Source organism: Pseudomonas sp. W2Jun17 (assembly GCF_023127795.1).
GTDB classification, from domain to species: Bacteria; Pseudomonadota; Gammaproteobacteria; order Pseudomonadales; family Pseudomonadaceae; genus Aquipseudomonas; species Aquipseudomonas synxantha_A.
The window spans coordinates 1-48,284 of the sequence record NZ_SPKO01000025.1; the positions used below are offsets into that span (position 1 = coordinate 1).

Below are 48,284 nucleotides of genomic sequence, written 5' to 3' on the forward strand. Positions count from 1 at the left end.
GAGATCAAAAGCAGATCAAGATCAAGAGCGGCTCGCTTCGCATCGTGGTTACGGTTGGCTGCGGCTACACAAGCTGTGTCCATACCCATGCTTATCGGGGGCAAGCCCCCCTCCCACATTTTGACCGAGGTGTATTAGTTCAATACCTGTCAGTTGTCAGGCAGCACTCGCATTTGATCCATCGATCAATGAGGCTTCGAGGGGGGAAACAAGTTATCCAGCGTATCAATCAACCGCACCAGATAGATCGGCTTGCGAAATAGATCCAGCACCTGCAAGCGCAGCATATCGCTGACATCATCCATCTCGGCATGACCGGACATCACGATCACAGGCAAATGCGAGCGAGAGGTATGTTCGCGCAGGCGCTTGATCAAGGAGATACCACTTTCCTCGGGCATACGCAGGTCGGTGATAACCAGGGCGATATCGGGATTAAGTGTCAGTTCTTGCAGGGCAAAAGTAACGGACGTGGCGGTAAAGCAGACGAATCCCTCGTTTTCGAGGGATTCGGCCAACTCGATCAGCGCATCCTCCTCGTCGTCCACCAATAGGATTTTTTGGCGGGATGACGAGGGGTTGCTCATGGGCAGTACCTGATAAAAAGAATCACCGGAACGAAAACGTACACCAGTTACGGTTAAGGCGCAGCTGGCAGCGCATCAGACACTTGCTTAAAGATGCCTTTTATCTTATCGCCAAGCCCAGTACCAATGCCGACGATAACCAACGCCACTATCGCCACAATAATCACATATTCAATAGCCGACGCCCCCTCTCTGCGACGCAGAAATAACTGGGCATGAATGTACAACTTCAAGAACAGGTCAAGGATCATAGGAAGATCTCCTTCATGCGCCACAAAGCGCCGTTACAGCTGGCCCGCACAATGATTGCCGTGTGCCACTAGAGCATTGTCAAGAAATTTAACACTCACAACTGTAAGAACGCATTAATCACAAAGTATTAGTCGCCGCAAACACGCCGAACATCCTGCATTTACAGGACCACCCTTGAACCTCAGATAATTTTTTCGTTCGGTAATGGCATTTTGTCCTAGCTGAGCTACCTTCAAATAGCCAAATCGTTAGTTGTTCATCACAGCCAAGTTGCGAATTTAACTCGTTTGAAGTAACGGGGAAAAAGCCGTGCAACAGGATAGGGAGAGCCGTCATGAACAGTCGCATCAGCATGGTCCTGGCTGGCTTGCTGCTTGTTGGGGCTTTGATTGCTGGGTATTGGGGCCTGGTGCTTAGCCGTTCTCCAGTGCCAGTGGCGGCCCCATCACCAGAACCTGTCATTTCCGTTGAAAAAACCGTCGCCGTCGTCGAGGACCAAACCCGCCAGCCGGTGGTGGTGCTGGTACACGCGGTGCCGCCTTTCGTCGCTCTCACTGCCGCCGATGTGGCGGTGGAAAAACTGCGCACCGTCCCGGCCGGGAGCCTCACTAGCCTCGACCAGGCCATCGGCCGCGCGCCTTTGCGTGCCCTGGGTGCCGGCACCTGGCTGAACGAAGAAAGCTTCACCGCCGGCGGCCCCCTGGCCCGCATGATCCGGGCGAATGAACGTGCCCTGGCCGTGGCTGTCGATGAAGTCATCGGGGCCGGTGGCCAGTTGAGCCCCGGCGATTACGTCGATGTGTTGCTGTTCCTGCGCCAGGACAATGCCAATGCCGAGCAGTCGGCACAGGTGGTTATTCCGGCGATTCGCTTGCTCAGCGTCGGCGATCAACTGGGCCTGGCCAACGACGGCCAACCCGCAGTGCCGCCACCGGCCACCGCCGAAGAACGCGCCCAGGCGGCCCAACGCCGTACCGCCGCGCGCAGCGTCGTGCTGGCAGTGCCAGAACCACTGCTGAGCCGGCTGATGCTCGCCTCCCAGGCCGGCACGTTGCGCCTGGCCGTGCGCAGTGCCGATGAGCAACTGCTCAGCCGCTATTGGGCTGGCGAAAGCGATACCCCGGACAAAGTGCAAAGCGCCAACCGCGACCTCTACCAATTCACCCAATTGGCCCTCAGCGGACCGCCGAAGAAAATCGCCCCCACGGTTGCCGACACCGGCCAGCGTCGCGGCGTCGAAGTGATTCGCGGCGCAGCGTCAGCACCCCAAACCCCCTGATTGAACAAGGATGCCTTGAATGAGCCAACGCTACGCTCAATTGGCCTTGGCCTTGATGCTGCCGTGCTTGCCCGTGGGCGTGGCGATGGCAGCACCGGGTAACTGCAACACCCTGGGCCAACTGCCCGCTGTGGTCGAGGTGGGCGAAGGTTTGCAAACCGAACTGCACTCGCCGGTGGCGATCACGCGCCTGGCCATTGGCGACCCGAAAATCGCAGACGTGCGGGTCAATGGCGACCGCAATTTCCTGCTGACCGGCGTCGGCACCGGCGCCACCAGCCTGATGGTGTGGACGAGCTGCTCGACCGGCCCGCGCCAGAGCATGGTGTTCGTCAAGGGCAAGGCCACTTCGGCGCTGACCAGCCAATCGCTGTCGCCCTCCGAAGACCCGACACTGCCCAGCCAAGTGCAGACCGACATCCGCTTCGTCGAAGTCAGCCGTACCAAGCTCAAGGAAGCCAGCACCAAGATCCTCGGCATGGGCAAGAACTTCTTCCTCGGCAGCCCCGACCTGCTGTCTCCAGCCGAGAGCGTGTTCAAATTGCCGGTGAGCGCTGACAGCTTCAACATCGGTTTCGGTGGTGGGCGGGTCAAGGCATTGATCAACGCGCTGGAGAGCAGCGGCTTTGCCTACACCCTGGCGCGCCCGAGCCTGGTGGCCATGAGCGGCCAGAGCGCGACCTTCCTGGCCGGTGGTGAAGTGCCGATCCCGGTGCCCAGTGCCGGCAGCGATACCATCACCATCGAATACAAGGAGTTCGGCATTCGCCTGACCCTCACGCCCACGGTTATCGACCACAACCGCATCGCCCTGAAAGTCGCCCCGGAAGTCAGCGAACTGGATTACAACAATGCGATCCGCATCGAGGGCATTCAGGTGCCGGCCCTGACCGTGCGACGTACCGACACCAGCGTATCGTTGGCCGATGGCGAAAGCTTCGTGATCAGCGGCCTGATCAGCAGCACCAACCGCTCCACCATCGCCAAGCTTCCGGGCCTGGGCGATATCCCGATCCTTGGCGCGTTTTTCCGTGACTCCAATATCCAGAGCGAAGAGAAAGAGCTGCTGATGATTGTCACCCCGCACCTGGTTCGACCCTTGGCGGCCAATGCGCAATTGCCGTCCTTGCCCGGCGAAAAACTGCGCAACTATGACCCGAACTGGTTCCGCCTGTTCTTCCTGGAAAACGGCAACTTCGACCGTCGCAGTGGACTTTCCCAATGAGCGATAGCCTGAGCCAGACCTTCCTGGCAATCACCCGCAACAGCACCGACCTGGAATGGCTCCAGGGTGCGCTGGCACCGCTGGGTCAAGTGATCAGCGTGGGCGGCGGCAGCCTCGACGAACTGCTGGCGCTGGTGGACGTGACCTTCGCCAACCTGGTGTTCGTGGGCCTGGACCGCGAGCACCTGGTGGCCCAAAGCGCCTTGATCGAAGGCGCACTGGAAGCCAAACCGATGCTGGCGGTGGTCGCGCTCGGCGATGGCATGGATAACCAATTGGTACTCAACGCCATGCGCGCCGGCGCCAGGGACTTTGTCGCCTATGGCTCGCGCTCCAGTGAAGTCGCCGGGCTGGTGCGGCGCCTGAGCAAACGCCTGCCGCCCACCGCGCCCAATGCCCACCTTGGCGGCCTGACCGTGCTCTACGGCGCCCAGGGCAATACCGATGGCGCCCTGCTCGCCAGCCACCTGGCGATGGTGGTGCAAAAGAGCGGCCAACAAACCCTGCTGCTCGACCTCGGCCTGCCCAAGGGCGACAGCCTCGCGCTGCTGGGGCTGGAGAGCACCTTCAATTTCGGCGACGCCTTGCGCCACCTGCGCCGCCTCGACACCACACTGATCAACAGCGCGTTCACCAGCACCGACACGGGCTTGCGCATCCTCGCCTACGCCGGCAACGAAGAGCCCCTGGAAGTGACCAGCGCCGCCGAGCTGTACATGCTGCTCAGCGCCCTGCGCCAGCACTTCCAACACATCGTGGTGAACCTCACCGGCCAGGCTGACAGCGAAGCGTTGCGCACCTTTGTCAGCCACTGCGACAAGCTGCTGTGGTGCACCGACCAGGGCGTACTCGACTGTCGCCGCAACCTCGCGGTGCTGAACCTGTGGCGCGAAAAAGGCATGAAACTCGACCATGCCAAGCTGCTTGTCGACCGCTATATCAAAGGCTGCGCGCCCGACACCGAAGCCCTGGAAAAAAGCTTCGGCCTTGAGTGCATCGCCGTATTGCCGCTGAGCCCCGAAGTGCGCCTGAACGCCAAGAACCAGGGGCAAAGCCTGTTCACTTTGGCGCCACGCGAAGCCTTGACCCAAGCCCTGCGTCAGCTGGGTGAGCGCCTGGCGAAACGCTCCGAGGGCATTGCAAAACCCTCGACGCGCTGGTTCGAGCGCCTGTTGGGGCCAGGTCGATGAACGGCGAAAAACTCTTCGGCGCCCCAACTCGCGGCGCCGCCGCGCACAACGATCACGACGGCCTGAAACTGGTGCTGCATCGCTACATCATCGACGCCATCGAGGAGTCCGGACAGAATTTGCTGGAAGGCTCGCGCCAATCCCTGGCGCAATTTGTCATCGACAAAGTCGCCGAATACATCACGCGCATGCACCTGGCGATCTCGCGCTATGAGATGGAGCGCCTGGCCGAAGAAATCGTCGATGAGCTGACCGGCTTCGGCCCACTGGAAGTGCTGCTGCGCGATGTGTCGGTGACCGAGATCCTGGTCAACGGCCCGCACCGGGTGTTTATCGAGCGCGACGGTGTGCTGTACCAGAGCGACCTGCGCTTTATCGATGCGCACCATGTGGAGCGCGTCATGCAGCGCATCCTTGCGCCACTGGGGCGGCGCCTGGATGAATCCTCGCCAATGGTCGATGCGCGCCTGCCTGACGGTAGCCGGGTCAACGCGATCATCCCGCCGATTGCCCTGGATGGGCCCTGCCTGTCGATCCGAAAGTTTCGCAAGGACATGCTCAAGAGCAGCGACCTGGTGGCGATGCAAACCATAGACCACAGCATCTTCGAGTTCTTCCAGGAGGCGGTGGGCAAGCGCTGCAATATCCTTATCAGTGGCGGCACCGGTACCGGCAAGACCACGCTGCTCAATATCCTCAGCCAATTGATCAACCCCCATGAGCGCCTGGTCACCATTGAAGATGTGGCCGAACTGCAACTGGGCCACCCCCATGTGGTGCGCCTGGAAACCCGCCCGCCCAATGCCGAAGGGCATGGCGAGGTCAAAGCCAGCGACCTGATCCGCAACGCCCTGCGGATGCGCCCCGACCGCATCATTCTTGGCGAAATTCGCGGCGTGGAAGTACTCGACGTGATGACCGCCATGAACACCGGCCACGATGGTTCCATGAGCACCGTGCACGCCAACAATGCCCAGGACGCGCTGCTGCGCCTGGAAACCCTGGTGGGTCTGACCGGGCGCGTGGTGGCGGAAAAAACCCTGCGGCAAATGATCTGTGCGGCACTCGATGTGGTGATCCAGCTGACACGCCTGCCCGATGGGCGCCGGTGCGTCAGCGAGGTGGTGGAAGTGGTGGGCGTGCGCGATGACGTGTATGTCACCAATACCCTGTTTCGCCTGGACCGCCGTACCGGTTTTGGCTTCCTGCGCGAGGCGCTCAACCCGGCCGGCGACAAGCTGCGGCGTGAATCGGCATTGCCGTTGTAGAGGGCACCATGACCGGACTTATCTTGCTGCTCATCTGCATCCTGCTGATCAGCCTGTCGGTGTGGCTGTTCCAGCGCGGGCTGCGCCAGGCGGGCACCGACCGCGTGCTGGAGCGTCTCGCCGACGGCCAGCCGTTGCCCCAGGAACCGAACGGCAGCTGGATTGCGCTGGAGCGCATGTTCCAGCGTGCCGGCCTGGGCAAACCCACCGATCGCCTCGGGTTGTGGCTCAGTTGCTGGGCCGTGGGCATGTTGCTGGGCTACCTGCTGGCCGACTGGCTGGGTTTGCTCACCCTGTTGATAGCGCCGCCGCTGCTGCTGCGCTTGTACATTGCCTGGCGCTACCAGCGACGCGTGCAGCGCATGATCGAACAATTGCCGCAACTGCTGGACCACAGCGTGCGCAGCCTCAAGTCGGGCCGTACCCTCGCCGATGCCGTACTGGGTGCTATCGACAGCACCGAGGCGCCACTCAAGCAGGCCATGAGCCGCATCCAGCGCAACGTGCAGATGGGCGTAAGCCTGCCGGAATCTGTCAGCGACTTTGCCGAGTTCTATGAACGCGATGAGTTTCGCCTGTTTGCCCTGGGCTTGAAGGTCAACCACCGCTACGGCGGCAACGCCAGTGAATTGCTGGAGAACCTGATCAAGATGATTCGCGAGCGTGAGCAGGGCGCACGCCAACTCAAGGCCATGACCGGTGAAACACGCATGACCGCTTATGTGTTGGCGGGCTTGCCCATCGTCATGGTGGGCTACTTCCTGATGGTCAACCCGGGTTATCTGATGAGCATGTGGAATGACGGTACCGGGCGCTATTTGTTGCTGGCCGCGGTGGCGCTCGACATCACGGGCACCTTCGTCATGTGGCGCATGTTGCGGAGTATCTGAAATGGCGATTCTGATCAGCATCCTGCTGTTGCTCGCCGCCGTCGCCTTGATAGCCGGCAACCTGCTGGAGCAACGGCGGCGCCAGCGCATGGTCAGCCAGCGCCTGCAAGGCCACCTGACCCGCGAAGACAAACTCGGCAGCCTGATGCGCCAACTGGGCGCAAGCCAGGTGGCCCAGCGCTCGGTCAGCCTGGACAACGAAACACAGACCCTGCTCAACCGTGTGGGCTGGCGCAAGGCCAACCAACGCTCGATGTTTGCCGCCTGCCAGGTCGGCGTACCGATCGTGCTGCTGGGCCTGACCCTACTGGGCCAGCAACTGCTGTTCCCCCATGCCGGCTCGCCGTGGATCGCGCCGGCGGTGGCCCTGGGGATTGGTTACCTGCTGCCCAAGCGCGTCCTGGCCCTCAGCGCCAAATATCGCCAGGAACGCATTGCTCGGGAAATCTCCACGTTCATTCCGCTGCTGCGCATCCTGTTCGAATCCGGCATGGCGGTTGAGCAATCACTGCGAGTGTTGAGCACCGAAGCCCAGCGCCTGCTCCCTGACTTGACCCATGAACTGCGCCTGATCCTGGCGCGAGTGGACTCGGGCCTGGAGCTGTCCGAGGAGCTGGGCAAGACCGCGCGCCTGCTGGCGGTGGACGAGTTCACCGACACCTGCATCATTCTTCAGCAACTGATTCAGCAGGGCGGCGGCGCGATGAAGTCGCTGCTGGCGCTCAAGCAATTGCTCGATGACCGCCGTCTGACTCGCCTGCAGGAATACATCTCGAAAATGTCGGCGAAGATGTCGGTGGTGATGATGGTGTTCCTGTTTCCAGCCTTGCTGATTGTGCTCGGGGGCCCGGCCATGATCGCCATCTCCCGCGCCCTGAATAACTTCTGAGGAGTCTGTTATGAAGCCACTGATTGTCGCCATAAGCGTGCTGATGCTGGGTGGCTGCGCCAGTAATGGCCAGGCTCCGTGGGCCGGCTTGCTAGCGCCCGGCAGTTGCCCCAAACCCAGCTCGGACCAGGAGCTGTCCTTGAACCTGGCCGACGACATGGCCAACGAAGGCAAGCTGCACGCCAGCCTGGCCAACCTGCAAAACCTGCCCGCTACCTTGCCTCAGGTGCGCCAGCGCCAGGCCCGCGCCTATCGCCTGCTGGGCCGCACCGAGGCCGAGCCGTTGTACCGCAGTTTGCTCGGCACCTGCCTGGCCGCCGATGGCGAGCACGGCCTGGGGCAACTGGCATCGGCCAAGGGCGACAATGGCCAGGCCATGGCCCATCTGCAACGTGCGGCACGCCTGGCGCCCACCGACGAAAAAATCCGCAATGACTTGGGCGTGGTGTACCTCGATCAACTGCGCCTTGAAGACGCACGCTTTGAATTCATGACCGCCATCGAACTCAAGCAGAGCGATCAATTGGCGGCGGTGAACCTGGTGACCTTGCTGATTTACCAGGACAACTGGGAGCAGGCCGCAAAAGTGGTCGGCCAACTCGGGCTGAGCCCCGAGCAAGTGACGCAGGCCCAGGCACGCGCACAACGCATCAAGGGGGCGACTGCGGCAACGGTACGTCCATCCAAAGACCAGGTAGCGGCCGTCAGCGACACGCTGCCGGCGTCTGTGAAATAGGGAGTCGATGATGAAAATCCATTACCTCGCCAGCCTCGCATTGCTGGCCCTGCCCTACGCAGCATCGGCCATCGAGGCCGGGCCCTCCTCCCCGCAACAGGCGGAAACAGAAAACTGGATGGCCCTGCAACTCAGCGGGCGCGCAGCCTCGGCCAACCCGCAAAAGACCACGCCGGCGGAACGCGAGCAGGCGCTGAAGCGCTGGCTGGACAGCAACAAGCATCCGATCCCGGAGTTCTTTGATCAGAAGGTGGGCGGGTCTGCGCAGAGCGGGAATAAATAGGGTGACTGTGGGAGGGGGCAAGCCCCCTCCCACATTGAATCTCTACCTGCTTTTGCTCTGCCGTTGACTGGGCTTTCAGTGCGCCGTCACCCGCTGGCCCATCGCCGAGTTGCTCGGTGACAACGCCAGCGCCAACTGTGTGCGATTGTGCATATGGGTCAGGCGCAGCACCTGGGACACATACAGCTTGACCGTGTTCTCGGTGATCCCCAGTTCACAGGCAATCTGGTAGTTGGTCTGCCCCTTGCCGACCAGGCGCGCCACGTCCAACTGGCGCGGAGACAACTGATTGAAGATCGCCGGGATTTCCACTGGCCCGGCTTCGTCAGCCATCGCCTCGCCGTCGCTGGCCTTGGGCGCCGGGTTGCGCCGCACCTTGTCCAGGTCCATATACAAGTCATTGATGGATTCGGACAGGTACTGCAACTTCTGGTTAAGCGTACCCAGTTGCAGGTCCTTTTGCCGCTCCTCCAATGCCGCTTCCTGGCGCTTGAGGCCTTCGAGCAGTTCATCCAGGTTGATCGGTTTCTGGTAGTAATCGGCGATCCCTGCACGCAGGGCCTTGATCACATCCTGCTTGTCGGCGCGCCCGGTGAGCATGATCGCTTCAAATGCACGATGCTTGCCGGCGACGCGTTGCAACGCCTGAACCAGTTCGATGCCATCCATGTCCGGCATATGCAGATCGCACAGCACCAGGCCGATCAGAGGGTCTTCGCTGAAACGCTCTATAGCTTGTTTGCTGGACTCGCACGGGACACAACGGTACCCGCTGCTTTCAAGAAATTCACAGAGCTCCTCTACGATTAACGGTTGGTCGTCGACTACGAGCACTTTTACTGCAGATGTAAGCTTGTTCACGCGCTACTCCATGCCTGGCAAGCCAAAAGGTGACCTATCCTTTCTGACGAAAAATCCCACAACCACTCATTAAACGTAGACGTACTTTCTGACTATGTACATACGACTAATCAACTCGAACGACTAGTGGATCCAAAGCCAGCAGGCGGCATAACCTGTCAGAACAAAGGGTGCAAAAGGCTGTTTTGTTGACACCTTCGCGTCCCGCTCTACATGGCTTGAGCTAAGCCCTTGATGCATAAGTGCCCATGCCACCATGGCGATGCCCGCGCCAATCAGAGACCCCAGCAGATACTCGGTATTGGAGGCCAGGCCCAGGGCTGCCAACAACTTCACATCCCCGGCGCCGAAGCGGCCCAACGCATAACCCGGCAGGGTCAGGGCGAGCGCCAGCACCAGGGCCAGGCCGCCATCGCTGCGTGGAGCACCGAGCCACGTCGAGCCGGTCCACAGCAGGTAGATCAACGCCAGTAATCCGACGCCCAGGGTCAGCGTATTAGCAATTTGCCGCTCACGCATATCCTGTAAAGCGCACAGCCCCAACCACAGCAATATCACTACATTCTGGATCACGTAAAAAACATCCCTTTTTGCCGAATGATTCTATGCTGATATCAGGTACTCGCCTCAGGGTAGACGCAGTCATGAAATCAGGCCTCCCGAGAAAGCAAAAAGGTGCGGCGGCGATCGAGTTTGCCTTGGTCTTCGTAATCTTCTTTGCGGTGTTCTACGGCCTCCTCAGCTACAGCTTGCCGCTGCTGCTGATGCAGTCGTTCCACCAGGCGGCGGCAGAAGGCGTGCGCCGCAGTGTGTCACTGGACCCAGGCACCGCAGGCTATTCGGCTTTGGTTGTGCAGCGCGCCAAAGATGCAGCCCAGGCGCAGTTGAACTGGATCCCCGGCTCCTTGAATTTTTTGCCCGGCTACATCACCGCCACTTACACCAATAACTTGCTGACGGTGAAAATCACTTATCCATCAGCCAACATCAAAGCGGTATTGCCGGCCCTGGTATTGCCTGGCGTTGGCACCGTTCCGAACCTGCCCACCAACCTGACCGCTACCTCGAGCCTTCAGTTTTGACGACGGGGGATAAATTGTTCGCACGCCTGCGCGGGCGCAGCAGCGCCTTGGCCCTGGATGCCCCGGCAACGCCTGCGCCGGGCCTGCAGTTGCAACTGGACAACCTGGGCCAAGTGCTAAGCATTGCCGGTAGCCTGCGGCCTCTGCTCGATCAACACCTGGTCAACACGCCCAACCCGCCGTTGCGCACATTGCTGTGCCCAAGCAGCGCGCTGAGTGTCGAAGGTGCACCGCCGCAATGGCAACGACAGGGTCTGGACCTGGACTTTCAGGGTGCCGCCGGCCTGGTTCTGCACACCCGCGGCTGGGTTGAGCCAGAGGGCGACGGCTGGGCCCTGCGTCTGCTGGATGTCACCGACCTGCTGGCCGACCGGGCACGGATGCAACAGCGCGAACAGAACCATCAACTCGCTAGCCTGATGAGCGAACAACTGCGCGTGTGCAGCTTCAACCGCCTGCCACAGGTGTTCAACGAGCACCTGCGCAGCGTGGCCCAGCGCTGGCGCATACCTTGCGTAGCGATGGCGCTGCTCGACGAAGACGATCAGGGTTGGCGCATCTACAGCCAATACGCCGCCCATGATGCCCCGGCCCTGTGGCAAACCGGGCAACATCTTGGCACCAGCCTCGACAGCCTGAACGGCAACATGCCTCTGAACCTGGACATTGCCCTGGGCCGCAGCGAGAACCCGCGCCTGCACAGCATCTTCGGTAATGCCGGCGGATTGCTGGTGCCCTACCGCGACAGCCACGGCGTGGCGGCCTGGTTGTTGTGTGGCTGCTACGACGGCCAGGTGGATCACACCCGCGAACGTGACTGGCTCACCCTGTGCGCCGCCCTCGCCGCGCCACTGCTGAGCCGCCTGCGTGAACAGCGCCACCACCAACAACTGGAACGGGTGGAAGCCTTGCAGGGCCTGCTCGGCACCGGCTGGTGGGAACTGTTGCCCGCCACCCAAGAGATCCAGCTGGCGCCACAATTGCTGCGCAACCTGAGCCAGGAGGACGGCCCCACCCGCCAGGCCCTCGACACCTGGCTCGGATTGATCCACCCCGCCGACCGCCAAGCCCTCAATAGCCGTCTGCAAGATCTGCAAGCCCTGGGCAAGCCGTTGCTGACCAGCGTACGCCTGCAACGCACACAGGCCGAGCAGGCGCCGCTCTGGTATCGCATACAGGGGCAAGTGCTGGGCGTGGGCAGTGAGCGGCGCTGGATCGGCTTCATGCTCGACATCAGCGACATCAAGAACCAGCAACTGCAAGCCGCCTCCGCCCATGCGCGCCTGGACAACCTGATTGCCAGCTCACCGGCGGTGATCTATGTACAGCGCTACGTCAACGGCGCGCTGCACCCGGCGTTTTTCAGCGCCAGCCTGTTACCGCTGCTGGGCTGGACCTTGGCCGAGTGCAACCACGACACCCTGGCAACGCTGATCCATCCCGACGACCGCGAACTCTACTTTGAACGCACCCGCCAACTGCTGCGCGAAGGCACCGTGCGCAGCCGCTACCGGTTGCGCGATAAACAAGGCCATTACCACTGGCTGCTCGACGAAGCCAAGCTGTTGCGCGATGACCTCGGCCTGCCGGTGGAAGCCGTGGGCCTGTGGCTGGACGTGACCGAAGCGACCCTGGCGGCTGAGCAAGTGCGCCAGAGTGAGGAGCGCTACCGCATCCTGGTGGAAGACTCACCGGCAATGATCTGCCGCTACCGGCCCGACCTGATCCTGACCTTCGGCAACACGCCGCTGGCCAACTACCTGGAATGCCAGCCCGCCCAATTGCCGGGCATTGACCTAGGCCAATGGCTGTCGGATGAACAGCGCGCGTCCTTTGTGCAACGCATCGCGCGATTGACCCCCGAATTCCCGGTCAGCACCGCCGAGATCAGCCTGCAACTGCCCGGACGCGAACATGCCTGGTGGGTGTGGTCCGACCGTGGCGTGTTTGATCAGCAAGGCACCCTGGTGGAAGTGCAAGCCGTGGGCCGCGACAACACTGAAGTGCGCCGCTCACAACAACAACTGACCCAAAGCGCCAAAATGGCCACCCTCGGCGAAATGGCTACCGGCCTGGCCCATGAGATCAACCAGCCGCTGAACGTAATGCATATGGCCGTCGTCAACGTGCTCAAGCGCCTGGGCAATGGCGATGTGCAAATCGACTATCTCACCGAAAAACTCCAGCGCATCGACGCCCAGGTGCAACGCGCAGCCCGGGTGGTCGACCACATGCGCGTGTTCGGCCGTCGCTCGGAAATCGAGCAGCAACCGTTCGACCCGGCGCAAGCGCTGGAAGGCACCCTGGCGTTGCTCAGCGAAGGCTTGCGTGGCAAAGGTGTGGAAGTGCGCATCACACCTGCGGACTTTGCGGTGCAGGTCAAAGGCTACGTCGATCAGTTGGAACAGGTGCTGATCAACCTGATGGTCAACGCCCGCGACGCGCTGCTCAGCCAGCGCGAAAAGAATCCCGCACTGCGCCCCTGGATTGCCCTGTACAGCGAGCATGACCGCCACCATGTACGCATCTGGGTCGAAGACAACGCAGGCGGCATTGACCCGCGCTTGCTGGAACGGATTTTCGAGCCGTTCTTTACCACCAAGCCAATCGGCGTAGGCACCGGGCTGGGGCTCTCGGTGAGCTATGGGATTGTAGAAAACATGGGCGGGCGCCTGAGCGTCAGCAATGGCGAGGCGGGAGCGAAATTCTGCGTAGAACTGCCCATCGTCCAGGATCAGATCACCAGGTAAGCCCGGCCCATATGGCAGGTGAGGTTGGCGCCAACTTCGGCGTTGCCCAAGTTGATGCCCAAGGCACTGAGCAACGTGTTGACGATGGGATCAAGGATCGGCGACAGCACGTTCTGGATCAGCCCCACCACCGCCGTGGTGATTGTCGCCAGCAGCCCGGCGACGCCAGCCAGCGCACCGTTGGATACGCTGCCGCTGGGCGGTGCGTAAGTCACCTGCAAGCCATTTAAAGTCGCCGCCAGGCTACCGACGATATTGGCTGTGCCCGGCGCGAACTTATAGGTCGGCGGCGCATTCATCTCGGCAACCGGCGAAAACACCATCGTGCTGGTTTGCGCGGCAATGGTGGAGTTGGCCTTCAACAGCAAACCGCCCCCCACATTGGGTGTACGGGTGGGGCTGCACAACAGCGTCAGGACAACACAGTAGCGCTCGCCAAAATCGATCAGCCTGACAGGCTGCACATTGACAGGTGCGGATGAAGAAAAAGCCGCTACCGGATCCACCGTACCAACCGCCAGGGTAGCCAGGGACGTAGTGGTTTTCACCGTCAAGGATTTGGAGGCCGGCGAGTCGCAATTGAAGTCCGTGACATGGGTTTGCGCGCTGCCGGCTTCAATGTAAATGGCCAGCGACGTCGTAACATCAACATCAGCCACATTGCAGGCCACCAGGCATAGCACCCCTCCCACCACTGCCGGCAGGTTGAGGTTCAACAAGCCCTTGACCACTTGAGACACCGGCGTACCCAGCCCCGTCAATATGGAAGCCACGCCGGACACGGCCTTGATAATCGGCGCCTGTACGGTCACCAATGTGCGCACTTGCGCAGTACGCACAAAAATCTGATCGGTCGGAGGGACATTCAATAAGCCCTTCTTCGCCAATGCCGGATTGCCAATGGCCGACAACTGCGGCGGCTCAATGACTTTGGTCTGGATCGAAACGTTGCCCACCAACGGAACATTCAGTTGAGCCGCCGCACTCACAGCATTCTTGCTACTGGACAATTGCGCCACTGCCTCCAGCAGCTGAAACAATTGCACATTGCTGTTCAGCGCCGCTGTCGGCGTGCCAGTGGCGATGTCGATCAGGTCCCCCACCGTCAACAGCTTGGAATTAGGCGCAATCGCTTCAATAGAAATCACGTCATTGATCACCGACGTGACCGCCGCGCCGTTTTTCTGCAAGACCTTGACGGCGGCATCGATCAACTGGGTAGCGGAGACGGCGGTGTTAAGTAATGCATCGTAGTCTCCAGCCTTTACCTGCAAGTCGATCGCTAACTGGTCCAGATAACTGAGCAGGTTGACGTTGGTCTGCAACAAGCCGTTCCAACCGGCTGCCGTGAGCGACAGGTTGCCCCCCAGCAGGTTGCCGATGACCAGGTTCAGTATTGGCGACTTGCTCGAATCGACACTGGCCAGGCTGCTGCGGATCGACAACTGCGCTACCGGAGGAGGCGTCGCCGCGACAGCGGTGGCGCTCAGGTTGATTTGCGCGGTGATCGGCGCGCCACTAAAGAGGTTCCACAGACCGTTGGCGATGCTGCTCATCACCGTGCGCGAAGCCACCACGCGGATCGCGTCGCTCTTGGTGGCATCGGCGGTAAACACCCGAGTGTTCAGGGCGTTGGTGGCCAGGGTCCCGCACGTTACGGCCAAGGTGCGGCCATTGCCGACCACAAAACCATTGCGCGCAGCGTTTTGCGTGGCGTAGGCGTTGGCCGTGGTGTTGGCGCCGCACTGACCACCGAGGCCGGCCGCTTCCAGCGCCGAAGTATCGGCGACGGACTGCAGCTTGCGCTTTTCCAGATACAGACGCCCGCTGTCGACCGCCAGCAACGTAAACACCAGGGCCAAGGCCAAGGTGCCTGCCGCCATCAAGCCTATTGCCCCACGCTGCCTGGAACCGAATCGGGGAGACATCGAAGCACTCCTGCGCTAACTCACCGGGGTTGCACTGGAGTGTAGACAAGGGACAGGCAGGTTGCTGGCAACTCGCCACATTGACGACTGATAAAAGTTTCCCTCCCACATTAGTTATCCGATGTTGATTAGTGCGGAGGATAGTTGGAAAGGATTTTGGTCACCGTACTGCGGATGGCCTTGCTGCGATCTTCCGGATTAGGCGTGCTGGCCATCATTTGCTCGTCGCTGCCGCGCCACACCAGTTTGCCGTCCTTGCCGTCGAGCAGGTCGATCTGGATGGTCGCCACTTTATAGGTGATGTTGCGCGTTTCGTTGTACATCGGCGCGCCCCAGTAGCCATTCCATGGGCCGCCCCAGGCGCCGCCGTAGTTGGTGGTGACTTGTTGCTGGCGGTCTTCGACGATCAGGTACGCCTGTACATTCAGGTCGGCCTTGGTACCTGCCGCTGCCGGGCGCAGGCCGCGTTGGTCGAGTTGCTCGCCCACGGCCTGGCGGATGCGCTGCTCGGTGAGGTCGCTCTTGATCCGCGGGTCATCGGGGCGGTACTGCAACGCCGGGTCTTTCCAGGCCCAATTGCGGTAGGCGCCAAAGTCGCGGCTGGCGTCGAAATCGTGGTTGACCTGGTTGCTCTGGCAACCGCCCAGCAACACAACAACAGCAAGTGCAGCGATGCGACCCAACATGATGTTCTCCAGAAAACGACATGAACCTGAAATGAGAATAGCTGCTAACTGGGCGGATAGGCAGCCATTGCCTTCTGCATCGCCTTGCGCAAGCTATCGGCGCGCTCACTCAGGCTGCCCTGGCTGGTGGTTTCTGCGCTGGTGCTCCACACCGGCTGGCGGGTGCGGGCGTCGAACAGGCTGATGCGCGCCACCGCCACCGTCACTTCATAGGTGCGTACCACAGGCACTGTGTTGTACATGCCATAACCGTTGCCATAGCGGTTGTAGCCACTGTAGCCATACCCGTAATCGTCCTGGACCTGGCGCAGGCGCTTCTCCAGGCGCACATCGGCACTCACCAGCAGGTCGGGCACACGGTTGTCATGCAAGGGGCGCAGGCCGCGCTGGTCGAGGGCGCCGCTGACCGCCTCGGCAATCTGTGCCGAATCGGCCCAGGCCGTACCCGCCGGCAGTTGGCCGTTGAGCCAGCCCCAACTGCGATAGGCGCCATAGTCGCGTACTGGTGCCGGATAGGCGCTGGCATCAAAGGTCGTGGCCGCCTGCGCCGGAGCCGGCGGCATCGGCGCTGAAGCGGCGACGTAAGGGTTGGGGCTGGAGCACGCCCCCAGCCCCAGGGATAACAGGATTAAACCGAGACGACGCATTTCGACCTCCGCAGACTGGGCCGCTTAAACCGGACGGCAGATCCAGTGCAAATAACGCCCAAGCCCGGCAAAGCTTGGGTGACGACGATGAGCGAGCTCCATCTCCAACAAGTCCTGCAAATCGGCGCGGGCCTGGAATTCCATCGGCATGTAGTCGTGAAACACCCGCACCCCACTCTGGCTTTCGACCTGCCACAACCCTTCGAGTTGCGCCGCCAATTCCCGAGGGTCGAGCGGTTGCTGCGGCGTGAGGCTCTGCTTTTCACCGGCCATGTCGTTCTTGCGCATTTTGCGAAAGTGGCCTTTGAGCAGGTTGCGGTAAATCAACGCATCGCGGTTGTAGAACGCCAGGGACAACCAGCCGCCGGGCAGCGTCAACTGATGCAGCACCGGCAGGATGGCATGGGGTTCGGCCAACCATTCCAACACCGCGTGGCACAGCACCAGATCGTAAGGCTCGGTGAGTTGGCCGAGCAAGTCTTGCCATGGCGCATGAATAAACGTCGCACTTTGGCCGGCGTCGGCAAAACGTTGGCGCGCACCGTCGAGCATCGGCTCAGCGGGTTCAGCCAAGGTCACCTGGTGGCCGCGCTCGGCCAGCCACAGCGACATATGCCCCAGGCCCGCGCCGATATCCAGCACGCGCAACGGACGATCAGGCAACGCTTCAAGCAAGTCAGCCTGAAGCACCGCCAGGCGAATCGCGCCCTTGGCGCCGCCATAGATTTTCTCGGCAAAACGCGTGGCCAACTGGTCGAAATGACGATCACTCATGGGCAAACCGCCGCTCGCTGTCGGCCAACTTGGCACGCACCACTTCATTCATGTCCAGGCCCAGCTCACTGCACAGCAACAGCAGGTACAGCACGATGTCACCGACTTCCTGGCCCGCATGGGCGAGTTTATCGGCGGGAAGCTGGCGGGATTGGTCTTCAGTAAGCCATTGGAAGATTTCCACCAGTTCGGCCATTTCCACACTGGCGGCCATGGCCAGGTTTTTCGGGCTGTGGAACGGCTTCCAGTCGTTGGCATCGCGGATGCGGTGCAGGCGTTCGGTGAGGTGTTCGAGGTTCATTGGGGGGCTCCTGAATGGGTATAGCTTCAGGGGGATGGGGATTGAAGGCAAGTGAATAGCGGTGGTGTTCTCAAGGGCGCTATCGGGAGCAAGCCCCCTCCCACACTCTGATTTGTGAACACATTTCAAAATGTGGGAGGGGGCTTGCCCCCGATGAGGCCCTAATCAACCACACTAAACTCAAGCCTCGCAGTTTGCCCGGCCTCATCCAACACGCTGAGCTGATAGCGCCCCAGCCGCTCAAAACTGGCATTGATACTGTCCTGATTGGCGCTATCACCCAACGGCGCGCCATTAAGGAACCACCAGCGCCGACCGCTGCCGCCCAACGCGGAGATTTTCAGGCGCAAGGCTTGTTGGCTGGCCGCGGGCAGGCGCAACTGGTCGCCCTCGCGCACGCCCACAATGGACAATGGCGAAGCCGCAGCCAGCGCCGGTGGCGGGCAATCCGGGTCAGGCGCAGGAATGCGCGCTTCACGGCGCTCAACCCTTGGCAACCAGGGCTCCAGCGGCGCGGGCCACAGGGCAATATGCCTCGGCACCGCGCCAGGGCAATGGGCATCAACCCGCAAGCCCTTGGCATTGACCCAGATGCTCTCCATCAGCCCCACGCTCAAGGGTTGATCCAATGCCTGCAAGGTAGGCGGCGTAGTGTTGTCCAGGGTCCAGGCAAACCGCTGGCGCCGGCAATTGGGGTCACTGCGGGCCATGGGCTGGCCCAGCGGCCAACAGATTGCCGCCACGCCGATATTCGCCGGCACCGGTTTGACCGGGGCACTGATGCCGCGTTGGCTGTCGCGGTTGGTCAGCACGTCATGCACCTGCAGCATCAACGGCGCCGCCGACGCCAGGCCGAACTGGCCCGGCACGGGTGTGCCATCGGGCCTGCCAATCCAGACGCCGATCAAATAACGCGGGCCCACGCCAATCGCCCAGGCATCGCGAAAGCCATAGCTGGTGCCGGTTTTCCACGCCAGCACCGGGCGTTGCACCAGCTCGGCACGCGGGTCGCGGTCGGGCCGTGCCTGGCCGCTGAGGATGCGCCGCACAATCCACGCAGCCCCCGGCGACAGCAAAGGCCGCTCCCTGAGCGCGTCCTCCGGCTGTAGTCGCAACGTCGCGCTTTTGCCATCACGGGCCAAGGCGCTGTAGCCGCTCACCAGGTCCTCCAGGCGACTGCCCGCGCCGCCGAGGATCAGCGCCAGGTTCGGCTCGGCCAGCGCCGGCAGCGCCAACGGCATGCCGCCGATGCGCATCTGTGCGGCAAAGCGCTTGGGCCCGTAGGCTTCCAACAGTTGCACCGCCGGCAGGTTCAACGAGCTGGACAGCGCCGTGCTCGCCGGCACCGCCCCGGTAAAGCCCATGGAAAAGTTGCCCGGCCGATAATCGCCGTAACGCCGGGGCACGTCCTGCAACAGGGACTCGGAGTGAATCAGGCCGTCGTCCAACGCCATGCCATACAGGAAAGGCTTCAGGGTCGAACCGGGCGAGCGCAGCGCACTGATCATGTCCACGTGGCCAAAACGCTTGGTGTCGTTGATATCCACCGAGCCCAGGTAGGCGCGCACTGCCATGCTTTCCTCTTCCACCACCAGAATCGCTGCCGAGGTGTGTTCCGGCAGGCGTGCACGCCAGCCCAACAGGAGGTCTTCGAGGCGGCGTTGCAGGGTGGCGTCCAGGGTGGTGCGAATCAGCGGCGGGCTGTCGGGGCGGTTCAGACGCCGCGCCAGCAACGGCGCCAGGCTCGGTTCCAGGCGCGGGGCGAGCAGCAGCGGTTCTTGCAGGGCTTCATCAACCGCAGGCTGCGGCCACACCTGGAATTCAGCGAGGCGGCGCAGCACTTTGTCGCGGGCCTCCTGGGCACGTTGCGGATGACGGTCCGGACGCAAGCGACTGGGCGCCTGGGGCAATACCGCGAGCAAGGCGGCTTCGGCGTGGGTCAGTTGTGAGGGCGACTTGCCCAGATACGCCCAACTCGCCGCTGCCACGCCCTGCAGCGTGCCGCCGAAGGGCGCACGATTGAGGTAAAGGTTGAGGATTTCGTCCTTGGACAGGTGCCACTCCAACTGCGCGGTACGCCACAGTTGACGCAACTTGCCATGCAGGGTGCGTGAATGCGGGTCGAGCAAACGCGCCACCTGCATCGACAAGGTACTGCCGCCGGACACCACCCGTGCACCGGTCAGGTTTTGCCAGGTCGCGCGTACCAGCGCTAGCGGGTTTACCCCGGGGTGTTGGTAAAACCAGCGGTCTTCGTAAGTGAGCAGCGCGTCGAGATAATACGGCGACACCTCGCGCGTCTGCACCGGGTAGCGCCATACGCCGTTGGCATCGGCAAATCGCCACAGCGGCGTGCCATCTTCGGCCAGCACCACACGGGCCAGGTCGTCCTGGGGCAGGGGCAATGGCCAGATACGATCGGCCAGCCATAGCACGGCGATTACCAACAGCAGGCTCGCCAGGGTCCAGCGGGCAACAAAACGCAAATTCAAGCGGCTAAACCTCTATGCTTGTAGGGAACTAGCCACGCCCCATCGCGACAAAAGGCTCAGTGCTGGCAATTTCGTCCACTTATTCATCGAGACACACCTATGCAAGCAGACTTTTTTGGATGGCTGGGTAACACACTCGGCTTGATCATCCACTACATCATCGAGTTCTTCAGTGGGCTGTTCAATATGCTATCCAACGCCGGCGGCAACTTTGTCGATGGGATGTCTCGAGCGCTAGGCATGGACACCTCGATCATCAGCATCATCACCCTGATCGTCGGGTTGCTCTTCTTATACTCGGCGGTACGCGCCTTTATGCGGGCCTCGATCATAGTGGGCATCATCTGGCTGCTGCTGGGCCTGTGGTTGCTGAGTTGGGTTGTGCACTGATTTATCTGACAGCCCCAATCCCTTGTAGGAGGGGGCTTGCTCCCGATAGCTGAGTGTCAGCCAATGATGCTGTGACTGATTCACCGCTATCGGGAGCAAGCCCCCTCCCACAAAAGCCCCCCACTTCAACTTCAGCGATCAGCGGCCCTTGATCACCATATCCCCCGGCGTCTCGCCCACCGCCTGCCAGTTCGGCCGATACATCGACTCCACTTGCGGCGGCGGCACGCGATAGGTGCCAGGCGTCACCGCACGTGCCAGGTACAGCAAGTGCGTGGTGCCGTAGCCGTCCAGGTTCATCGCCGCCACATAGCGATCATCCCTGAACTCCTGATGCTTGAGCGATGCGTTCTGCATCGACTCGCGCCACTCCTTCACCTGGCTGCTGGCGTTCTCAAGGCTCGCCGCGCTTTGTGCCAGGTTTTGGTTTTCCAGTTCCAGGCCGGCGGGCAGCAGGTCTACCACCAGGGCATCCGGCACGCGCTGCTTGGCACTGACGGCCAGGTGCACCAGCACCAGGTCGCCGCTGTCGAGGCTGCGCAGGTTCAACGGCTGGCCGTTCATGCCCAGGTATTCGCGGCGAATGCTCAGGTTCTCGCCGCCCGCTGCCGGTGGCAGTTGTGGGTAACCTGAAATAGTCAGCTGCTGGTAAACGGGGGTCTGGCCCTGATTGCTCAAGCTCAGGTCGCTGGATAGCAGCTTTTCATCCAGTTGCAGCGTGGACTGCTGGTTGTTCAGCTCCCGCGCCCCGCCACTGCCGGTCAGCGACACCTGCCAGTCAGCCTCGGGCTTGGCGAAGCCGAGCCGCCCGGCCAGGAACAGCGAGTTGCGCTCCTGAGTCGACAGATACGGGCTGGCCGCCAACTGGTCCGACAAGGTAAACAGGCGCTCTTCACGTTTGCCCTTGGCCAAGTCGTTTTCCTCCAGCAGCGCCAGGATCATCGCCTGATCGCGCAATGGGCTGCCGTAGTCGGCCAGCCATTCCTTGGCACTGCGCTGCGCCGCCAAACCGGCGAGCAAGGCTTGATCGGCACGCGGCTGGTCGCCCATTTTTTGCAAGGCGATGGCCAACTGCACCAATGGCAAGCCGGAACGCGCATCACTGCGGCGTTCGAACAGGCTGCGCAAGGCACCCAACGGCGCCTGCTGACTGCGCGCCAGCACCATGCCGGCGTAGGCCTGTACGGCAAAACGCGTGTGCTCGGCGTTGTCGCTGTAGTCGACTTCAATCAGGTTGCGTTCCTGCACATACCGCAGCAACCGCTCGCTGGCCTTCTTCAAGGCTTCAGGCGGTACGGCAAACCCCTGGTCGCGGGCGCGCAGCAGGAAGTCGGTGACATAGGCGGTCAGCCAATATTCTTCCTCGCCGTCAGCGCCCCACAAGCCAAAGCTGCCGTTGTAGCGCTGCATCCCCAGCAGGCGTTCGATGCCCAACTCGATCTTGCGCTTGCGCTCGGCATCCGGTTCGCCCTTGATGCTCAGGCGCTTGAGCAGCGCATCATCGGCATAGAGCGACGGGTACAAGCCGCTGGCGGTTTGTTCCAGGCAGCCATAGGGGTAGGCCTTGAGCGCACTGATCTGTGCACCAAGGTTCAACGGCGGCCGGCTCGACAGGCTCAACAGCGCCTCACGCCCCGAGGCATCGAACTGATCGAGCGTGCCCGCCGGCAGGCTCCACGGCTGATCCTTGAGCACAGCGCGGTAATGCTTGAGCAAGGCCGGGTACGCCGGGCGCACGCCCAGGGTCCATTCGCGGCTGAACGGCGGCAGGTTTTCCCCCGGCAGGTCCAGGCCATTGACGGTGACCTTGACCTTGCCCTGGCCGAGACCGCCCCAGGCTTTTACCGGAATACGCAGGGTGGTGCGCTGGCCTTGCTTGAGCTCAACCGATTGCGCGCCGCCGTTGACCAGTTCCAACTGCCCTTGCGCGGTCAATTGCACATCGAGTTTCTGCGCCTTGCCCGACAGGTTGGAGAGGTCCAGGGCCAAGGTGGTCTGGTCGCCTCCGGCCAGGAAGCGCGGCGCCGAGAGTTCGGCAATCAGCGGTGCGGCGATGACCGTCTTGCCCTCGGCCATGCCATAGCGATCATCGCTCCAGGCCTGGGCCATCAGGCGCAGTTCGCCGTTGAAGTCGGGGATATTGACGCTGACTTCGCCCTCGCCTTTGTCGTTCAGGGTCACCGGCGCGCTTTGCAGGGCAACGATGGTCACGCTGGTGTCCGGGCGCTTGCCGCCTTTGGCCAACGCCGCGTCACCGCCAAATGCCAGGCTGGCGAGGCGCCCCTGGCCGGCTTCGATCAACTGGCCGTAGATATCGAACTGGTCGACGCCATAGGCTTTGCGGCCGAACAGGCTGGAATACGGATCAGGCGTGGGGTATTCGGTGATATTGAGGATGCCCACATCCACCGCCGCCAGCAGCACATGCACCTGTTGGGGCACGCTGCCATCGGCGTTTTTGGCGGCGATCTTCACCGTCAGAGGTTGTTTGGGGCGCATTTTTTCCGGTGCAGTGAGGGTCAGGCCGAGTTTGCGCTGGGTACGATCCAGCGGCAGGTGCAACAGGCCCACGGCACGTTTGGGGGTGATATTGGCTTTGCGCTCGCCGGGGCGAATCACCAGGGCGCTCACATACAGATCATGGCGCGACCATTTCGGGTCGAGCTTCACCGCAAAGCTTTTGCCTTCGGCCGGTACGTCGATCTCCTGCCACCACAGCGGGCCTTCGGCGGATTCCACCAAGAGGTAGCCTTTACCGGCAGCCGGTGGCGTGACGGTGACATTGGCGGTGTCGCCATCGCCATAGGCCGGTTTATCCAACGCCAGCTTGACCTGGTCGGGGCGCACGGCGCCGCCTTCGGTGTTGTCCTGGGCCTGGTAGCCGGCCCAGAAGCGCACGCTGCTGACCAGTCCGGTCTGCGGGTCTTCCACCTCGACACGGTACGGGCCCCACTCCACCTGGAAGCTGACCTTGGCGGTGTCGCCGGCCTTGATGTTCAGGGTCTGCTCATCGAGGTTGAGGAATTTCTCGTTGAAGTGATAGCTCCAGCCATCGTTCTCCGAGTAGTTCCAGTAGTAGTCACGGCGCTCACGCACCAGGCGCACCTTGAGGTTTTGCGCAGCTAGTTTCTGACCGTCCTGGTTGGCCACCAGCACTTCGAATTCCACCGGGCCATCGCCATTGGTTTCCTTGCCGTCAAACAACCCGCGCAGGCCCGGCAATTGCTCGGCCGGCCAGATCGGCTGCACCAGGCGTCGGGTGATGGGCCGCCCGCCGGACTCTTGCAGGCTGGCTTGCACAATCAGTTGCAACGGAGATTTGGCCTCGGCCCATTTGCTTTCCAGGGTCAGCGCTTGCTCGCCGTTGGCGTCGAGTACGCTTTCGTCCAGTTCGAAATCCTGGCTCAGCTCTTCTTCAGTGACGGAACCGAACTGGTACCCCGGCAAGGATTTGACCGCCTCACGCAGCGGGCGCACATAGACCTGGCCGCTGACCCGATTGCCGGATGCCGGTGCGCCGTACAGATAGCGCCCATTGACCTGAATGACCGGGTTCTCCGCCGGGCTCAGTGCGGTTTCACTGCCCTTGAGTTCCAGTGCCAGGCGTTCGGGCAGGAAGTCTTCGACGAGGAATTCATACAGTTGCGGCTTGCCGTCACCCAGGTCAAATACCAACTGCCAGCGCCCGGTCGGTGCTTCGCCGGCCAGTTGCAGCGCGTATTGATACAGGCCGGAGGCATCAGCATCCCACACAAACTTGCGGCTCACCTGTTCATCCGGACGACGCACCTCGACGCTCACCGGCTGCGGCTTGACCGCGTTGCCATCCTTGTCGCGCAACAGCGCATTGAGCAGCACGGTTTCGCCGGGGCGATACAGGTCACGCGGGCCGAACACAAAGAACTGCAGCGGGTGGGACGGCTGCCCACCGATATCGAACTCGGCCAAATCCAGCGCGGCGCTGTCCAGGCGCAACAGGCTGGTCTGCTCGCCTTGTTTGGCCAGCAACACCTGGGCTTTTTTCGGCAGTGGCAGCTCGGCGTGACCACCGTCTTCAGTCTTGCCCTGGCCGAGTACGCGGCCTTCCGCATCGAGGATTTCCAGTTCGACGCCGTTCAGTGCCTTGCCGCCTTCCAACGCTTGGGTAAACACATCCAGGCGATTGGCATAACGGTGCACCGACAGGCCGATGTCACTCAAGGTAAACAGCGTGGCCGGTTGCGAATAGTTGTAGGTGCCCGAGGCACGCATCACCGCCAGGTACACGCCCGGCTGCTGCAATTGCTTGAGGCCGGCAATCGGCAGCAGCAGGGTTTCGCGAGTGTTGCGTGCCGGGTTCAGGTCGAAACGCCCACCGTAGACCAGCTCGGCCATTGGCAGCAGTTCACGGGACTCATAGCTTTGCAGACTGGTATTGCGCCCCCACTGCGCCAGGAACGACGGCAGGGATTCGGGCTTGATGCGGAAGAATTCGACGTCGATCTTGTCGACGTTCAGCGCGATCACCGGCAAGCCCTCGGCCAGGCGCGTCGGCAGCAACGTGCCACGGCTGGCGAAGCCGACGGTGGCTTGCAGGTCGCGCGTTTCCAGGCGGGCGCTGTATTCGGCGGCGAGGGTGTTGCCGTTGACTGCCTTCACCCCGGCGTCCACGGTCAGCACCAACTTGCGCTGCGGCTCCAGGTGGCGCAGGCGCAACTCCATCAGGTTATCGGAAAGCTCCCAGGCGCCATCGACCTTGCCGGACTTGCTGTCTACCAAGTGCAGCTTGTCGGCGAACTTCTGATCCGGGTCCAGAGGAATGGAAAAACTCACCGACAAGGTGCTGGCCCCGTCCAACTGCACCTCGGACACGTCCACCACGCTTAACTCGCGCCCGGCATAGCGCTGCTTCAGCGCCGCCACGTCGACCGCCGCCTTGGCGGGTTTGGGCACTACGCTTGCCGCGGCGGGTGCCGTCGGTGCAGCGGGCTTATCGGAAGAATCACAGGCGCTCAGCAGGGCCAGCGCACAAGCGAGGAACAGTCCTTTGTTAAGCATGGGGCACTCGTAGTCAGAGGGAACCGAGGGGTGAACTATATATCAGCGCCGCGCTGGCTGCTGCGGTGCCGGTCACATTGACCGACGGAGGGAAGTTTGGTTCTGGGTGCCTTCCGGGCTAAACCAAATCCCACAAACAATGCAGTTCAAAATGTGGGAGGGGGCTTGCTCCCGATGGCGGTGTATCAGGTTAGAAATTCCTGGCCGATTCACCGCAATCGGGGGCAAGCCCCCTCCCACATGGATCTGCGGCGTGATGGGTGGACGGGTACAATGCCCGCTCCACCAAGGAGCCTTCATGACCGCCCTGCTTGCCGACTGGCGCCACCGCCCCACCCATCGCCGCGTCTGGGCCCTGGCCGCGCCGATGATCCTGTCGAATATCTCCGTGCCGCTGGTAGCCCTGGTCGACAGCATGGTCATCGGCCACCTGCCCCACGCCCATCAACTGGGCGCCGTGGCCGTCGGTGCCAGCCTGTATACCTTCCTGGCCTGGGCCATGGGTTTCCTGCGCATGGGCTCCACCGGGTTCGCCGCCCAGGCCGCCGGGCGCAAGGATGGCGCGGCGCTGCGGCAAATCCTGTTGCAAGGCTTGCTGCTGGCGCTGGGGCTGGCGATGTTACTGGGCACGGTCGGTATTCCCCTGAGCCATCTGGCGTTGGAATGGATGCAGCCCTCCCCTGAACTGAACCAACTGACCCGCGAATTCTTCCACACCCGCCTGTTCGGCCTGCCCGCCGCCCTTGCCAGCTATGCGCTGGTCGGTTGGTTCCTCGGCACACAGAATGCGCGGGCGCCGCTGGCGATTCTGCTGACCACCAACCTGGTCAACATTGCGCTTAACCTGTGGTTTGTACTCGGCCTGGACTGGGGCGTGGTCGGCTCCGCCCGCGCCTCGGTGATCGCTGAATGGACCGGCGCGCTGCTCGGCCTGGCACTTACGCAAAAAGCCCTGCGCGCCTACCCTGGCCATATCGCCTGGGCTGCACTGAAACTGTGGCAAAGCTGGAGGCCGTTGCTGGCGGTCAACCGCGACATTTTTATCCGCAGCCTGGCCCTGCAGTCGGTGTTCTTCATGATCACGGTGCAAGGCGCACGGCTGGGGGATGCCACGGTCGCCGCCAATGCCTTGCTGCTCAATGGCCTGTTGCTGACGGCCCATGCGCTGGATGGCCTGGCTCACGCCGTCGAAGCCCTGTGCGGGCACGCCATTGGCGCCCATGACCGCCAGGCGTTGCGCCGCTCGCTGGTGGTTGCCTGCGGCTGGTCGCTGATCGCCAGCATCGGTTTCGCCCTGTTGTTCACCTTCGGCGGCCATCTGTTTATCGCTATGCAAACGGATATTCCCAGTGTGCGCGAAACCGCCGACATCTACCTGCCTTACCTGGCGGTACTGCCGTTGATAGCGGTGTGGAGTTATTTGCTCGATGGACTGTTTATCGGCGCAACGCGGGCGCGGGAGATGCGCAATGGGATGTTGCTGACGGTGCTGTTGGTGCTGCCGATTGCCTGGGCATTGCAGGGGCTGGGTAACCACGGGCTGTGGGTAACCTTCCTGCTGTTCATGGCGGTACGCAGCCTGACACTCTGGGCGATAGCCTGGCGCTTGAATCGGCAAGGGCTGTGGCTGGGAGCAAACTGAAGGAATGCAGATCCAAATGTGGGAGGGGGCTTGCCCCCGATAGCTGAGTGTCAGTCAACAGATTCATTGACTGATCCACCGCTATCGGGAGCAAGCCCCCTCCCACATATATTACGAGGACAGGTACGAAGAACGGGTCAAGCCCAGGCGCAACGCATCCAGGAACTGGGTACGCTCCGACGCGGAGATCTTCGCACTCGCACACTTGTCGCGGTAATGCGTCATCAACTCCTCCGGCGACAAGTGCACATAGCGCAGCATGTCTTCGATGGTGTCGTGGGTCTCGATCCCGGCGCTGTACACCGAACCGTCTTCACGCTGGTAGATGTTCACCGAGTCGGTGTCACCGAACAGGTTGTGCATGTCGCCCAGGATCTCCTGATACGCGCCGACCAGGAAGATACCCAACAGGTAGTCTTCACCTTCGTTCAAGCCGTGCACCGGCAGGCTGGTCTCGATGCTCTGCTCGTCGACGTACTGCTTGATCTTGCCGTCGGAGTCGCAGGTCAGGTCTTGCAGCACGGCACGGCGCAGCGGCTCTTCGTCGAGGCGGTGCAGCGGCAGGATCGGCAGGACCTGGCCGATGGCCCAGGTGTCCGGCAGGCTCTGGAACACCGAGAAGTTGCAGATGTACTTGTCGGCCAACTTGTCGTTGAGCTCGTCCAGCACCTGGCGATGCGAACGCTGGCGGGCTTTCAACGAGTTGTGCAGGCGGCGGCACACGGCGAAGTAGCACTGTTCGGCCAGGGCTTTTTCGGCCAGGGTCAGTTTGCCGTCGGCGTACTGGGTGGCCACGTCGCTCATGTAGTGGGTGGCGCGCCAGTAGGTTTCGGTGACCATTTCGATGTCGGTCGGACCGAGCAGGTCCACCAGCCATTGCACGGTTTCCGGCAGGCTTTCCTTGTTTTCAATAGTCGGGATTTCGTCGTTGTGCTTCTCGACATCAGTGACTTGCACCACCAGCATGGCGTGGTGGGCGGTCAGGGAGCGACCGCTTTCAGAGAAGATGTTCGGGTGCGGCAGGCTCTGCGCATCGCAGAATTCCTTGAGCATGCCCACGACCACGCCGGCGTAGTCGTCCATGTCGTAGTTGATCGAGCTGGCGTTACGCGAGTGGGTACCGTCGTAGTCCACGCCCAGGCCGCCGCCGACGTCGATGTGGTCCACCGGCAGGCCGAGGTTGCGCAGTTCGCCGTAGTAACGAATAGCTTCCTTGAACCCGTGCTGGTAGTCGGCCAGGTTGGCGATCTGCGAACCCATGTGGAAGTGCAGCAGGCGGATGCCCTGGTCCAGGCCGGCCGCGCGGAAACGCTCGACCACCGACAGCAACTGCGCCGCCGACAAGCCGAACTTGGATTTCTCGCCACCGGTGTCCGCCCACTTGCTCGATGCCAGGGAAGACAGGCGCACACGCAGACCCACCTGAGGCTTGACCTTGAGGCTGGCGGCCTCTTCGATCACCAGCCCGACCTCGGATTCTTTCTCGATCACGATAAATACGTTGTGACCAAGCTTCTGACCCATCAACGCCAGGCGGATGAACTCGCGGTCCTTGTAACCGTTGCAGACGATCGTGCCACCCTTCGGCGCCAGGGCCAACACGGCCAGCAGCTCGGGCTTGGAGCCCGCTTCCAGGCCGATGGAAACGTTCTGGGTGGCGATGATGTTCTCGATCACCGCTTCCTGCTGGTTCACCTTGATCGGGTACAACGCGGTGTACTTGCTCTGGTATTCCAGGCGTTCGATATTCGAATCGAAGGCGCCGGTGAGTTGGCGTACACGGTCTTGCAGAATGTCGGGGAAACGCACCAGCAGCGGCAACGACAGGCCGCTTTTACGCAGTTGATCGACCTGCTCGTACAAATCGACCGGCGTGCTGTTCGGACCGTTGGGGCGGACTTCTACGCGACCGGCTTCATTGATCGCGAAATAACCGGCCCCCCAATGGCGGATCCCGTAAACACTGCGGCTGTCCGCAACTGTCCATTGGCTGCCATCGTCTTTGCGTGTGCGTCGTACGGACATCGAAGTCCCCTATAAATGAAGGCGAAGGCGCCACCTCAAGCGGAGGCTGGCGCAGTCTAAAGAATGAAAATGACGATTTGCCTGCAAGAAGGTCAGACCCCACGCGCAGGACAGAGTTTAGCCACAGGTTGGGAAGAGGCTTTCAGCCACCGGACTTCTTGGCCTTGTAACCGAGCTTGATCAACTCGGCCAACAGCAGTTCGACGTGATCACCCTGAATCTCGATGACCCCGTCTTTCAACGCACCACCGGTGCCGCAGCGCTTTTTCAGCGTGGTGGCCAGCTCCTTGAGGGCATCTTCGGCCAGGGGCACGCCGGTGATGGTAGTCACCGTTTTGCCGCCACGGCCTTTGCTCTCGCGGCGTACGCGGGCAATGCCATCACCTTCGGGGATCAGGGTCTGTTTGCAGGTACACGAATCCACGGGCTGACGACAGTCCGGGCAGTGTCGACCTGCGTCGGTGGAAAATACCAGGCCACCAAGGGCGGCGAAGGATGCGGCTTTTTTGGCCACCGGCAATCCTCTTGGGAGGATGAAGACTGATCGGCGCCGCAAAGGGCGGTGACCGACCGCGAAGCCCCACTCAGGCAGGGGCAGCGCTACCGAACCGCTAATGTGGTTCGGGTGAAAAGGCGCGCAGTGTAACGGCAAAAAGCGAAGTTGCTAAGAGCCAAATGGCGCCAATTTATGCAACTTTAGCGACGTGAGGCGAGATAGCGCCGCAGACCTTCCTGAGCATCCGGGCAATAGGGCTTTTGCTCGGCCTCGGCAAGCACCGTTTCGAGGGGCAGAAAGCGTGCCTCCATGACCTCTTCAGGCTGCAAACACAACGGGCCGTCCCATACGGCAGAGTAGGAAGTGCACCACAGGCGGCTGTCACCATCTTCAAAGTAAAAATGATCGTGCTCGACCAACTCCACTCCACTTACGCCCAGCTCTTCGGCCAATTCTCGCTGTGCCGACAGGGCATAGCTTTCCCCCGCCGCCACCATACCGCCAGCCGCCGTATCCCAAAACCCCGGATACAGGGCCTTGCTCAAGGTGCGCCGATGCACACACAGCTCGCCCTTGGAATTGAACAGAAAGATAAAGGTGCAACGGCCAATCAGGCCGCGCTGGCGCAGGTCGGACCTGACCAGGTGGCCGAGCAGCTTGTCCTGCTCGTCGACCCAGCAGATCAGTTCAGCATCGGAGGCCGCACGGTGTTCGGCCTCCTTTTGAGTAGCGTCCATCATCAACCCTGGTTGAGGAGCTGACGCAAGTCGATCACTGCAGCGTTTGCCCGGGAAATATAGTTGGCCATCACCAACGAATGGTTCGCCAGTACCCCGAAGCCACTGCCGTTAAGAATCATAGGACTCCACACCGGCTCCTGCGAGGCCTCCAGCTCACGAATGATCTGGCGCACGCTGACGGTGGCGTTTTTCTTGGCCAGCACGTCGGCAAAGTCGACTTCGATGGCGCGCAGCAGATGGGACAAGGCCCATGCCTGGCCACGGGCTTCGTAGAACACGTTATCGATCTGCATCCATGGGGTTTCCACCACTTCTTCATCGACTTGCGGCACTTCGCCCGGCGCCAGCGCCTCGGTTTTAAGCGCGGTGTTCAGTTTGACGCGGCCGACGCTGGCCGACAGGCGCTGGGACAGCGAGCCCAGACGGGTCGCCACATCGCCCAGCCAGTTGTTCAGGTTGTCGGCACGCGCGTAAAACAGTGCGCCGCGCTGGTTCGGGTCAGACAGGCGCGCTTCGTAGCGGCTCAGGGAGTTGATGCCTTCCTGGTATTCCGACTCGCTCGAAGGCAGCACCCAGCTCTTGTTATCGAAGTTGAACCGCGGTTCGGCCTTGGCCAGGTCCGCGTCTTCAGCCGACTGAGACTGGGAGCGAGCGAAGTCTTTGCGCAGTGCACGGGTCAGGTCACGCACCTGCACCAGCACGCCATATTCCCAGCTCGGCATGTTGTCCATCCACAAGCCCGGCGGGAAACGGTCGTTGGAGATGTAGCCACCAGGCTTGTTCAGCAAGGTGCCGACCACGGTCTTGAGAGTTTCGACCGTGGTGTAACCCACGACCATCTGCTTGCCTTCCTTCTCGGCGGCAAGCTGGGCGTTCTGCTGGACCGGAAACAGCGCCGGCTCCTGGCTCCAGTACCAACCCAGGCCACCGGTGACCAGCAGGTACAGGCCGATAATGCTGAGCAAAGCCCGGCTCATCAGCAAGTTGCGAAAATAGCTGCGGTTGGCCGACTTGGGCTCAGGGGCGGGGCCTTTGGCACTGCCTTCACGGTTTTTCCAGTCCAGCATGGCGATATCCTTTCAATCACTTGAGTTCATGCACGTCAATTGTCCGGGTGCGTTCAGACACTCCGACCACAACCCTACCCCATCGTGCCCATCGTTGCGGGGCTTTTACGCGAAAGTGGCGCACAAGCAAGTTTGGACTATAAAGGATGCACGCTTTTTACGCTGCGCGACCCGCGGGTCAATAACTGAATATCCGGCACGCAGACTTAATTGACGTATGACACTCATGCAACAGAAAAGAGGTGCTAGCATAGAGCCATCAGTCGACCTCAGCATGCACCCTCACAGTAGTCAGGATATGACCGAGTCAGAAGACCCTAGCCGCGAGCGTCTCAAGCAGCATTTTGCCCAGCGGGTAATTCATCAGGCACGTCAAATTCTTGAGATCTGGCAGCGCCTGCAACGCGGCGAATGGTCGAACGCCGACTTTTCCGAACTCAGCGAAGCCAACCTGCGCCTGCAGCGCTTCGCCGAGCGTTTTGAACAGCCCGAACACCGCCAACTGGCCCAGCATATTGGCCAAACTCTCCAGGCGGTGGACGAAAACCGTGGCCGTTTGAGCAGCCAACTGATCACCGAACTCAACCGCTTGATGCAGCGCCTGTCGCGCACCGGCCTGCGTCAGGGTGACCAGCTTGAGCAAACCCTGCTGCCACCGATGCGCAAACCGATCTACGTGATGCTGGCCGACCACGACCGCGCCGAGCGCCTGGCCAAGCAGCTGGAATTCTTTGGCCTGAGTGCCCAATCCCTGGACAGCGTCTCGGCTTTTCACACGGCCATGGCTGAGCGCCTGCCGTCAGCCATCGTCATGGACGTGGACTTTTGCGGCCCCGGCCTGGGCCTCACCCTCGCCGCGCAAGCCCAGGAGGGCCTGGAGCAAAAGCTGCCGCTGTTGTTTTTCAGCCTGCACGAAACCGACACGCCGACGCGCCTGGCCGCCGTGCGCGCCGGAGGTGAGGAGTTCCTGACCGGCACCCTGGAGGCTTCGAGCCTGCTGGAAAAGATCGAAGTGCTGACTTGCGTTGCCCAGTACGAGCCGTACAAAGTGCTGATCATTGACGACTCGCGGGCCCAGGCGCTGCACACCGAGCGCCTGCTCAACAGCGCCGGGATTGTCACGCGCACCTTGATCGAACCGATCCAGGCCATGGCCGAACTGGCGGATTTCCAGCCCGACCTGATCATCCTCGACATGTATATGCCCGCCTGTACCGGCACCGAACTGGCCAAGGTGATTCGCCACAACGACCGTTACGTCAGCGTGCCGATCATCTACCTGTCGGCCGAAGACGACCTGGACAAACAGCTGGACGCGATGAGCGAAGGCGGCGATGACTTCCTGACCAAACCGATCAAGCCGCGCCACCTGATCACCACCGTGCGCAACCGCGCAGCGCGTGCGCGCAACTTGAAGGCGCGGATGGTGCGCGACAGCCTGACCGGGCTGTACAACCATACGCATATCCTGCAATTGCTCGAAGACTGCAGCTTTCGCGCCCGCCGCGAGAACAAGCCATTGAGCTTTGCGATGCTGGATATCGACCACTTCAAACGTGTCAATGACAGCCACGGCCACCCCATGGGCGACCGGGTGATCAAGAGCCTGGCGCTGTTTCTCAAGCAGCGCCTGCGCAAGACCGACTACATCGGCCGTTATGGCGGTGAAGAATTCGCCATTGTGATGCCCGACACCGACGTGGAATCGGCCTGCAAGGTACTGGACGACATTCGGCGGCGCTTTGCAGAAATCCACTACCCCGCCCAACCGCAGGATTTGTGGTGCACCTTCAGCGCCGGCCTGGTGGAGCTGTGTGACGGTTGCGACAGCCTGACGATGGCTGCCCAGGCTGACGAAGCGCTATATCTTGCCAAGGACGCCGGACGCAACCGCGTGCAAGCCGCGCGCGCATCAAAGCAAAGTGCCATCTTTTCACCGGAATCCACCGAATCGGTCATAACTCTGTAACGCAAGCGCAATAACTTCAGGCACTTATCTTTTGCCGTCGGTTGAAACCCCGCATGCGCCTCAAGCTGCTGACCAATCTCAATACCCTTCTGCTGGTGGCCGTATGCCTGGCCCTCGGGGCGACGCTGTGGTGGTCGCAACGGGCGCTGGAGCGGCCTTATTTATTGATGGAGCGCTACCTGGGCCTGTCCCAGGGCTTTCAAAACCAGGCAGCGCGCAATATCGACGACTACCTGGCCAGCGGCGATGCCCTGCGCCTGAGCAGCGCCAGTCAAAGCCTGGAGAGCCTGTTGCAGCAACTCGCGCAATTGCCGGCCGAGTTAGCGCAAACCCTGCACCCCAGCCTTGCGGACCTGGAAACCTTCAGTAAGACCGACCTGCTGGCGGCAGGCAAGCTGGCCGGCGACCCGCAAGCACTGTTGGTTCAGGCCGAGCGCGAACTGGGCGCAAACCTGGAGCAACTGAGCCAGTACGCCAGCGGCGTCAACTCCACAGACGCAGCACGCTACCTGCCTCCCCTGCTGACCGCCTCGCAGCATCTGGGCAAATTGTCCCTGGCCCGCGACAAGCTGGTGAGCAGCGGCCGCGCCGAGCTGGCCGACGAGGTGGAGCGCGAGATTGCCACCATGCGCACCCAGGCCGACCTGTTGGCGCAGTTACCATTGCTTGGGGTAAAGGCCAGCGCCGAATCCAACGTTGACGATTTCTCCGCGTTGATGGGCCTGGAAAACACCGAAAAAACCGCAGCCCAGGACACCGGCGTCGACCTCAAGCGCGAGCTCAACAGCCTGTTGACCCGCTACCCCGCCGAACTCCAGCGCACCCGCGAGCAGATCCAGCAGCGCGCCGACCTCGCCGCTGCCACCCACCTGAAGATCGCCAACGTGCAACAGGCCATCGCCGGCCTGGAGCCGGTAGTGCGTGCACAGCACGCCAGAATCCAGGGCGAGGTGCGTGTGCTGCAAGGCGTGATGATCGGCCTGATCCTGTTGATCGCACTGCTGATCGACACGCTTCAACGGCGCCTGGCACGGGTGCTGACCAATCTGGCACCGGCCTTGTCGACCTGGGCCGAAGGTAATTTCAGCCAGCCGATAGCCCTGGGCAAGACCAACCATGAACTGCACGCTATCGAAGCCTCCCTGAACCTCCTGCGCGCCTATCTGGTGGGCCTGGTAGGCACTATTCGCGGGAATGCCGAAGCAGTGGCCGGCAGCAGCCGCGCCCTCGCCGAACTGAGCAGCGGCCTGCACGACGGCGCCGAGCGTCAGGCCGGCGACACCGCGCAAATCCGTGACTCCCTGGGTGAACTGGAAGCCACCATCCAGCAAGTGGCCGGGGATGCCAGCCAGGCTGCCGGCGCCAGTCGCAGTGCAGGCTTTGCTGTGGAGCAAGGCCAGCGCGTAATCGGCCTGAGCCTGACCGGGTTGCACGCCTTGGTGGGCGAAGTGCAGCAAAATGCGCAGATGATCGAGAAACTCGCGGAAGAATCCGCCACCATCGGCGGCGTGCTGACCGTGATTCGCTCGATTGCCGAGCAGACCAACTTGCTGGCGCTCAATGCCGCTATCGAGGCGGCTCGCGCCGGTGAAGCCGGACGCGGCTTCGCGGTGGTGGCCGACGAAGTCCGTTCCCTGGCCCAGCGCACCGCTGGCGCTACTGCCGAAATCCAGGGCCTGATCGCCGGCCTGCAAACCGCCGCCCATCAATCGGTACAAGGCATGCGCGCCCAGGTTGAACACGCCGAAGCCACCGCCCAGCAAGCCCAGGCAGCAGATGGTGCGCTGGATGAAATCGTCGGCGCGATCCAGACGATTTCCGAGACGGCGGTACGCATTGCCGATGTGACTGCGCAGCAGAGTGGGGCCGTGAGTGAGATTCGCGATAACAGTGAGCGGATTCACCAGCTGGGTGAGGACAACCTGCTGCGTATCGGCCAGGGGCGTAGCCAGGGTGAGCACCTGTTGGTGCTCGGAGGGCAACTCAACACTGCCGTACAAGCCTTCCGCGTCTGACCCGCTCTCCCGCCCTATGGAGATCAAATGTGGGAGGGGGCTTGCTCCCGATTACAGTGTGTCAGTCTCAATACCTGTAGCTGATCCACCGCTATCGGGAGCAAGCCCCCTCCCACATTTGATCTTCAGTGGATTCAAGACCGTGTTCGGCATGACCGGATTCCGGGCCACAGTCACAAATTTCGCGCAATCCTCGCTAATCGTGCTGGCTACTGCATAGAACTGGACAGTCACAAAGGCTTTGCGGCATAGTCGCCGGGTTCTGCCGCACCCCTACCAATAACAAGGAACAGCCGATGGCGACCTTACTGGTTCTTCATGGACCCAACCTGAACCTGCTTGGCACCCGCGAACCGGGCGTCTACGGGGCAGTGACCCTCGACCAGATCAACCTCGACCTGGAAAGACGGGCCCGTGAAGCCGGCCACCATCTGCTCTACCTGCAAAGCAATGCCGAGTATGAATTGATTGATCGCATCCACGCCGCGCGTAACGAAGGCGTGGACTTTATCCTGATCAATCCCGCCGCTTTTACGCATACAAGCGTTGCATTACGTGACGCGCTGCTGGCGGTGAGCATCCCATTCATCGAAGTGCATTTATCGAACGTGCACAAACGCGAAGCTTTCCGCCATCACTCTTACTTCTCCGATGTAGCGGTAGGAGTGATCTGCGGCCTTGGCGCCAGCGGTTACCGACTGGCCCTGGAGGCCGCCCTGGAACACGTTGAAGAACAGGCTAAACGCCCCTGACCGACCCTTGGGAGTTGATGATTCATGGATATCCGTAAAGTTAAGAAACTGATCGAACTGCTGGAAGAATCCGGTATCGACGAGCTGGAAATCAAGGAAGGCGAAGAGTCCGTACGGATCAGCCGTCACAGCAAGACCCCGGCCCAACAGTTCTACGCACCGCAGATGCAAGCACCGGCTCCTGCCGCTGCCGCCCCTGCCGCCGCTCCAGCCGCTGCCGCAGCCCCTGCTGCCCCAGCCGCACCAGCGTTGAACGGCTTCGTGGTCAAGTCGCCAATGGTCGGTACTTTCTACCGCACCCCGGCACCGACCTCGCCAGCCTTCGTTGAAGTAGGCAAGACCGTGAAAGTGGGCGACACCATCTGCATCGTTGAAGCGATGAAGATGATGAACCACATCACCGCTGAAAAAGCCGGCGTCATTGAATCCATCCTGGTAGAAAACGGTCAGCCGGTTGAGTACGACCAGCCGCTGTTCACCATCGTTTGAACCGCGGAGCGCCTTCGATGTTGAAACCTGCGAAGAAACTGCAAAAAGTCCTGATCGCCAACCGCGGCGAGATCGCGCTGCGTATCCTGCGCGCCTGTAAGGAAGAGGGCATCAAGACCGTCGCTGTTTACTCGACGGCCGATACCGAATTGATGCACGTGAAACTGGCGGACGAAAGCATCTGCATCGGCCCGCCACTGGCCACGAACTCGTACCTGAAAGTCTCGAACATCATCGCTGCCGCAGAAGTGACCGGCGCTGATGGCATCCACCCGGGCTACGGCTTCCTCGCGGAAAACGCCGACTTCGCCGAACAGGTGGAAAAATCCGGGTTTGCCTTCATCGGCCCCAAAGCCGAAACCATTCGCCTGATGGGCGACAAGGTCTCGGCCAAGGACGCCATGATTGCAGCGGGCGTGCCGACCGTTCCAGGCTCCGACGGCCCACTGCCTGAAGACGAGGAAACCGCTCTGCGCATTGGTCGCGAAGTCGGTTACCCGGTGATCATCAAGGCCGCCGGTGGCGGTGGTGGTCGCGGTATGCGCGTGGTGCACAAGGAAGAAGACCTGATCGAAGCCGCCAAGCAGACCCGCTCCGAAGCGGGCGCCTGGTTCGGCAACCCGATGGTCTACCTGGAGAAGTACCTGACCAACCCACGTCACGTGGAAGTCCAGGTGCTGTCCGACGGCCAGGGCCACGCCATCCACCTGGGCGACCGCGATTGCTCGCTGCAACGTCGTCACCAGAAAGTGTTGGAAGAAGCCCCGGCACCGGGCCTCGACGAAAAAGCCCGCCAGGAAGTCCTGGCACGCTGCGTCAAGGCGTGCATCGACATCAACTACCGTGGCGCCGGTACCTTCGAGTTCCTCTACGAGAACGGTCGCTTCTACTTCATCGAGATGAACACTCGTGTGCAGGTAGAGCATCCGGTTTCGGAGATGGTCACCGGTATCGACATCGTCAAGGAGATGCTGAGCATCGCCGCGGGTAACGTGCTGTCCTTCACCCAGGACGACGTGAAGATGCACGGCCACTCCCTGGAGTGCCGCATCAACGCCGAAGACCCGAAAACCTTTATCCCAAGCCCTGGCCTGGTCAAGCATTTCCACGCGCCCGGCGGCAACGGCGTACGTGTGGATTCGCACCTGTACAGCGGCTACAAGGTTCCGTCCAACTACGACTCGCTGATCGGCAAGCTGATAACCTGGGGCGCGACCCGCGACGAGGCCATGGCCCGTATGCGCAACGCCCTGGACGAAATCGTGGTCGACGGCATCAAGACCAACATCCCGCTGCATCGGGACCTGGTTCGCGATGAGGGCTTCTGCGAGGGTGGTGTGAACATTCACTACCTGGAACACAAGCTGGCCAACCAGTAAGTGCTCCACCCAACAAAGCCGCCTTCGGGCGGCTTTGTTGTTTCTGCCCCCCAGCTTTCAGGCCATACACAGTACAAATGTGGGAGGGGGCTTGCCCCCGATTGCAGTGTGTCAGCCTCAGTATCTGTAACTGATCCACCGCTATCGGGGGCAAGCCCCCTCCCACATTTGGTCCGCATTCATTCAGTAATGTCGTCTTATGCTGCCCGCTCGCGTAAACTTGCGCGCTTTCGCGGCCTACTCGCTGCACATTCATTTTTTCAAAGGTGCCCGCCATGCCTTGGCTGCAAGTCCGTCTCGCCATCAGCCCAGAACAAGCCGAAACCTACGAAGACGCTTTCCTCGAAGTGGGCGCTGTGTCGGTGACCTTCATGGACGCCGAAGACCAGCCGATCTTCGAGCCGGAACTCAACACCACGCCGCTGTGGTCCCACACCCACCTGCTGGCCCTGTTCGAAGACGGCACCGATGCCGCCGCCGTACTGGCCCATATGGAACTGCTCACCGGCGGCCCGCTGCCCGAGCATCACAGCGAAGTCATCGAAGACCAGGACTGGGAACGCAGCTGGATGGATAACTTCCAGCCCATGCGCTTCGGCCAGCGCCTGTGGATCGTGCCAAGCTGGCACGCTGCTCCCGAGCCAGACGCCGTCAACCTGCTGCTGGACCCGGGCCTGGCGTTCGGCACCGGCACCCACCCCACCACCGCCCTGTGCCTGGAATGGCTGGACGGCCAGGACCTGACCGACAGCAACGTACTGGACTTCGGCTGCGGCTCCGGAATCCTGGCGATTGCCGCGCTGCTGCTGGGCGCCAAGGAGGCCGTGGGCACCGATATCGACGTGCAGGCCCTGGAAGCCTCCCGCGATAACGCCGGGCGTAATAACATCGCTGAAGGCAAATTCCCACTCTATCTGCCTGAAGATCTGCCCCAGGTACAGGCCGATGTACTGGTCGCCAATATCCTCGCCGGGCCGCTGGTGTCGCTGGCACCGCAACTGTCGAGCCTGGTCAAGCCGGGTGGGCGCCTGGCGCTGTCGGGTATCCTCGCCGAGCAAGGTGAAGAAGTGGCTGCGGCCTACGCCAGGGATTTCGAGCTGGACCCGATCGCCAACCGTGATGGCTGGGTACGCATCAGCGGTCGTCGGCGCTAGAATGAGCGCTTGTCTGAATCGGATGGCCGCATGACCGACAGTTTCGTCACCCAGTGCCCGCATTGCCAAGCCCGCTTCCGTGTCAACCACGCTCAGTTGAGCGTGGCCCGTGGCGTGGTGCGCTGCGGCTCGTGCCTGCAAGTGTTCAACGCCGCTCGCCAGTTGCTGGAGCAGCGCGCCCAAGTGTCGGCAGCCGAACCTGAACTGGCCACTGTGGTTGAGCCAACGCCTGCCCCCCCGCGAGCCATCAGCCAGAAACAGTGGACAGCCCAGGAGCTGGACCTGGACAACCTGGACCTGGACGAAGAACTGGCCAAGCTCGAGCGCCGCGAGATTCAGCACACTCAACCCCAGGGCGCGGAGCGTCGGCAACCCGGCACCGATCGTCGGCACAAGGAAGACACCCTCAGCGCCAGCCGCGACACGGTCAAGGCCGAGGAAGAACAATGGGCCGCCAGCCTGTTCAGCGAGCCCGCGCAAGAGCGCGCAGACAGCGACGAAGACGAGCCTGAACCAAGCAATACCCGGCAGCGCACCGAACCGTCCATGTCGCTGCACAGCGAAACCATCGACGACGAGCCAACCCTGCTCTCGCCCCTGCATGACGACGAGCCCGACCCGCCCTTCACGCCCCTGACCCCAGCGGCAGAAGAAGCCGATGAACGCCCGCAATCACGGCGTAAACGCCCACGCACCGAGGCCAGCGTGCACGACGCCGTGCTCCAGGACCTTGAAGACGACCCGCTGCACCTCTATGCGCAGAAACGTCCGTCGGGCTGGGGCCGCCGCCTGATCTGGATCCTGCTGGTGCTGATCGCCGCCGCCGGCCTGGCAGGCCAGTACATCGCCTACCAATTCGACGAACTGGCCCGTCAGGACGCCTACCGTCCGTGGTTCCAGCAGCTGTGCCCGAAATTGGGTTGCACCGTGCCATCGCGGGTCGATATCGCCCATATCAAGAGCAGCAACCTGGTGGTACGCAGCCACCCGGAGTTCGCCGGTGCGCTGGTGGTGGATGCGATCCTCTATAACCGCGCAACCTTTTCCCAGCCGTTCCCGCTGCTGGAACTGCGTTTTGCAGATTTGAACGGCAGCCTGATCGCCAGCCGTCGCTTCAAACCCGCCGAGTATCTGAGCGGCGAGTTGGCCGGCGTCAGCGAAATGCCTTCGCAGACACCGATCCACATTTCCCTGGACATCCTTGATCCCGGCAACAAAGCCGTGAACTACAGCCTGAGCTTCCACTCGCCCGAGTGAAACGCCACGCCCGCAGAGGGTTGACGGCGGATTATTGACTTGACCGACGTCAACCAAACCGGCGGCGATAAAAAAATAACTGTTCAGATTTTATCCAATTCAGCCTTTAACCCGTCATCGAGAGCGGGTATCATGCCAACCCTTTTTCGAACTCTAATGATCCGGCCCCACAACAGGGAAGTCCTATGTCGGCGGTACGCATCGGCCCATATACATTGCAGAACGGCTTGATCCTCGCCCCGATGGCGGGTGTCACCGATCAGCCCTTTCGTCAGCTGTGCAAGCGTTTAGGCGCGGGTCTAGTAGTCTCTGAAATGGTTACCAGCGACATGAGTTTGTGGAACACCCGCAAATCGCGGATGCGCATGATCCACGAAGGTGATCCCGAGCCACGCTCGGTACAGATCGCCGGGGGTGATGCGCAGATGCTGGCGGATGCGGCCCGGGCCAATGTGGAGCTGGGTGCACAGATCATTGATATCAACATGGGCTGCCCGGCCAAGAAGGTCTGCAACAAGGCCGCCGGTTCCGCCCTGTTGAAAGATGAGCAGTTGGTCGCCGAGATCCTGCAGGCCGTCGTTGGCGCAGTCGATGTGCCGGTGACCCTGAAGATTCGTACCGGTTGGGACCGGGACAACAAAAATGGCCTCACAGTGGCAAAGATCGCTGAACAGGCCGGGATTACAGCGCTGGCGGTGCATGGCCGTACCCGCGCCGACCTTTATACCGGTGAAGCCGAGTACGACACCATTGCCGCGATCAAGCAGGCCGTGTCGATGCCGGTATTTGCCAATGGCGACATCGACTGCGCCGAGAAAGCCCGGCGTGTGCTGCACGCAACCGGTGCCGACGGATTGTTGATTGGCCGGGCCGCCCAGGGGCGACCGTGGATTTTTCGCGAGATCGAGCATTTCCTGCGCACTGGTGAAGTCTTGCCGGCGCCGGAGTTGGTCGAAGTGGAACGTATTCTGCTGGAGCATCTGGCCGCCCTGCACGCCTTCTATGGGGATGTGATGGGCGTACGCATTGCTCGCAAGCATGTCGGCTGGTATCTCGCCACCTTGCCGGGCGCCAAGGAATTTCGCGCTCAGTTCAATCGTTTGGATGAAACGCAGGCACAGGTCGCCACCGTTCGTGAGTTCTTCGCCGAACGTGACAAGAGCCTGGGAACAGGGGATGGAAAAGGGGTGGCCGCATGACGATGATGACCGAGACTTTAGTGAGTGGAACAACACCCGTGAGCGACAACGTCAATTTGAAACAGCACCTCAACACGCCCAGCGAAGAAGGCCAGACCCTTCGCGGGAGTGTCGAGAAAGCGCTGCACAATTATTTCGCCCACCTTGAGGGTGCTTCCGTCACGGACGTGTACAACCTGGTGCTCTCCGAAGTCGAGGCGCCCTTGCTCGAAAGCGTGATGAACTACGTCAAGGGCAACCAGACCAAAGCCAGTGAGCTGCTGGGCCTCAACCGTGGCACCTTGCGCAAAAAGCTCAAGCAGTACGATTTGCTGTAAGCATTCAATCAAACCAGAAAGGCGCCCGCGTAAAACCGGTCGCCTTTTTTGCTGACTCCTTTGCTTTTGATGGAAATTGAAATGACCGACCAGACTACCCGCCTGCCGATCCGCCGCGCCTTGATCAGTGTTTCCGACAAGACCGGGATCCTCGAATTTGCCCGGGAGCTGGAAGCCCTGGGTGTGGAAATCCTCTCCACGGGCGGGACCTTCAAACTGCTGCAGGACAACGGCGTGGCCGCAGTAGAAGTCGCGGACTACACCGGTTTCGCAGAAATGATGGACGGTCGCGTCAAGACCCTGCACCCGAAAATCCATGGCGGCATCCTCGGCCGTCGCGGCATCGACGACGCCATCATGACCGAGCACGGCATCAAGCTGATCGACCTGGTGGCCGTTAACCTCTACCCATTCGAAGCCACCATCAACAAGCCAGGCTGCGACCTTCCCACCGCCATCGAGAACATCGATATCGGCGGCCCGACCATGGTGCGCTCGGCGGCCAAGAACCACAAAGACGTGGCCATCGTGGTCAACGCCAGCGACTACGCCAACGTGCTGGCAAACCTGAAAGCCGGTGGCCTGACCTACGCCCAGCGTTTCGACCTGATGCTCAAGGCGTTCGAACACACCGCAGCCTATGACGGCATGATCGCCAACTACATGGGCACCGTGAACCAAGCGGCTGACACCTTGAGCACAGAAGGTCGCAGCCAGTTCCCGCGCACCTTCAACAGCCAGTTCATCAAGGCCCAGGAAATGCGCTACGGCGAGAACCCGCACCAGAGCGCGGCGTTCTACGTGGAAGCCAAGCCTGCCGAAGTGGGCATTGCCACCGCGACCCAGCTGCAAGGCAAAGAACTTTCCTACAACAACGTGGCCGATACCGACGCCGCGCTGGAATGCGTGAAGAGCTTCGTCAAACCGGCCTGCGTGATCGTCAAGCACGCCAACCCGTGCGGCGTGGCCGTGAGCCCGGACGCTGAAGGCGGTATCCGCCAGGCGTACGAACTGGCCTACGCCACCGATACCGAATCTGCGTTCGGCGGCATCATTGCCTTCAACCGCGAGCTGGATGCCGAGACCGCCAAGGCGATCGTCGAGCGCCAGTTCGTCGAGGTGATCATCGCGCCAAGCGTCAGCGAAGAAGCCCGCGCCATTGTCGCCGCCAAAGCCAACGTGCGCCTGCTGGCCTGCGGCGAGTGGTCGGCCGACCGCGCCGCTGCCTGGGACTACAAGCGCGTCAATGGCGGCTTGCTGGTACAGAGCCGCGACATCGGCATGATCGGCAGCCAAGACTTGAAAGTGGTGACCAAACGCGCCCCGACCGAGCAAGAGATCAACGATTTGATCTTTGCCTGGAAAGTCGCCAAGTACGTTAAATCCAACGCCATCGTCTACGCCAAGAACCGCCAGACCATCGGTGTCGGCGCCGGCCAGATGAGCCGTGTGAACTCGGCGCGTATCGCCGCGATCAAGGCAGAACACGCCGGTTTGCAGGTGGTGGGTTCGGTAATGGCTTCCGATGCATTCTTCCCGTTCCGTGATGGCCTGGATAACGCCGCGAAAGCCGGTGTTACTGCCGTGATCCAACCGGGCGGCTCGATGCGTGATGCAGAAGTGATTGCCGCTGCTGATGAAGCCGGCATCGCCATGGTCTTCACCGGTATGCGCCACTTCCGCCACTGATCCCACTCGATCGAAATGTGGGAGGGGGCTTGCTCCCGATAGCGGTATTTCAGCAGGTTGATTATTTGACTGATACACCGCAATCGGGAGCAAGCCCCCTCCCACATAAAGCGCACTTGCGGCGCCTCACAGAATTTGCTTCATCCGAGGTTTTTGAAATGAATGTTTTGATCATTGGCAGCGGTGGCCGTGAACACGCCCTGGCCTGGAAAGTTGCCCAGGACCCACGTGTCCAGAAAGTCTTCGTCGCCCCCGGCAACGCCGGTACCGCCATTGAGGCCAAGTGCGAAAACGTCGCCATCGACGTACTGGCCCTTGAGCAACTGGCAGATTTTGCCGAGAAGAATGTTTCCCTGACCATCGTCGGCCCGGAAGTGCCACTGGTTGCCGGCGTCGTCGATCTGTTCCGCAGCCGTGGCCTGGATTGCTTCGGCCCGACCGCTGGCGCCGCCCAGTTGGAAGGCTCGAAAGCCTTCACCAAGGATTTCCTGGCACGCCACAAGATCCCCACCGCCGACTACCAGAACTTCACCGAGATCGAGCCGGCCCTCGCCTACCTGCGCGAAAAAGGCGCACCGATCGTGATCAAGGCCGATGGCCTGGCTGCCGGTAAAGGCGTGATCGTCGCCATGACCCTGCAGGAAGCCGAAGACGCCGTGCGCGACATGCTCGCCGGCAATGCCTTTGGTGATGCAGGTTCGCGCGTGGTGATCGAGGAATTCCTCGACGGCGAAGAAGCCAGTTTCATCGTAATGGTCGACGGCAAGAACGTACTGCCCATGGCCACCAGCCAGGACCACAAGCGCGTCGGCAATGGCGACAGCGGCCCGAACACTGGCGGCATGGGTGCTTACTCCCCGGCGCCAGTGGTCACCAGCGATGTGCATCAGCGCGTCATGGACCTGGTGATCTGGCCGACCGTGCGCGGCATGGCCGACGAGGGCAACGTCTACACCGGTTTCCTCTACGCCGGCCTGATGATCGACAAAGCCGGTAACCCGAAAGTCATCGAGTTCAACTGCCGTTTCGGCGATCCGGAAACACAACCGGTGATGCTGCGCCTGCAATCTAGCCTGGTGCTGCTGGTGGAAGCGGCGCTGGCCCAAGCGCTGGATAAGGTCGAAGCACAGTGGGACCCACGCCCGAGCGTCGGCATCGTGCTGGCGGCCGGTGGTTACCCTGCCGATTACGCCAAGGGCGATGTGATTGAAGGTCTGGATGCCGCCGCTGCGCTGGAAGGCAAGGTGTTCCACGCAGGCACCGCGCTCAAGGACGGCAAAGTTGTAACCGCAGGTGGCCGTGTGTTGTGCGCCACCGCAATGGGTGCCAGTGTCGATGCAGCACAACAGCAGGCGTACAAGCTGGCTGCGAAAATCGACTGGAAAGGTTGTTTCTACCGCACCGACATCGGCTACCGTGCCATTGCCCGTGAACGCGGCGAGAACAGCTGAGAGCTACACTTGCAGTAGCTATCCGTTCGGTTAGGTAAGGGCCTTTGGCCCTTGCCGTACACATGTCGCCCCGCGCATAGTTAACCCGTGCATCAACCTACGAAGGGATTTCGCCGTGCGCTGGCTCAGGATCGCCATAGGTTTCACAGTCAGCTTGCTGACCCTGCTCTGCCTGCTCCCGGCCCAGGCCGCCGCACAAGGCAGTGGTTGGGCGGTATTGCTTGATGAACAGGCCGACCTGCAACTGAGCGACATCCGTTCCGCCCGCTACACCAATCAATTCAGCCCCATCGAACTGGACCGGATCACTGCCGCGCAGCCGGACGGTGCGTTGTGGGTGCGGTTCAGGCTGCAGCCCGGCAAGCACGAACAAGTGCTGCGGGTCTTTGCCCCGGATCTTTCCAGCCTGAGCCTGTATGTACTGGACGGCGATACCCTGGTGGAGCAACAAACCACCGGCACGCGCCAACCCCAGGTTGAACGCCCGCTGCCCAGCAGCGATTTCATGCTGCCGATGCCCCAGAGCCCACGGCCTCTGGAGGTGTACCTGCGCCTGGTCTCGGAACACGAACTGCGCCCCTACATCACCCTGGAACCTGCAGTACTGGCCGCCGCCAACCAGAACCAGACGCTGATCTACGGCCTGCTGTTCGGCGTGCTGCTGATGCTGATCCTGCACAACCTCACGCGCTTCGCCTACCACCGCTCGCGCAGCAGCCTGTGGCTGGCCGCCTGCGAATTGCTGTTGATGCTCAGCCTGGCGCTGCTGCTCAACCTGGTGGGGCCATGGCTGCCGAACTGGCACGCGATCCAGACCCCTGGCGCCTACCTCGCCCTGTTGCTGACCGCACCTTGCGGGTTGATGTTCGCCTACCGCTTCTTCATGCCCCTGGGCCCGCACCCGCTGAACAAGGTGTTGATGGCCGATATCCTGCTGATCGTGCTGTGCGGTCTGCTGTTGTTGTTCGTCAATACCCTGCCACTGAACATCATCACCTATGCCCTGGTGGCGCTGGCCGGCCTGAGCATGTTGTTTGTCTCGGCCTACCACTGGCAAAAAGGCTACCGCCCGGCGCGTCTGTTCGTGGCGGCGATGGTGGTGTTCAACATTGGCACACTGATCATTCTTCCCGCCCTGCTCGGCCTCACCCTGGTGGCGCCGCAGGGCCTGATCGTCACCCTGCTGGGTTTCATCTGCCTCAGCGGCCTGTTGATGAGCCTGGCCCTGGGCGAACGCCAGCGCGCGATTGTCGAAACGCGCTTCAGCCTGAGCCGCGACCTGGCCGCCAGCAACGCCGAAATCGCCGCCAAGGCCGAGTTCCTGGCGAAGATCAGCCATGAAATCCGCACGCCCATGAACGGCGTGCTGGGCATGACCGAACTGCTATTGGGTACGCCGCTGTCGGTGAAGCAGCGCGACTACGTGCAGACCATCCACAGCGCCGGTAACGAGCTGCTCACCCTGATCAACGAGATTCTCGACATTTCCAAGCTGGAGTCCGGGCAGATCGAACTCGATGATGTGCAGTTCGACCTCAACGCGTTGATCGACGACTGCCTGAGTATCTTTCGCGCCAAGGCCGAGCAGCAGAATGTCGAGCTGATCAGCTTTATCCAGCCCCAGGTGCCACGCGTGATCAGCGGCGACCCGACGCGCCTGCGCCAGGCGTTGTTGAGCCTGCTGGAGAACGCCCTGCACAAGACCGATGAAGGCGAAGTGCTGATCGTCGTGGCCCTCGACGAGCGCAGCACCAAGCCCCGTTTGCGCATTGCCGTGCAGGACAGCGGCGTGCCGATGGAAGCCGCCGAACGCGACGCGCTGCTGCACAGCGAACTGCACAGCAAGAACTTCCTCTCGGCGACACGCCTGAGCGGTCACCTGGGCCTGGTCATTGCCCGCCAGTTGATCCTGCTGATGAACGGCGAATTCGGTATCAAGAGTGGCAGCCATCAGGGCAGTACCTTGTGGCTGACCCTGCCGCTGGACCCGGAGCGCCTGGAGCACCCGACGTCGGATCTCGACGGCCCGCTCAAGGACGCCCGCGTGCTGGTGGTGGACGACAACGACACCTGCCGCAAAGTACTGGTGCAGCAATGTTCGGCCTGGGGCCTGAATGTCAGCGCCGTGCCGTCCGGCAAGGAGGCCCTGGCGCTGCTGCGCACCAAGGCACACCTGCGCGATTACTTCGACGTGGTGCTGCTGGACCAGAACATGCCGGGCATGACCGGCATGCAACTGGCGGCGAAGATCAAGGAAGACCCGAGCCTGAACCACGACATCCTGCTGATCATGCTCACCGGTATCAGCAATGCGCCGAGCAAGATCATCGCGCGCAACTGCGGGATCAAGCGCATCCTCGCCAAACCCGTGGCCGGTTATACGCTCAAGACGACCCTGGCCGACGAACTGGCTCAACGCAGCAAAGGCGCAGCCATTCCACGCCCCGCCCCCAGCGCGCCGGTGGCGGTGACCGTGCCGAGCGATTTCCGCATCCTGGTAGCCGAAGACAACAGCATCTCCACCAAAGTGATTCGCGGCATGCTCGGCAAACTCAACCTCAACCCGGACACCGCCAGCAACGGCGAAGAAGCCCTGCAAGCGATGAAGGCCCAGCGCTATGACCTGGTGTTGATGGATTGTGAAATGCCAGTCCTCGATGGATTCTCTGCCACGCAGCAGCTGCGCGCGTGGGAAGTCAGCCACCAACGCGTACGCACGCCGGTGGTAGCGCTCACGGCGCATATTCTTTCGGAACATAAAGAACGCGCACGCCAGGCCGGCATGGACGGGCATATGGCCAAGCCGGTGGAGCTATCACAGTTGCGCGAGCTGGTGGATTACTGGGTAGTGCAGCGCCAAAAGCTTCCTGAGCGCAGCACCATTTCCTGATTTGAAATACCATCCCCTGTGGGAGCGGGCTTGCTCGCGAAGGCGGCCTGACAGCCGACACAGTTATACCGAGTACATATCCATTCCTGCGGTAACGGCCACTTAGGGTTCCGCTTTTACAGTGGGTCACTTTTGAAAAGCGCAGAAGTAACCCAAACGCTCTTGCCCCACCACTCGGCACCTCGCTTAGGCTCGGTGTGCCCGTA

The 48,284-nt window shown here is 61.6% G+C and carries 39 protein-coding genes; 24 read left to right on the plus strand and 15 right to left on the minus strand.

The window, feature by feature from the left end; translation table 11 throughout:
• Window positions 1–185: 185 nt before the first annotated feature.
• Both E4O98_RS13665 and E4O98_RS13670 read right to left on the minus strand, forming a co-directional pair.
• Window positions 186–587, minus strand: a complete 402-nt coding sequence (locus E4O98_RS13665) for a response regulator (protein ID WP_032878083.1) — start codon at window positions 585–587, stop codon at window positions 186–188.
• 53 nt (window positions 588–640) lie between these two features.
• Window positions 641–838, minus strand: coding sequence for a Flp family type IVb pilin (locus E4O98_RS13670; protein ID WP_032878084.1), 198 nt, complete (start codon window positions 836–838; stop codon window positions 641–643).
• Between the two features lie 335 nt (window positions 839–1,173).
• On the opposite strand from E4O98_RS13670, the gene cpaB reads away from it, so the two are divergent.
• The 8 genes from cpaB to E4O98_RS13710 are packed head-to-tail and all read left to right on the plus strand — an operon-like array spanning window position 1,174 to window position 8,599.
• Window positions 1,174–2,118, plus strand: a complete 945-nt coding sequence (cpaB, locus tag E4O98_RS13675) for a Flp pilus assembly protein CpaB (protein WP_032878085.1) — start codon at window positions 1,174–1,176, stop codon at window positions 2,116–2,118.
• A 19-nt stretch (window positions 2,119–2,137) separates the two neighbouring features.
• Window positions 2,138–3,343: a type II and III secretion system protein family protein gene (locus E4O98_RS13680; protein WP_032878086.1), complete on the plus strand. Its 1,206-nt coding sequence runs from the start codon at window positions 2,138–2,140 to the stop codon at window positions 3,341–3,343.
• Window positions 3,340–4,533 carry a pilus assembly protein gene (locus E4O98_RS13685; protein ID WP_032878087.1) on the plus strand — a complete coding sequence of 398 codons (1,194 nt, stop codon included), beginning with the start codon at window positions 3,340–3,342 and terminating at the stop codon, window positions 4,531–4,533. The genes E4O98_RS13680 and E4O98_RS13685 overlap by 4 nt, the downstream gene beginning before the upstream one ends.
• A complete protein-coding gene (locus E4O98_RS13690) occupies window positions 4,530–5,801 on the plus strand; it encodes a CpaF family protein (protein ID WP_032878088.1) in 1,272 nt (423 codons plus the stop codon). Before E4O98_RS13685 ends, E4O98_RS13690 begins: the two co-directional genes overlap by 4 nt.
• An 8-nt stretch (window positions 5,802–5,809) precedes the next feature.
• Window positions 5,810–6,691: a type II secretion system F family protein gene (locus E4O98_RS13695; protein ID WP_216090688.1), complete on the plus strand. Its 882-nt coding sequence runs from the start codon at window positions 5,810–5,812 to the stop codon at window positions 6,689–6,691.
• A 1-nt stretch (window position 6,692) separates the two neighbouring features.
• Window positions 6,693–7,580: a type II secretion system F family protein gene (locus E4O98_RS13700; RefSeq protein WP_005784440.1), complete on the plus strand. Its 888-nt coding sequence runs from the start codon at window positions 6,693–6,695 to the stop codon at window positions 7,578–7,580.
• Between the two features lie 10 nt (window positions 7,581–7,590).
• On the plus strand, window positions 7,591–8,316 hold the full coding sequence (locus E4O98_RS13705; RefSeq protein ID WP_223018706.1) for a tetratricopeptide repeat protein: 726 nt from the start codon (window positions 7,591–7,593) through the stop codon (window positions 8,314–8,316).
• 10 nt (window positions 8,317–8,326) lie between these two features.
• Window positions 8,327–8,599, plus strand: a complete 273-nt coding sequence (locus tag E4O98_RS13710) for a DUF3613 domain-containing protein (protein ID WP_223018707.1) — start codon at window positions 8,327–8,329, stop codon at window positions 8,597–8,599.
• A gap of 75 nt (window positions 8,600–8,674) precedes the next feature.
• Here the strand turns inward: E4O98_RS13710 and E4O98_RS13715 are convergent, their stop codons facing one another.
• A complete protein-coding gene (locus E4O98_RS13715) occupies window positions 8,675–9,460 on the minus strand; it encodes a response regulator transcription factor (protein WP_032878093.1) in 786 nt (261 codons plus the stop codon).
• A gap of 123 nt (window positions 9,461–9,583) precedes the next feature.
• The gene (locus E4O98_RS13720) at window positions 9,584–10,033 is read right to left on the minus strand and encodes a prepilin peptidase (RefSeq protein WP_248135517.1); all 450 of its coding nucleotides are present in this window, start codon (window positions 10,031–10,033) and stop codon (window positions 9,584–9,586) included.
• A gap of 71 nt (window positions 10,034–10,104) precedes the next feature.
• Between E4O98_RS13720 and E4O98_RS13725 the strand changes: the two genes are divergently transcribed.
• Together E4O98_RS13725 and E4O98_RS13730 are read left to right on the plus strand one after the other, a co-directional pair.
• Complete coding sequence (locus E4O98_RS13725) at window positions 10,105–10,542, plus strand: TadE family protein (protein ID WP_032878095.1); 438 nt, start codon at window positions 10,105–10,107, stop codon at window positions 10,540–10,542.
• The gene (locus E4O98_RS13730) at window positions 10,539–13,292 is read left to right on the plus strand and encodes a PAS domain-containing sensor histidine kinase (protein WP_148854576.1); all 2,754 of its coding nucleotides are present in this window, start codon (window positions 10,539–10,541) and stop codon (window positions 13,290–13,292) included. The genes E4O98_RS13725 and E4O98_RS13730 overlap by 4 nt, the downstream gene beginning before the upstream one ends.
• Here the strand turns inward: E4O98_RS13730 and E4O98_RS13735 are convergent.
• The 6 genes from E4O98_RS13735 to pbpC form a co-directional block, all read right to left on the minus strand.
• Entirely contained in the window at window positions 13,277–15,220 is a 1,944-nt protein-coding gene (locus E4O98_RS13735; RefSeq protein ID WP_032878098.1) for a pilus assembly protein TadG-related protein, read from the minus strand. The genes E4O98_RS13730 and E4O98_RS13735 overlap by 16 nt on opposite strands.
• Window positions 15,221–15,348: 128 nt before the next feature.
• On the minus strand, window positions 15,349–15,906 hold the full coding sequence (locus E4O98_RS13740) for a DUF4136 domain-containing protein (RefSeq protein ID WP_032878099.1): 558 nt from the start codon (window positions 15,904–15,906) through the stop codon (window positions 15,349–15,351).
• Between the two features lie 44 nt (window positions 15,907–15,950).
• On the minus strand, window positions 15,951–16,553 hold the full coding sequence (locus E4O98_RS13745) for a DUF4136 domain-containing protein (protein ID WP_032878100.1): 603 nt from the start codon (window positions 16,551–16,553) through the stop codon (window positions 15,951–15,953).
• 24 nt (window positions 16,554–16,577) lie between these two features.
• On the minus strand, window positions 16,578–17,327 hold the full coding sequence (locus E4O98_RS13750) for a methyltransferase domain-containing protein (RefSeq protein WP_078820191.1): 750 nt from the start codon (window positions 17,325–17,327) through the stop codon (window positions 16,578–16,580).
• Window positions 17,320–17,628 (minus strand): MazG-like family protein, encoded by a 309-nt coding sequence (locus tag E4O98_RS13755; protein WP_065951433.1) that lies wholly within the window; start codon window positions 17,626–17,628, stop codon window positions 17,320–17,322. The genes E4O98_RS13750 and E4O98_RS13755 overlap by 8 nt, the downstream gene beginning before the upstream one ends.
• 161 nt (window positions 17,629–17,789) lie before the next feature.
• Entirely contained in the window at window positions 17,790–20,120 is a 2,331-nt protein-coding gene (gene pbpC, locus E4O98_RS13760) for a peptidoglycan glycosyltransferase PbpC (protein WP_050549357.1), read from the minus strand.
• A 99-nt stretch (window positions 20,121–20,219) separates the two neighbouring features.
• Here pbpC and E4O98_RS13765 point away from each other — a divergent pair, with 99 nt between their 5' ends.
• Window positions 20,220–20,510: a hypothetical protein gene (locus E4O98_RS13765; protein WP_032878103.1), complete on the plus strand. Its 291-nt coding sequence runs from the start codon at window positions 20,220–20,222 to the stop codon at window positions 20,508–20,510.
• 138 nt (window positions 20,511–20,648) lie between these two features.
• Here the strand turns inward: E4O98_RS13765 and E4O98_RS13770 are convergent, their stop codons facing one another.
• The gene (locus E4O98_RS13770) at window positions 20,649–25,547 is read right to left on the minus strand and encodes an alpha-2-macroglobulin (RefSeq protein ID WP_148854575.1); all 4,899 of its coding nucleotides are present in this window, start codon (window positions 25,545–25,547) and stop codon (window positions 20,649–20,651) included.
• Window positions 25,548–25,845: 298 nt separating this feature from the next.
• Between E4O98_RS13770 and E4O98_RS13775 the strand changes: the two genes are divergently transcribed.
• The gene (locus tag E4O98_RS13775) at window positions 25,846–27,189 is read left to right on the plus strand and encodes an MATE family efflux transporter (RefSeq protein ID WP_103733873.1); all 1,344 of its coding nucleotides are present in this window, start codon (window positions 25,846–25,848) and stop codon (window positions 27,187–27,189) included.
• Window positions 27,190–27,300: 111 nt separating this feature from the next.
• Here the strand turns inward: E4O98_RS13775 and speA are convergent, their stop codons facing one another.
• The 4 genes from speA to E4O98_RS13795 form a co-directional block, all read right to left on the minus strand.
• A complete protein-coding gene (gene speA, locus E4O98_RS13780; protein WP_005784410.1) occupies window positions 27,301–29,214 on the minus strand; it encodes an arginine decarboxylase in 1,914 nt (637 codons plus the stop codon).
• Between the two features lie 142 nt (window positions 29,215–29,356).
• Window positions 29,357–29,728 carry a translation initiation factor Sui1 gene (locus tag E4O98_RS13785; RefSeq protein WP_005784408.1) on the minus strand — a complete coding sequence of 124 codons (372 nt, stop codon included), beginning with the start codon at window positions 29,726–29,728 and terminating at the stop codon, window positions 29,357–29,359.
• Window positions 29,729–29,910: 182 nt separating this feature from the next.
• Window positions 29,911–30,447, minus strand: a complete 537-nt coding sequence (locus tag E4O98_RS13790; protein ID WP_032878106.1) for an NUDIX hydrolase — start codon at window positions 30,445–30,447, stop codon at window positions 29,911–29,913.
• Between the two features lie 2 nt (window positions 30,448–30,449).
• Window positions 30,450–31,517: a DUF2333 family protein gene (locus E4O98_RS13795; RefSeq protein WP_003188197.1), complete on the minus strand. Its 1,068-nt coding sequence runs from the start codon at window positions 31,515–31,517 to the stop codon at window positions 30,450–30,452.
• Between the two features lie 298 nt (window positions 31,518–31,815).
• Here E4O98_RS13795 and E4O98_RS13800 point away from each other — a divergent pair, with 298 nt between their 5' ends.
• The 12 genes from E4O98_RS13800 to E4O98_RS13855 all read left to right on the plus strand — a co-directional run bounded on the left by E4O98_RS13800 (window position 31,816) and on the right by E4O98_RS13855 (window position 48,078).
• A complete protein-coding gene (locus E4O98_RS13800) occupies window positions 31,816–33,486 on the plus strand; it encodes a PleD family two-component system response regulator (protein WP_078820186.1) in 1,671 nt (556 codons plus the stop codon).
• Window positions 33,487–33,539: 53 nt separating this feature from the next.
• Window positions 33,540–35,501: a methyl-accepting chemotaxis protein gene (locus E4O98_RS13805; RefSeq protein ID WP_248135519.1), complete on the plus strand. Its 1,962-nt coding sequence runs from the start codon at window positions 33,540–33,542 to the stop codon at window positions 35,499–35,501.
• A gap of 296 nt (window positions 35,502–35,797) precedes the next feature.
• Window positions 35,798–36,253, plus strand: a complete 456-nt coding sequence (gene aroQ / locus E4O98_RS13810) for a type II 3-dehydroquinate dehydratase (RefSeq protein ID WP_032878109.1) — start codon at window positions 35,798–35,800, stop codon at window positions 36,251–36,253.
• A gap of 24 nt (window positions 36,254–36,277) precedes the next feature.
• Window positions 36,278–36,742 (plus strand): acetyl-CoA carboxylase biotin carboxyl carrier protein, encoded by a 465-nt coding sequence (gene accB, locus E4O98_RS13815; protein ID WP_003188191.1) that lies wholly within the window; start codon window positions 36,278–36,280, stop codon window positions 36,740–36,742.
• Window positions 36,743–36,759: 17 nt separating this feature from the next.
• Window positions 36,760–38,121 (plus strand): acetyl-CoA carboxylase biotin carboxylase subunit, encoded by a 1,362-nt coding sequence (gene accC, locus E4O98_RS13820; protein WP_003188188.1) that lies wholly within the window; start codon window positions 36,760–36,762, stop codon window positions 38,119–38,121.
• Window positions 38,122–38,396: 275 nt separating this feature from the next.
• A complete protein-coding gene (gene prmA / locus E4O98_RS13825) occupies window positions 38,397–39,275 on the plus strand; it encodes a 50S ribosomal protein L11 methyltransferase (RefSeq protein WP_032878110.1) in 879 nt (292 codons plus the stop codon).
• A gap of 30 nt (window positions 39,276–39,305) precedes the next feature.
• Window positions 39,306–40,532 carry a DUF3426 domain-containing protein gene (locus E4O98_RS13830; RefSeq protein WP_248135521.1) on the plus strand — a complete coding sequence of 409 codons (1,227 nt, stop codon included), beginning with the start codon at window positions 39,306–39,308 and terminating at the stop codon, window positions 40,530–40,532.
• A 185-nt stretch (window positions 40,533–40,717) separates the two neighbouring features.
• On the plus strand, window positions 40,718–41,731 hold the full coding sequence (gene dusB, locus E4O98_RS13835) for a tRNA dihydrouridine synthase DusB (protein WP_032878112.1): 1,014 nt from the start codon (window positions 40,718–40,720) through the stop codon (window positions 41,729–41,731).
• A complete protein-coding gene (gene fis, locus E4O98_RS13840; RefSeq protein ID WP_002555375.1) occupies window positions 41,728–42,048 on the plus strand; it encodes a DNA-binding transcriptional regulator Fis in 321 nt (106 codons plus the stop codon). The genes dusB and fis overlap by 4 nt, the downstream gene beginning before the upstream one ends.
• Before the next feature lie 81 nt (window positions 42,049–42,129).
• Window positions 42,130–43,737, plus strand: coding sequence for a bifunctional phosphoribosylaminoimidazolecarboxamide formyltransferase/IMP cyclohydrolase (gene purH / locus E4O98_RS13845; protein WP_248135523.1), 1,608 nt, complete (start codon window positions 42,130–42,132; stop codon window positions 43,735–43,737).
• 158 nt (window positions 43,738–43,895) lie between these two features.
• Entirely contained in the window at window positions 43,896–45,188 is a 1,293-nt protein-coding gene (purD, locus tag E4O98_RS13850; RefSeq protein WP_032878115.1) for a phosphoribosylamine--glycine ligase, read from the plus strand.
• Window positions 45,189–45,303: 115 nt separating this feature from the next.
• Window positions 45,304–48,078 (plus strand): hybrid sensor histidine kinase/response regulator, encoded by a 2,775-nt coding sequence (locus tag E4O98_RS13855; protein ID WP_032878117.1) that lies wholly within the window; start codon window positions 45,304–45,306, stop codon window positions 48,076–48,078.
• Window positions 48,079–48,284 lie beyond the last annotated feature (206 nt).

Coding starts and splice junctions, on each gene's coding strand:
- E4O98_RS13665 (WP_032878083.1), bottom strand. CDS start 587: ATGAGCAACCCCTCGTCATCCCGCCAAAAAATCCTATTGGTGGACGAC.
- E4O98_RS13670 (WP_032878084.1), bottom strand. CDS start 838: ATGATCCTTGACCTGTTCTTGAAGTTGTACATTCATGCCCAGTTATTT.
- cpaB (WP_032878085.1), top strand. CDS start 1,174: ATGAACAGTCGCATCAGCATGGTCCTGGCTGGCTTGCTGCTTGTTGGG.
- E4O98_RS13680 (WP_032878086.1), top strand. CDS start 2,138: ATGAGCCAACGCTACGCTCAATTGGCCTTGGCCTTGATGCTGCCGTGC.
- E4O98_RS13685 (WP_032878087.1), top strand. CDS start 3,340: ATGAGCGATAGCCTGAGCCAGACCTTCCTGGCAATCACCCGCAACAGC.
- E4O98_RS13690 (WP_032878088.1), top strand. CDS start 4,530: ATGAACGGCGAAAAACTCTTCGGCGCCCCAACTCGCGGCGCCGCCGCG.
- E4O98_RS13695 (WP_216090688.1), top strand. CDS start 5,810: ATGACCGGACTTATCTTGCTGCTCATCTGCATCCTGCTGATCAGCCTG.
- E4O98_RS13700 (WP_005784440.1), top strand. CDS start 6,693: ATGGCGATTCTGATCAGCATCCTGCTGTTGCTCGCCGCCGTCGCCTTG.
- E4O98_RS13705 (WP_223018706.1), top strand. CDS start 7,591: ATGAAGCCACTGATTGTCGCCATAAGCGTGCTGATGCTGGGTGGCTGC.
- E4O98_RS13710 (WP_223018707.1), top strand. CDS start 8,327: ATGAAAATCCATTACCTCGCCAGCCTCGCATTGCTGGCCCTGCCCTAC.
- E4O98_RS13725 (WP_032878095.1), top strand. CDS start 10,105: ATGAAATCAGGCCTCCCGAGAAAGCAAAAAGGTGCGGCGGCGATCGAG.
- E4O98_RS13735 (WP_032878098.1), bottom strand. CDS start 15,220: ATGTCTCCCCGATTCGGTTCCAGGCAGCGTGGGGCAATAGGCTTGATG.
- E4O98_RS13740 (WP_032878099.1), bottom strand. CDS start 15,906: ATGTTGGGTCGCATCGCTGCACTTGCTGTTGTTGTGTTGCTGGGCGGT.
- E4O98_RS13745 (WP_032878100.1), bottom strand. CDS start 16,553: ATGCGTCGTCTCGGTTTAATCCTGTTATCCCTGGGGCTGGGGGCGTGC.
- E4O98_RS13750 (WP_078820191.1), bottom strand. CDS start 17,327: ATGAGTGATCGTCATTTCGACCAGTTGGCCACGCGTTTTGCCGAGAAA.
- E4O98_RS13755 (WP_065951433.1), bottom strand. CDS start 17,628: ATGAACCTCGAACACCTCACCGAACGCCTGCACCGCATCCGCGATGCC.
- E4O98_RS13765 (WP_032878103.1), top strand. CDS start 20,220: ATGCAAGCAGACTTTTTTGGATGGCTGGGTAACACACTCGGCTTGATC.
- E4O98_RS13770 (WP_148854575.1), bottom strand. CDS start 25,547: ATGCTTAACAAAGGACTGTTCCTCGCTTGTGCGCTGGCCCTGCTGAGC.
- E4O98_RS13775 (WP_103733873.1), top strand. CDS start 25,846: ATGACCGCCCTGCTTGCCGACTGGCGCCACCGCCCCACCCATCGCCGC.
- speA (WP_005784410.1), bottom strand. CDS start 29,214: ATGTCCGTACGACGCACACGCAAAGACGATGGCAGCCAATGGACAGTT.
- E4O98_RS13790 (WP_032878106.1), bottom strand. CDS start 30,447: ATGGACGCTACTCAAAAGGAGGCCGAACACCGTGCGGCCTCCGATGCT.
- E4O98_RS13795 (WP_003188197.1), bottom strand. CDS start 31,517: ATGCTGGACTGGAAAAACCGTGAAGGCAGTGCCAAAGGCCCCGCCCCT.
- E4O98_RS13800 (WP_078820186.1), top strand. CDS start 31,816: ATGACCGAGTCAGAAGACCCTAGCCGCGAGCGTCTCAAGCAGCATTTT.
- E4O98_RS13805 (WP_248135519.1), top strand. CDS start 33,540: ATGCGCCTCAAGCTGCTGACCAATCTCAATACCCTTCTGCTGGTGGCC.
- aroQ (WP_032878109.1), top strand. CDS start 35,798: ATGGCGACCTTACTGGTTCTTCATGGACCCAACCTGAACCTGCTTGGC.
- accB (WP_003188191.1), top strand. CDS start 36,278: ATGGATATCCGTAAAGTTAAGAAACTGATCGAACTGCTGGAAGAATCC.
- accC (WP_003188188.1), top strand. CDS start 36,760: ATGTTGAAACCTGCGAAGAAACTGCAAAAAGTCCTGATCGCCAACCGC.
- prmA (WP_032878110.1), top strand. CDS start 38,397: ATGCCTTGGCTGCAAGTCCGTCTCGCCATCAGCCCAGAACAAGCCGAA.
- E4O98_RS13830 (WP_248135521.1), top strand. CDS start 39,306: ATGACCGACAGTTTCGTCACCCAGTGCCCGCATTGCCAAGCCCGCTTC.
- dusB (WP_032878112.1), top strand. CDS start 40,718: ATGTCGGCGGTACGCATCGGCCCATATACATTGCAGAACGGCTTGATC.
- fis (WP_002555375.1), top strand. CDS start 41,728: ATGACGATGATGACCGAGACTTTAGTGAGTGGAACAACACCCGTGAGC.
- purH (WP_248135523.1), top strand. CDS start 42,130: ATGACCGACCAGACTACCCGCCTGCCGATCCGCCGCGCCTTGATCAGT.
- purD (WP_032878115.1), top strand. CDS start 43,896: ATGAATGTTTTGATCATTGGCAGCGGTGGCCGTGAACACGCCCTGGCC.